Source organism: Pseudomonas fjordensis (genome assembly GCF_976987115.1).
The window spans coordinates 5,620,385-5,677,170 of sequence record NZ_OZ336860.1 but is presented as its reverse complement, the minus strand read 5'-3'; the positions used below and the strand labels follow the sequence as shown (position 1 = coordinate 5,677,170).

Sequence of the window (56,786 nt, the reverse complement as noted above, 5' to 3'; positions counted from 1 at the left end):
CGCGGCTGAACAGGTCCAGCTCATTGAGCAGCGAGCCCAGGCCGAAGTTGAACAGCAACGATACCGGGAAAAATGCCAACCAGATGGCCACGGCCTGTTTCCAGCGTGGCGGGCGGGCACCTACTGCGCCAAACCAGCCATCGATACCGCTGACACGGTGCTCCGACGGGTCGGCAAACAGCTCGCTGCCTCGGCTCAGCCACGCGCTGCGCGAAGCGGAGAACTCCCACGCATGCAGGGTTTTTTCATCGGCAAAGCGGAAGATGATCTGGAACTCATCATCATGAGGCGGCGGGGCCAGCACGCCGGAACCCAGGTAACCGGGGAAGTCAGTCGCCAATTGCTCGCCTTCGCGCAGCCAGGCCATCAACTCTTCGTAGCGACCCTTGGCCACGCGGCGCGCAACCATCAAGGTGACGGGTGAGGTAGACATCGTATATCTCCAAATCAGCAAGTGCGCCGAGCCGGGTAGGCTGTGCACGGGCGAAGCTGCGGGGTGGTGCAGCGACGCAAAAGAACAGGCAAGGATTATTCCGGATTTGCCCAAATACGCCAGAAACTTCGGATGGATCGCCGTAGATCTTGAATCATGCAGTTCAATCGGCGTTAAATGGTGTTCAAATTCATACAAGTTTTTTTGACCGCTGATGCCCGAAATCACTGCGCCTCTTCGCGAAACGACACCCGACAGCCACTCTGACTGCGAGGGGCTGTTTCCGATTCGTGAAGTGGCAAGACTCACAGGCGTAAACCCGGTGACCTTGCGTGCCTGGGAGCGTCGCTACGGTTTGATCCAGCCGGTGCGCACCGAAAGTGGGCACAGGCTGTACTCAAGCACCGATATCGACACCGTGCACCGCATCCTCGACTGGATCGAGCGGGGCGTGGCGGTGAGCAAAGTCGGCAAGCTCCTGGCGCGCGACCCACGGGCCAACGAACCGGCCACGGCGTCACGCAGCGATACCGAACTGGAGTGGCGCCAGTGGCAGGCGCAACTGCGGCTGGCCATCAGTGCTTTTGATGATCGTGAGCTCGACCGGTTGTACGGCCAGATCTTCAGCGTCTATTCGACGACCGTGGTGTTCCAGGACATTTTGGTCCCGCTGTGGCAACAGTTGTTACGTCACCAAGGCCGCTTTGGCCAAGCCAGCGAGTGGCTGTTCTTCGACAATTTCCTGCGCTCGCGCGTCGCACGGTGCCTGCAAGTGGCCAGTGCCTCGCCAGCGCCCAGGGTGTTGCTGTCAGCCATTGCCGGAGAGTGCCGTGAGCTGGAGTTACTGGTGGCGGGCTTGTTGATGTCGAGCGAGAAGCTGGCGGTCAAGGTCCTGGGCGTTGGCCAGCCACTGGATGAGTTGACGCTGATCTGCGAGCGCACCCGGCCGCAAGCCTTGGTGCTGTTTTCCAACCACGCTCCAGGGGCAGAGCTGGCGTCGCGGCTCAATCGCCTGGCCTTCACCCTCGATTGCCCGTTGCTGCTGGCTGGAGAAGCGTCGGACCTGGCAGAGCACAGCCTGGCAGGGTCGTCGATTGGTTGCCTGGGCAATGACGGACGCTTGATGCCGCGCCGCTTGCAGCAACTGCTCAGCGGCCATCCGGGTACCGAGCCTCAGGCGTGAACGTGAGGATGCACCAGGCGGTGTTGGTGCAGGATGAACTGGCGTAGCCGTTCGATCTCATCGGCATCGCTCTGGCTCAGGCGATAAGCGAACAGGCCTCGGGCGGTTTCGCGCTCCAGCGTGCCGCGCAGGGCGATGCGCTCGTAGCCGGAAGGGCTGAACCACAGGGAAAAGGTCTTCGGCGGTTTGACCCGGCCACGCACTTCTACCAACACACCTTTGAATGACACTTCGTGCACCCACAACGCGCTGGGGTAGCCCTTGATGTTTTCCAGCGCCACCGGCGTTTCAAGGGCCAGGCGCCACGGGCGGATCATCGGCCCGTCTTCAAAAATGCTCGGTACGCCCAGGCGCAAATGCACAGCGTGAAACTCATCTTCCACCAGGTGCAACGGGAAGGTGAGTTGCTGGTTGTCGAACTGCGCCTGGATGGTGACCTGGTCGTGAGCCGCTAGCCGCGTGAGCAGGTCGCGAATCTGAGCGCCGCCATTAACCGTCAGGCTCGACCATGCATCCCGCAGGTTGAGCTGCGGGTTGTGCTGCATGTCCTGGATAAAATCCAGTTCGTCCTGCGTCAATAGCGTGTCGCGTTGCATTGATCTAGCTCAAGGCTGAGGCATTAAAAAGCCATTATCGCTCTAAAGACCGCGTTTTTTACAGTTTGTTAAATCCACTCGTCGCCTTGAGTGCCGCGAGCTCGCTCTTGAGCTCGGCTAACTGGGCTTCCAGTTGGGCGACGCGCTGTTGGGCTTTGACTTGAGTGGTGACGTCTTTTTGCACGCCGACGAAATACGTTTGCTTGTCGACCTCGTTGTACACGGTCGAAAGCGACAGTTCGTTCCAGAAAGGTGTGCCGTCCTTGCGGAAGTTGCGCAGGATCTCTCGGCAGGCGCCGCCGCTGTCGAGCGCGTCACGAATGGCCATCAAGGCCGGTTGGTCGCGGTCGCCCGCCTGCAGGAAACGGCAGTCCTGATAGAGAATCTCGTCCAGCGTGTAGCCGGTCATCCGTTCGAAGGCCGGGTTGACGTAGATCAGTGGTTTGTCCCGGCCTTCGCGCTCTGCAACGACGATCCCGTCATTGGAAGCATTGACGACCATTTTCAGCAGTTTGGCGTTAATCATTGAGCGGTCCCTGGCCTGGTTTTGACCTTGCCAGTTTATGGCAAGTCTGGAATGTTGCACGGTGCGCACTGAAATATTGGCACAGGCTGCTAATATCCCACGCTTTCACTCAACTACAGGATCAGATTGATGAAAGTCGCCATCCTTTCCGGCTCGGTCTACGGTACGGCTGAAGAAGTCGCTCGCCACGCGCAAGACATCCTCAAGGACGCAGGTTTCAACGCCTGGCACAATTCTCGTGCCACGCTGGCAGAGGTGCTGGCCTTTGCTCCCGATGCATTCCTTGCCGTGACCTCGACCACCGGCATGGGCGAGCTGCCCGACAATCTGATGCCCCTGTATTCGACCATTCGTGACCAACTGCCCCCCGCCTGGCGCGGCCTGCCAGGTGCAGTCATCGGCCTGGGCGACGCCAGCTATGGCGATACCTTTTGTGGCGGTGGTGAGCAAATGCGCGAATTGTTCGCCGAACTGGGCATCCGCGAAGTGCTGCCGATGCTGCGCCTGGACGCCAGCGAGAGCGTCACCCCGGAAGCTGACGCCGAGCCTTGGCTGGCCGAGTTGGTCACTGCACTGCGAGGCTGAACCCCAGGTAGCGCCGTTATTGACGGCGCTTGTTTGACCCATATCTGTACTATTCTCATGACTGACTCGCTCAGTCATCAAGCTGGCTGCCAAGGCAACTCCTTGCGCCTCGGCGTCTGACTAGACTGGCTCTCACTTTAGACACCCTAAGAAGTGCGCCAAGGAGGTCATTGCCATGAGCCTAGCCCCTGCTCCATCACCACAAAACGTCAAAGCCCAGGTCAGCCCCGCCGAATGGCAAACCCGCGTGGACCTGGCGGCCTGTTATCGGCTGGTGGCCATGCACGGCTGGGATGACCTGATCTTCACGCATATTTCGGCCAAGGTGCCGGGCACTGAAGATTTCCTGATCAACCCCTATGGGTTGATGTTCCATGAGATCACCGCGTCGAGCTTGGTCAAGGTTGACCAGGCCGGCAATAAGCAAATGGACAGCCCCTACGAGATCAACCCGGCGGGCTACACCATCCACAGCGCCATCCACGAAGTGCGCCATGACGTGACCTGCGTGCTGCATACCCACACCGCTGCGGGTGTGGCGGTATGTGCGCAAAAGCAGGGTGTATTGCCCATCAGCCAGCAATCGCTGTTCGTGCTGTCGAGCCTTGGCTATCACGCCTATGAAGGCGTGGCGCTCAATCACGAGGAAAAGGCCCGCCTGCAAGCGGATCTGGGCCAGAATAATTTCCTGATGCTGCACAACCACGGCCTGCTGACCTGCGCCGGTAGCATCGCCGATACCTTCCTGATGATGTTCACCTTCCAGCGCGCCTGCGAGATCCAGGTATTGGCCCAGAGCGGCGGCACCGAGTTGATCGCCATCGGGCCGCAGATTCTCGCCGGTGCCAAGGCGATGGTGGCAGCTGTCACAAAAAGCGCCCAAGGTATGGGCGGTGCGCTGGCCTGGCCGGCACTGCTGCGCAAATTGGACCAACAGGACCCCGGGTATAAAAGCTGATGCCACTCGCCGAGATACCGCTCAGAGCCTGGCGCAAGCGCGGCCAGGACTTCGTCTTTCGTGGCCACACCGTGCGGTATTGGGTGGCCGGGCAGGGCGAGCCGTTGCTGCTGATTCATGGTTTCCCTACGGCCAGTTGGGACTGGCACTACCTGTGGCAGCCCCTGGCCCAGCGCAACCTGGTGATCGCCTGCGACATGCTCGGCTTTGGCGACTCGGCCAAACCCTTGAACCACGAGTATTGCCTGCTGGAACAGGCCGATCTGCAACAGGCGCTGCTTGAGCATCTGCGGGTAGAGCGGCCGGTGCATGTGTTGGCCCATGATTATGGAGACAGCGTCGCCCAGGAATTATTGGCCCGGCATTACGAGGGAGGGTTCCAGATGGCGAGCTGTGTATTTCTCAACGGCGGGCTGTTTCCGGAGACCCATCGGCCGGCGCTGGTGCAAAAGCTATTGCTCAGCCCGTTGGGCTGGATGATCGGCCGGGCCTTTGGGCGCAATGCCTTGGCCAGCAGTTTCAACCAGATCTTCGGCCCCCAGACGCGACCCAGTGAAAGTGTGCTGGATGATTTCTGGAGTTTGATCAGTTGCAACGACGGCCCGCGTATTCTGCACAAACTCATCGCCTACATTCCCCAACGCCGTCGCCTGCGCGAGCGTTGGCTGGCGGCCATGCAGCAAGGCGAAGTGCCATTGCGGGTGATCGACGGCGAAGTAGACCCGATTTCCGGTGCCCATATGGTCGAGCGCTATCGCCAACTGGTGCCCGAGCCCGACACGATAAGGCTGGCCAATATCGGCCACTACCCGCAGATCGAGGCGCCGGTCCAGGTACTCAGGCACTACCAGGCGTTTCGTGAGCGCATCGGCCAGCCTTCACCGCGTGCGGCCTATTCCTGAGCCTGCGCATCATCCCGCTGCCTTATCAGGCACCATTCAGCCTTGGCCGTCTTTATTGTGACCAAAGGCTGCGTGCGTGACACTCTGCCTATTCCCATTGTCGCCAGCGGAGTTCGGTATGAGTGAGTCAGTGCAGTTCCAGGATAAGGTCGTGATCGTCACCGGCGCCGGTGGTGGCTTGGGCCAGGCCCATGCGCTGCTGTTCGCCAAGCACGGGGCCAAAGTGCTGGTCAACGACCTGGGGGGCTCAACCCAAGGCGAGGGCGCCAATGCCTCGGCGGCCGACCGGGTGGTGGCGCAGATTCGCGCGGCGGGCGGCATTGCCGAAGCCAACCATGACTCCGTCACCGACGGCGACAAGATCGTACAGAACGCCCTGGATGTTTTCGGCCGGGTCGACGTGGTAGTCAACAACGCCGGGATCCTGCGCGACAAGACCTTCCACAAAATGGACGACAGCGACTGGGATCTGGTTTACCGGGTGCATGTCGAAGGCGCCTACAAAGTCACCCGCGCCGCCTGGCCGCATTTGCGCGAGCAGGGTTATGGCCGGGTGATCTTTACTGCGTCGACGTCCGGTATCTACGGCAACTTTGGCCAGTCCAACTACGGCATGGCCAAGTTGGGCCTGTATGGCTTGACCCGAACCCTGGCGCTGGAAGGGCGCAAGAACAACATCCTGGTCAATGCGATTGCCCCCACCGGTGGCACGCGCATGACCGAAGGGCTGATCCCGCCGCAGGTGTTCGAGCGCCTCAAGCCAGAACTGGTCAGCCCGTTGGTGGTGTACCTGGGCAGTGAAGCCTGTGAGGAAACCGCAGGCTTGTTTGAAGTGGGTGGCGGCTGGATCGGCAAGACCCGCTGGGAGCGTAGTCTGGGTGTGGGTTTTGATCCCGAGGCAGGTTTTTCGCCGGAGGATGTGGCCGCGCATTGGCAGCAAATCTGCGACTTTGAAGGGGCTGCGCACCCCAAGGACAACATCGAGGCGTTGAAGGAAATGATGGCTAACTTGCAGAAGTTCAGCCTCTGATCATTGCCGGTAAATCAATGAATCCCACGGGGCGTCGATGACGCCCCGTTTTCTTTGGGGCATAAAAAAGGCCGCTGCATAGGCAGCGGCCGAAGTAAGACGTTGGATCAAGGAGCGACAAATCAACGTCAGTGAACACCGGGAACAGACTGATTAGTGGATCAATCCGTTAAAAATCAGCTTTTCTCCCCAATGCGGGAGCGGGCTCTTTGCCCTGAAAGCCAGGCAAGAATAGTCTGTTGTAACAAAGTGAGTAATAGCAAATCGGGACAAGGACTATTACCAGATCGGCAATAATTACAGGGCGCCATCGATCCTTCTGATAACCCTTCATCCATCGCATGCATGCCACCAGGCCAACGCCCGGCCAGAGAACCCCATCATCCTTTCGAGCGACAACACGAATACCTCCTTGGTGCGCTTATCGCTCCTCAAGGGCGGCAGTAGGGTGGGGCCTTCTGTCACTCACCGGGGAAGACGCATGACAAAAACAATAATGCGCGCCATCTTCACGCCACAGGCGCTGGCCACTGCGGTTGCGCTGGGCTGCTGTGCCCAGGCGCAGGCTGTTTCGTTCAACATCGGCGAGATCGAAGGGCAATTCGACTCCTCGCTGTCGGTCGGCGCCAGTTGGGGCATGCGCGATGCCGATAAAGGCCTGGTCGGCACCGTCAATGGCGGGACGGGCCAAGCGTCCACCGGGGATGACGGGCGCCTCAACTTCAAGAAGGGCGAGACGTTTTCCAAGATCTTCAAGGGGCTGCACGACCTTGAATTGAAGTACGGCGACACCGGCGTGTTCGTGCGTGGCAAGTATTGGTATGACTTCGAACTCAAGGACGAAGACCGCGAGTTCAAGCCCATCAGCGACCACAACCGCAAGGAAGGCGCCAAATCCAGCGGTGCGCAGATCCTCGATGCCTTCGTCTACCACAACTACTCCCTGGGCGACCTGCCCGGCACCGTGCGTGCCGGCAAGCAGGTGGTCAGTTGGGGCGAAAGTACCTTCATCGGTAATTCCATCAACAGCATCAACCCGATCGACGTGTCGGCGTTCCGCAGGCCCGGTGCCGAGATCAAGGAAGGCTTGATCCCGGTGAACATGCTGTTTGCCTCCCAGAGCCTGACCAATCAACTGACCGTGGAAGGTTTCTACCAACTGGAATGGGACCAGACGGTGCTCGACAACTGCGGCACCTTCTTCGGCGGGGACGTGGCGGCGGATGGCTGTACCAATAACTACACCGTGGGCAGCCCGGCGATCCGACCGCTGCAACCGGTGGCGGCGGCCTTTGGCCAAGGGTTTGGCGTGACCAATGAAGGCGTGATTGTACGGCGTGCCGGTGACCGCGATGCGCGCGATTCGGGCCAGTTCGGCGCGGCCCTGCGCTGGCTGGGCGATGACACTGAATACGGCCTGTACTTTATGAACTACCACAGCCGCACACCCACCGTCGGCACCCTGACCGCCAATACCAACCTGGCCACCATCGGGCGCATTATCAACACCGCCAACGCCCTGGCGCCCGGCTCCGGTGCTGGTTTGGCGCAAAGCACCATGCTTGGTCGTGGCCAGTACTACCTGGATTACCCGGAAGACATTCGCCTGTTCGGCGCCAGTTTTTCCACCACCTTGCCCACGGGCACGGCGTGGACCGGCGAGATCAGCTATCGGCCCAATGCGCCGGTGCAGCTCAACACCACTGACCTGACCCTGGCCCTGGTCAACCCTATTGCGGGCCAACTCGCCTCACCCATCCGCAGCAATTTCGGCGATGACAACAAAGGCTACCGCCGCAAGGAAATCACCCAGATCCAGAGCACCATGACCCAGTTCTTCGACCAGGTACTGGGCGCCGAGCGCCTGACCCTGGTGGGCGAAGCGGCGGTGGTGCACGTCGCCGGCCTGGAAGACAAAAGCAAACTGCGCTACGGCCGAGACTCGGTATACGGCGCCTATGGTTTTCAAGGTGACACCGACGGTTTTGTCACCTCCACCTCGTGGGGCTACCGGGCGCGGGCGATCCTTGACTACAACAACGCCATTGCCGGTGTGAACCTCAAGCCCAACCTGTCCTGGTCCCATGACGTGGCCGGTTACGGCCCCAACGGGCTGTTCAACAAAGGGGCCAAGGCCATCAGCGTCGGCGTGGATGCGGACTATCGCAGCACCTACACCGCAAGCCTGAGCTACACCGATTTTTTTGGCGGTGACTACAACACCCTGACCGACCGCGACTTCCTCGCCCTCAGCTTCGGCGTGAACTTCTGATCTGGCTTAAAAGAAGGACAAGACCCTATGCGTAAGATGATTGCAGTGTTGGCCCTGAGCGTATTGGCCGCCAACGTAATGGCGGCGGTATCGCCCGAAGAAGCCGCCAAGCTCGGCACTACCCTGACCCCGGTCGGCGCCGAAAAAGCCGGCAACGCCGATGGCTCGATCCCGGCCTGGACCGGCGGTATCCCGAAAAACGCCGGCGCAGTGGACAGCAAGGGCTTCCTGGCTGACCCCTTCGCCAACGAAAAACCGCTGTTCGTGATCACCGCCGCCACGGTGGACAAGTACAAGGACAAACTCTCCGACGGCCAGGTGGCGATGTTCAAGCGTTACCCCGAGACCTACAAGATTCCGGTGTACCCCAGCCACCGCACGGTCAACTTGCCGGCGGACATTTACGAGTCGATCAAGCGCAGCGCCGTGAATGTGAAGGCGATCAACGATGGCAACGGCCTGGAGAACTTCACCGGTAACCGTTACTACGCGTTCCCCATCCCGAAGAATGGCGTGGAGGTGCTGTGGAACCACATCACCCGTTACCACGGCGGCAACCTGCGGCGCATCATCACCCAGGCCACGCCCCAGACCAATGGCAGCTACACGCCGATCCGCTTCGAAGAGGAAGTGGCGGTGCCGCAAGCCATCCCGGATATCGACCCGGCCAAGGCCGCCAACGTGCTCAGCTATTTCAAGCAATCGGTCACCGCCCCGGCGCGGTTGGCGGGCAACGTGCTGCTGGTGCATGAAACCCTCGATCAGGTGAAGGAACCGCGCCTGGCCTGGATCTACAACGCCGGCCAGCGCCGGGTGCGGCGCGCGCCGCAGGTGTCCTACGACGGCCCAGGCACCGCCTCCGACGGCCTGCGCACCACCGACAACTTCGACATGTTCTCCGGCGCGCCCGACCGTTATGACTGGAAACTGGTGGGCAAGAAGGAGATGTACATCCCCTACAACAGCTACAAGCTCGACTCGCCGAGCCTCAAGTACGACGACATCATCAAGGCCGGGCACATCAACCAGGACCTGACCCGTTACGAACTGCACCGCGTGTGGGAAGTGGTCGGCACCGTCAAACCCAGCGAGCGGCACATCTACGCCAAGCGCCACATGTACATCGACGAAGACAGCTGGCAAGTCGCGCTGGTGGACCACTACGACGGCCGCGGCCAACTGTGGCGCGTCGCCGAAGGCCATTCGCAGTTCTACTACGACCACCAGGTGCCGGCCTACACCGTGGAAACCCTGTACGACCTGATTGCCGGGCGCTACATCGCGCTAGGCATGAAAAATGAAGAGAAGAGCAGCTTCGTGTTCGGCTTCGCGGCTAAGGCGGCGGACTACACCCCGGCGGCACTGAGGACGGAGGGTGTTCGCTGACTCCGCATCGAAGTGAGGTTGAAAATGTGGGAACTGGCTTGCCTGCGATAGCCATAGGTATCTACACAACGCTGTCGCAATCAACGGTAACCACGATGCGAAGCGAGCCGCTCTTGATCTTGCTCTTGATCTGCTTGTGATCTTGATCTCAGGCGCCCCGTTAAACCACGCTGGCCGGAATTCGACAGGGATTTGGGGGGTAAACCGGCAGGGATGCCGGTTTAGCCGCCCCGCGCCATGGATGGCGCGTGGCGGCGGCCCCCCAAATCACTGGCGGATTACGGGCACACCGAGCCTAAGCGAGGTGCCGAGTGGTGGGGCAAGAGCGCTTTGCTTACTTTCGCGCTTTTCGAAAGTGAGCCGCCGTCAGGGCGGAACCCTAGGTGGCCGTTACCGCAACAATGGATATGTACACAGTCCAGCTGGGTTGACTGCCAGGCCGCCTTCGCGAGCAAGCCCGCTCCCACAGTTTGATCGTGGTGGGTCAGATAGATAGGCGTCGGCTGTCAGGTCGTCACGGGAGCAAGCCATCCCAGGCAACCCAGCTCCCACACCGAATGGTGTCCACCGCGATTTTTATGGTCTTCAATCACCCCGCTGAATACTTCTTCAACAACCGCCAACCACAGGTCTAGGGTGACGCAACAATAAAAACAGCAGGATGCAGCAATGACCGCCATGACCCGCTGCCTGGACCGTCCTGGATGCATGCCACGGCTGTCCGCCCACCACCTGTTGCGTCCGCGCTTGTCACAGCCTTTGCTCGCGGCGCAGGCGCGTGTGAAGTTGCTGTGCGCGCCGGGTGGCAGTGGCAAGAGTGCACTGCTCGCCGAGTGTGCATTGCAGGCGCCGGCGGGGTGCCTGGTTTATTGGATGCCGCTCCATGGCGCAGCGCTCAGCCCGTTGGAGTTGTGCACACGGCTGGCGCAACACCTGGGCCTGGTGTTTGTCGATGAAGCCACCTTATTGCTCGACCTCAGCTGCTGGCCCAAGCCTGCGTGGCTGTTTCTGGATGATTTCTGCCGCCTGCCGGCCCCCGAGTTGGACGCGTTGCTTGATCGTCTAATCAGCGCCAGCAGTGCGCAACTGACGTGGTGGCTGGGTGCGCGACGGCGCCCGGTGTGCAACTGGCCGCGCCTGTTGTTGGAGGACGAACTGCTGGAATGCAGTGAGTTGTCGTTCAACGCTGCGGAGGTCCAGGCACTGCTCGCCCCAGGGCAGAGCGTTGACAGCGTGATGCAGTTCAGCGGCGGTTGGTGTGCCGGTGTACGCATCGCCGCGCTGGGCGATAACCACCCCGACAAGACCTTGCTGGATTACCTGCAACACGAACTCTTCAGTACCTTGCCGGCGCCATTGGTCGAAGCCTGGCACGTATTGGCCCACCTGCCACGCTTCAACCCAGGCTTGTGTGAACACCTGTTCGGCCATGGTGACGGCGAACAGTACCTGCGCGAGCTACAAGCACTCGGTGCATTTATCCAGCCCTGGGAAGGCACCGGCGACTGGCTGCAGGTGTTTGCACCGCTGACGCGACTGCTGCGCGACGAACCCTGGCCGGCCAAGCGTTCGTGGCACCGCCGGGCCTGCCAATGGTTCAGCGCCGAGCGCGACTGGCAAGCGGCCTTCGAGCAGGCGTTGCTGGCGCAGGAATATGAAGTGGCGGTGAGCCTGTTGCAGCACTTCAGTTTCGAGGATTTGTTTCGCCAGCAGAACGCCGTACTACTGTTGCGCCTGCATGAACAGCAGGGCGATGAACTGATGTTGGGCTCGGCGCAGTTGGTGGGGCTGCTCACGGCCGCGTTGTTGTTTGCCGGGCGCTTCGAACAGGCAGCCTTGTGCATCGACCAACTGGCCCGCTTTGCCCCGCAACCCACGGCCGCCGCGCAGCGCTATCTGCTGGCGCGCTGGCAGGCGCAATGGGGCTGGTTGCTGCATTTGAGCGGCGATGCCGAACGCGCCAGCGAGCATTTTCTTGAAGCCCTGCAAGCGCTACCCGACAGCGCCTGGACATCGCGTCTGATGTGCCTGTCGGGCCTGACCCAACAAGCCTTGCTGCGCGGTGAGTTGGAGGCCGCCCAACGCTTGAGCCGCGAAGCGCTGTGCCTGGCCCGAGCCCACGGCTCGCTGGTATTGGAGGCCCTGCTGGAGTTGGACCACGCCCAATTGCTGGAGCAGCGTGGCGCGCCGTACCGGGCGCAAAGCCTGTTGGAAACGGTGCAAGCGATGTTGGCCGGGCAACGGCTCACCGCCGGGCCGTTGGTGGGGCGTATTGTCTTGCGCCGCGGGCATCTGGCTTTGCGTCAGGGCCAGGACGGCCTGGCCGCCGAATGTTTCGAGGCTGGCTTGAGCATGTGCCTGCAGAGCCAGGACAAGCGCGTGTTGTATGGTTTTCTGGGCCTTGCGTTGTTGGCAGCCAATCGTGGCGACTACGCCCAGGCGTTCATTCAACTGCGCGACGCCGAGCGGCTGATGCAGCAGCGTCAGGTCCCCGACACGGTGTACCGCGCGGTACTGCTATTGGTCAGTGGGCACTTCTGGTTGCAGCAAGGTCGCGCCGAGTTGACGGTGCAAGCCGTGCGCCGGGTGTTACGCCACTTTCGCGGGCCTTGCGCCAAGCAGGCACCGCCGGCCACCTTGGAACTGATCCCGCGCCTGGAATATTTGCTGGTGCTGGCCGAGGTCAAGCTGGGCTGTGCCGAGCAACCTATCGCGCGGCTTAATGCTTTGCTCGACACCTCACGGCAACGCGGCATGTTGTGCCTGGAAACCGAATTGCACCTGGTGCTCGGTGAAGTGACCTGGCAGCTTGGCGACCCGGCGTTGGCGCGCCGGTCGCTGCAAGCTGGCTTGGCGCTGGCGGAGCGTTGCCAGGTGCAGCAGGCGGTTCGCGAGTTGCGTTTGCGCGCGCCGGGGCTTTTAAGTGAGCTGGGCCTGGAGCCCCAGGCGGCGCCTGCCGGGGCGGCGCAGAACCCGTTGAGCCAGCGTGAGCTGGAGGTGCTGCAACTGATCGCGCTCGGCAACTCCAACCTGGAAATCGCTGATCGCCTGTATATCTCCCTGCACACCGTCAAGACGCATGCGCGGCGTATCCACAGCAAACTCGGGGTAGAGCGACGCACCCAGGCGGTGGCCAAGGCGAAGACGTTGGGCTTGATGGTCTAGGCGCAGAATGCCTGGCGGTATTGGCTCGGCGTGGCGCCCATGGCGTGGCGAAAGCGCTGGTTGAAATGGCTGGCGCTGGAAAAACCGCACAGCAAGGCCACCTCACTGATCGCTAAAGCACTGCTGCGCAGCAGGTTTTGCGCTCGTGCCAGGCGCCGTGCCAGCAGGTACTGATGGGGCGGCACGCCGAAGCTCTGGCGGAACATCCGGGCGAAATGGTATTCGGACAGCGCGCACATGGCGGCCAACTGGCCGAGGCTGATGGCGTCTTCCATATGCTGGTCGATGTACTCCACCAACCGCCGTCGTTGGTGCGCGGCCAGCCCGCCTTTCAAGCGCAAGCCTTCGCGGGCGCCGACCTGGCTGAGCAAGGTATGGCTGAGCAGTTCATGGGCCAGGCTGCTGGTCAGCAGTCGCTCGCCGGGCTCGTGCCAGTTGAGGCTGACCAACTGGTGAAAACGCCGGGCCTGGAAGGGGTCTTCGAGGAAGGTGCCCTCACGCAAGTGCAGCTCCCGTGGCTCACGGTCCAGCAGGGTGACGCAGCCGAGGGCAAATTGTTCCGGGCTGAAATACAGGTGGGCCAGGCGAATATCGCCATTGATCACCCAGGCCGACTGATGCTCGGCCGGCAGGATGCACAGTTTGTCGGGGCCGCCCTTGAGGCTCGGCTGATCACGCCGAAAGGTGCCCGTGCCGCCGCCGATGTAGCAGGACAAAGTGTGATGGCTGGGGGCCTGGTAATCCTGGGCGTCATGGTGGTTGCTCCACACGGCCGCAGCCAACCCGTCACCGAGCTCGGCGCAAGCTTGCAAGCGTGCGTGGGGCGAGCGGTTGAGGGCTTGGAAGACGTGCAGCGATTGCAGCTCTGGCATGGTGTGTTCTCCGACGCCTTGCATCCTACGCTCCACCGCTGGCGCTGTGAGCCCATCGCCCGACAAAAGCGCAAGAATGTGCAAGAACGTTATCCGGGGGGAGGACCACACTGTGGCTCAATCGACGGAGCCGGCTATGAATCTTTTCCTGTATTTACTCACGGTGCTCATCTGGGGCACCACCTGGATCGCCCTCAAGTGGCAGTTGGGCGTGGTGGCGATTCCGGTGTCGATTGTCTATCGCTTCGGCTCGGCCGCCCTGGTGCTGTTCGTGCTGTTGTTGCTCAGCCGCAAGTTGCAGGTGATGAACCGACGCGGGCACCTGATCTGCCTGGCGCAGGGGCTGTGCCTGTTCTGCGTCAACTTCATGTGCTTTCTCACCGCCAGCCAATGGATTCCCAGCGGCCTGGTGGCGGTGGTGTTTTCCACGGCGACCTTGTGGAACGCGCTCAATGCCCGGGTGTTTTTCGGCCAGCGGGTGGCGCGCAACGTGCTGATGGGCGGGGCGCTTGGGCTGCTGGGGCTGGGCTTTTTGTTCTGGCCGGAGCTGGTTGGGCATACCGCCAGTCCGCAAACGCTGCTGGGCCTGGGCTTGGCGCTGCTGGGCACCCTGTGCTTCTCGGCGGGCAACCTGCTGTCCAGCCTGCAACAGAAGGCCGGGCTCAAGCCGCTGACCACCAATGCCTGGGGCATGGCCTATGGGGCGGCGATGCTGGCGACCTATTGCGTCGTGCGTGGCATTCCCTTCGAGATGGACTGGAGTGCACGGTATATCGGTGCGCTGTGGTACCTGGTGATCCCGGGCTCGGTGATTGGTTTTACCGCTTACCTCACTCTGGTGGGCCGTATGGGGCCGGAGAAAGCGGCGTATTGCACGGTGCTGTTTCCGGTGGTGGCGCTGAATGTATCGGCAGTTGCCGAGGGTTACCAGTGGACGGCGCCGGCGTTGATGGGGCTGGTGCTGGTGATGCTGGGGAATGTGCTGGTGTTTCGTAAGCCTCGGGCCATCGTGCCGGACCTTAAGGCTAGCCAAGCCTGAATGTGGGAGCTGGCTTGCCTGCGAAGACGGCCTCACAGTCAACGCAGCTGGATTGTGTGTATATCCATTGCTGCGGTAACGGCCGCTTAGGGTTCCGCCCTGACGGCGGGTCACTTTTGGAAGGACCCAAAAGTAACCAAAAGGTCCTCGCCCCACCACTTGGCACCTCGCTTAGGCTCGGTGTGCCCGTAATCCGCCAGTGATTTGGGGGGGCCGCCGCCACGCGCCATCCATGGCGCGGGGCGGCTAAACCGGCATCCCTGCCGGTTTACCCCCCAAATCCCTGTCGAATTCCGGCCAGCGTGGTTTGACGGGGCGCCTGAGATCAAAAGCAGATCAAGATCAAGAGCGACTCGCTTCGCATCGTGGTTACCGTTGGCTGCTACAGCCCCGACATTTGACTGAGGTGCCTGCTTTATTTGAGGCCCAGGCGCTTGGCCATGCGTCCCAGGTTGGCGCGGTCCAGGCCCAGTTCGCGGGCGGCGCTGGCCCAGTTTTGCTGGTGACGCTCCAGGCAGGCGCTGATGAGTTGGCGCTGGTAATGCTCGGTGGCCTGGCGCAGGTCGCCGCTGACCATGGGCGGGGCTTGGGCCGGTGCTTGTTCGGCCACCGCCGCACTCACATCGGGCAAGTCCAGGTCCAGGGCGCTCAGGCTGAGAATCTTCGGGCGCTCGCGGCAGTTGCCCAGGGCTTTCAACGCGCTGCGCCCGATCAAATGCTCCAGCTCGCGCACATTGCCGGGCCAGTTGTAGGTCAGCAGTGCCGCCTGGGCGTCGCCGGTCAGGCGCAGGCTGCCCAGGCCCATGCGCGAACGGTTCTGTTCGAGGAAGAAGCCTGCCAACAGCAGTACATCACGCCCGCGCTCGCGCAGCGCCGGCACTTGCAGCGGGTAGACGCTCAAACGGTGGTAGAAGTCGGCGCGGTAGCGGCCATTGCGTACCTCTTCGGCAAGGTCGCGGTTGGTGGCGGCAATCAGGCGCACATCCACTTGGTGCTCCTTGTCCGAGCCCAGGCGCTGCAACTGGCCGCTTTGCAGCACGCGCAGCAGCTTGGCCTGCACGGTCAACGACAACTCACCCACTTCGTCCAGGAACAAGGTGCCGCCATTGGCCAGTTCGAACTTGCCTCGGCGCTCGTTCAACGCGCCGGTAAAGGCGCCGCGTACATGCCCGAACAGTTCGCTTTCGACCAGGGTCTCGGGCAGGGCGGCGCAGTTGAGGCTGATCAGCGGTTTGTCGGCGCGCGAAGAGGCGGCGTGGATCGCCTGGGCCACCAACTCCTTGCCGACCCCGGTTTCGCCGGTAATCAGCACGGTCAGGTCGCTGCCGCCGACCAAGTTGATTTCCTCGACCAGGCGCTTGTGCGCTTTGCTCTGACCGATCATTTCCTTGTGCTGCTGGCCGCTGGCCTGGCGATAGATCTCGGCGCGCTGGTGCTCGTCTTCGGCCCGCAGTGCCAGGCGCTCGATGCGTTCAGCCACGTTGACGGTGGCCGCGGCAAGGCTGGCGAAGGCTTGCAGGGCGTCCAGCTCGACCCGTTCAAATCGCTCGGTATCGAGGGCGTCCAGGGTCAGCAGGCCCCAGGGCTGGTCGTCGATAAACAGCGGGCAGCCCATGCAGTCGTGGACTTCCAAGTGGCCATGCAAACCGGCGACCAGGCCGTCATAGGGGTCGGGCAATTCGCTGTCACTGTCGAAGCGGGTAGGGCCGGGGCTGCTCAGCAGGATCTCGAAGCGCGGATGTTCGCTGACCTTGAAGCGTCGGCCCAAGGTATCGGCGCTCAAGCCGTCCACCGCCAACGGCACCAACCACTCGCCATCCAGGCGTAACAACGCGGCGGCGTCGCAGGGCAGCAGGGCGCGCATGGCTTGCAGCAGGCGTCGGTAGCGCTCGCCTTCGGGCAAGTCCCGGGACAGGTCAGCGACCAGTGGCAGTAAGGTGGTGAGCAGGGGTTGTGCAGTCATAATGACTCCTTGTAGTCCTTATGACTATAAAGTGTAGGAAGTCATTCTGACTACAGTATATTTAACTTGTTGAAATTAAAGGATTTATAAGTTGGCACGATTACTGACTGCTTTAAGGCAATCAGTAAGAAGACCCAGGAGTCTCCCATGCTTAGTGCCCAAGACCGTGCAATCATCAAATCTACCGTGCCCCTGCTGGAAAGCGGCGGCGAAGCGCTGATCACCCACTTTTATCGCATGATGCTGTCCGAGTACCCCGAGGTGCGCCCGCTGTTCAACCAGGCCCACCAGGCCAGTGGTGACCAGCCTCGCGCCCTGGCCAATGGCGTGCTGATGTACGCGCGGAATATCGACCAGTTGGACCAATTGGGCGGCCTGGTGGCCAAGATCATCAACAAGCACGTGGCCTTGCAGATCTTGCCGGAACACTACCCTATCGTTGGGGCGTGCTTGCTGCGGGCTATTTCTGAAGTGCTGGGCAGCGAGATTGCCACCCCCGAGGTCATGAGTGCCTGGGGCGCGGCCTACGGCCAGTTGGCAGACATTCTGATCGGCGCCGAAGCGGCTATCTACGACGAAAAAGCCCAGGCGCCCGGCGGCTGGCGGGGTGCGCGGCCGTTCCTGCTGGTCAAGCGCGTGGAGGAGAGCGACGAGATCATCTCCTTCTACTTCGCACCGGTGGACAACGGCCCGATCCTGGCCGCAGCCCCCGGCCAGTACATCGGCCTGAAACTGGTGCTCGATGGCGAGGAAGTGCGCCGCAACTATTCCCTGTCGGCCCTCACCGACACTGGCCTGTACCGCATCAGCGTCAAGCGCGAAGCGGGTGGGCGGGTCTCCAATTACCTGCATGACCAGATGCATGTCGGCGCGACCATTGACCTGTTCCCACCGTCGGGCGAGTTCACCCTGGCTGCCAGTGATAAACCGCTGGTGCTGATCAGCGGTGGGGTTGGGATTACGCCCACACTGCCGATGCTCGAAGCCGCCCTGGCAACCGAGCGCCCGGTGCACTTCATCCATTGCGCCCGTAACGGCGGGGTGCATGCGTTCCGTGACTGGGTGGACGCCCTGGCGGCCCAGCATCCGCAGCTCAAGCGTTTCTACTGCTACGCCGAGGATGACGGCATCAGCCCGGCGGCAGACAAGGTGGGGATGCTCAACCAGGAGCAACTGGCGGCCTGGTTGCCTGAGCAGCGCGACATTGATGCCTATTTCCTGGGGCCCAAGGGCTTCATGGCGGCGGTCAAGCGCCATCTCAAAGCGCTGGGTGTGCCGCAGGAGCAGGCGCGCTATGAGTTCTTTGGGCCGGCAGCGGCGCTGGAATAATCCCCCCTAGCAACAACACTGTCCAAAATGTGGGAGCGGGCTTGCTCGCGAAAGAGGCGTGTCAGTCACTACATGTGTCTCTGATGCTCCGCCTTCGCGAGCAAGCCCGCTCCCACATTTGGCCCTCTATTGCTCCCGATTAATCCGCAGTTAACCCCTCTCTGTTTTAACCACTGCCTGTGTGTAAACTTGTTGCCATCAGGCACAACCATAATCAGAGAAAGGGAAAGACGGGGATGATTGACGACATGCGTTTAGGCAGGGAGCGGCGCTTTCTGGTGTTGCTGGGCATCATCTGCCTGGCGCTGATTGGCGGGGCGCTGTACATGCAAGTGGTGCTGGGCGAAGCACCGTGCCCGCTGTGCATTCTGCAACGCTACGCCTTGCTGCTGATTGCGCTCTTCGCGTTCATTGGCGCCGCCATGCGCACCAAGGGCGCGCTGACGTTCTTCGAAGGGTTGGTGGTGCTCAGCGCCCTGGGTGGCGTGGCTGCGGCCGGCCATCATGTGTACACCCAGTTCTTCCCCCAGGTCAGTTGCGGTATCGATGTGTTGCAACCGATCGTCGACGACCTGCCCCTGGCCAAGGTGTTTCCCCTGGGCTTCCAGGTCGATGGCTTCTGCAGCACTCCTTACCCGCCGATCCTCGGCCTGTCCCTGGCCCAATGGGCGCTGGTGGCATTCGTGCTGACGGCGATCCTGGTGCCCCTGTGTATCTATCGCAACCGTCACCCCAAAGCCTGAGTCACTGCGGTTGCCAAACGCTCCGTTCCTTCTGAATGAAGGCCGGAGCGTTTTTGTTTGTAGGGATTTGTGAAAGCACCGTGACGAGGGGCAACGGAAGGTGCGCGCAGCGTGCGACATGTTGTCACACGGACGCTGTCGCAGGACGTTTCTGACCCGCCAAATCGGCCCTTAAATTTGCACCCGGCGCACAAATTGTGCTGTCAGTTCGTGGTTCGTGCGGTGGCCCGATTTGTGTGCGGCCCCAACCCCTGCAGCCTCTATGAATGCCTTGTTTTATGGGGACTTGGACGGCATCCGCATGCCCTTACAAGCCGTAAGGGAAGTGGCACTGTGCCCAATAACACGGCAATTTTTGTGGTTTTTGTTGAGAATCGAACACGATAAGATCGCGAATCTTTGCAACTTTGGTGAAGGATTGTTGCTGGAATCGATAAAAATTATTTCTTTATAAGACATGGTTTATACATCGCTAGCTAACTACAATCGCCCGCACTGAATGTCCGGTGCTGTTCAATATTTGAGCATTGGAGCGGTCGAGGAGCAGATGGAAGGCTCAATGCGACCCCAGGTTCCGGCAGCCTTTCAACTATCCGCACCAAATGGAATTGGTCTGTAACAAGGCCTTTAGCCACGAAATCGAATAAGAACTCACTGCAGGTCCGTGAAACGTACAGTCATGACGTGTCGGGCAGGCTCTTATTCAATCGAAGAGAAATGCCAACCCTTGGCAGGGTGAAGTGTTGGCGATCAAAACCCAACTGCATTGCGCAAGCTGCTTTAGAGGTCGTGAGATGAGTAAAAACAGGTACCCCCGATTACTAGGCTTTTTGCCGCTGCTTGGCATGATGTTAATGCTGGGAGGCTGCAAGTGGACCTTGCTCGACCCAAAAGGACAGGTCGGTCTGGATGAACGAAACCTGATCATCACCGCTACCCTGCTGATGCTGCTGGTTGTGGTGCCTGTGATCGTGATGACCTTCGCCTTCGCCTGGAAATACCGCGCGTCCAACACCAGCGCTACCTACGCGCCGAAGTGGTCGCACTCCACCAAGATCGAGATCGCGGTGTGGCTGGTTCCGATCCTCATCATCATCGCCCTGGGTTACATCACCTATAAGTCGACCCACGCGCTGGACCCGTACCGTCCGCTGGAATCCGACGTCAAGCCTGTGAACATCCAGGTGGTCGCGCTGGATTGGAAGTGGCTGTTCATCTACCCGGACCTGGGTATCGCCACTGTCAACGAGATCCGCTTCCCGGAGCACACCCCGCTTAACTTCCGGATCACCTCCGACGCCGTGATGAACTCGTTCTTCATCCCTGCACTGGGCGGCCAGATCTACGCGATGGCAGGCATGCAGACCCGCCTGCACCTGATCGCCAACCAGAAAGCTGAAATGGAAGGCATCTCCGCCAACTACAGCGGCGCTGGCTTCACCGGCATGAAATTCAAAGCGATCTCGACAAGCCAGGAAGATTTCGACGCCTGGGTAGCTGCAGTCAAGGCCGCACCTAAACAGCTTGATCAAGCTGAATACGACGCTCTGACCAAACCGAGCCAGAACAACCCTGTCGCCTTGTACTCCGCGTATGAGCCGGACCTGTTTCAGAAAATCGTCGACAAGTACGAAGGTATGAAGCCAGGCAAGCCGGTCAAGCACGAGAAGAAAGAAGTGGCCGTGGTTGAAGGTTCTGATACGGGCGCGCATTCAACTGCTGGGGCAGAGGAGTAAACGATGTTTGGTAAATTAAGTTGGGACGCGGTCCCATTCCACGAGCCGATCGTAATGGTGACTATCGCCATGATCGCGCTGGGTGGTTTGGCGCTGGTTGCGGGTATCACCTATTTCAAGAAGTGGTCCTACTTGTGGACCGAGTGGTTGACCTCGGTCGACCACAAGAAAATCGGCGTCATGTACGTCATCGTTGCCATGGTCATGCTGCTGCGTGGTTTTGCCGACGCCATCATGATGCGTACCCAGCTGGCCATGGCCACCGAGGGCTCGCCTGGCTACCTGCCACCTGAACACTATGACCAGATCTTCACCGCCCACGGTGTGATCATGATCATCTTCATGGCGATGCCTTTCTTCACCGGCTTGATGAACCTTGCCTTGCCGCTGCAGATCGGTGCGCGTGACGTTGCCTACCCGTTCCTGAACTCCCTGAGCTTCTGGCTGCTGGTGTCCGGCGTGGTGCTGATCAACGTTTCCCTGGGCGTCGGCGAATTCGCCAAGACCGGTTGGGTTGCGTATCCGCCATTGTCGGGGCTGCAATACAGTCCGGGCGTGGGTGTGGACTACTACATCTGGGCGCTACAGTTATCAGGGCTCGGGACGACATTGACGGGGGTCAACTTCCTGGCCACCGTCCTGAAAATGCGCGCCCCTGGCATGAAACTGATGGACATGCCGATCTTCACCTGGACCTGCACCTGGGCAAACGTGCTGATCGTGGCTTCGTTCCCGATCCTGGCCGCTACCATGGCGCTGCTGTCGCTTGACCGTTACCTGGATTTCCACATTTTCACCAATGAACTTGGTGGCAATCCAATGATGTACGTGAACCTGTTCTGGGCATGGGGTCACCCTGAGGTGTACATCCTGATCCTGCCAGCGTTCGGTATCTTCTCCGAAGTGATCTCGACCTTTACCGGCAAGCGCCTGTTCGGTCACCACTCGATGGTCTACGCCTCGGGCGCGATCTCCGTACTGGGCTTCATGGTGTGGCTGCACCACTTCTTCACCATGGGTTCGGGGGCCAGCGTTAACGCCTTCTTCGGCCTGGCGACGATGCTGATTTCCATCCCGACGGGGGTGAAGCTATTCAACTGGCTGTTCACCATCTACCACGGTCGTCTGCGCATGACCAGCCAGGTCCTGTGGACCCTGGGCTTCATGGTGACTTTCGCCATCGGCGGCATGACCGGCGTACTGTTGGCCATCCCGGGTGCTGACTTCGTGCTGCACAACAGCCTGTTCGTGATCGCCCACTTCCACAACGTGATCATCGGTGGTGCGGTATTCGGCTACATCGCTGGTTTCAGCTTCTACTTCCCGAAAGCGTTCGGCTTCAAGCTGCACGAAGGTTGGGGCAAGGCTGCGTTCTGGTTCTGGATCTCGGGCTTCTTCGTCGCGTTCATGCCGCTCTATGCACTGGGCTTCATGGGCATGACCCGTCGTCTGAACGCCACCACCAACCCTGAGTGGGTACCGTACCTGTACGTTGCCATGTTCGGTGCGGTGATGATCGCTGTGGGTATCGCCTGCCAGCTGATCCAGCTGTACGTCAGCGTGCGTGATCGCAAGCAGAACATGTGCGAATCCGGCGACCCATGGAACGGCCACACCCTGGAATGGTCGACCTCGTCGCCACCACCGTTCTACAACTTCGCTGTGATCCCTACTGCGAACACCATTGATGCGTTCACCGAAGCCAAGGAAGACGGTACTGCGTACCAGAAGCCCAAGCACTACGAACCGATCCACATGCCAAACAACACCGCCACTGGCGTGGTGATGGGTGCGCTGTTGACCGTGTTCGGTTTCGCGATGATCTGGCACATCTGGTGGCTGGCAATCGCGAGCCTGGTGGGCACTATCGGTTACTTCATCATTCACGCTGCCCGTGATGATCAAGGCTACATGGTGCCGGTCGAAACGATCGAACGCATCGAAGCCGAGCAGCACGCTCGCCTGGTAGCCGAGAAGAAGATCCCGGCCAACCGTGTAGAAACCTCGTTGGAACAGGCTTAAACCATGTCGAACTTAGTGACCAATGCTGGACACGCCCATGTCGATGACCATGGGCACGATGACCACCACCACGACTCGGGGCCGATAACCGTCTACGGTTTCTGGCTCTACCTGATGACCGACTGCATCTTGTTTGCGTCGATCTTCGCGGTGTACGCGGTACTGGTAAACAACGTAGCGGGTGGCCCGTCGGGCCACGACATCTTCGAACTGCCTTACGTGCTCGGCGAAACCGCCTTGCTGTTGTTCAGTTCGATCACCTACGGCTTCGCCATGTTGGCCTTCTACAAGGGCAACAAGAAGGGCGTACTGAGCTGGCTGGGCCTGACCTTCCTGTTCGGCCTGGGCTTCATCGGCATGGAGATCAACGAGTTCCACCTGCTGATCTCCGAAGGCTACGGCCCGCACCGTTCCGGTTTCCTGTCGGCGTTCTTCACGCTGGTCGGCACCCACGGTCTGCACGTATCCGCCGGCCTGCTGTGGATGGCGGTGATGATGTATCAGGTCAATAAGCACGGCCTGACCAACACCAACAAGACTCGCCTGAGCTGCCTGAGCCTGTTCTGGCACTTCCTGGACGTGGTCTGGATCTGCGTATTCACCGTCGTTTACTTGATGGGGACTCTGTAATGGCTAATGCACACTCCCATGACAGCCACGATTCAAGCCATGGCAGCGTAAAGTCTTACGCCATCGGCTTCATCCTGTCGGTCATCCTGACCCTGATCCCGTTCGGCCTGGTGATGTACCCAACCTTGCCGAAGTCGATCACCTTGATGATCGTCCTGGCGTTCGCGGTGATTCAGGTGCTGGTTCACCTGGTGTACTTCCTGCACCTGGACCGCTCCAAAGAGCAGCGCGAGAACGTGATCGCGTTTGTGTTCGCAGGCCTGGTGATCGTTCTGCTGGTTGGTCTGTCGCTGTGGATCATGTTCAGCATCCACACCTACATGATGGCGAAGTGAGGTAAGACCCGATGTCGCTTAAGCACTTTATCCAAATCACCAAACCGGGGATCATTTTCGGTAACGTGCTTTCTGTGGCGGGCGGTTTCTTCCTGGCCTCCAAGGGACATGTCGATCTGGCCATCTTCCTGGCGGCAATGATCGGTACGTCCCTGGTGGTTGCTTCCGGTTGCGTATTCAACAACTGCATCGACCGTGACATCGACATCAAGATGGAGCGCACCAAGAATCGCGTGCTGGTCCAGGGCCTTATCTCCCTGAAGCTGGCACTGATCTACGCGACCGTCCTGGGTGTTGCCGGTGTGGCCCTGTTGTACAAGGTGGCCAACCCGCTGGCGGCGCTGTTTGCCGTGATCGGGTTTGTCATCTACGTCGGCCTCTACAGCCTGTACCTCAAGCGCAAGTCGGTTCACGGCACGCTGGTGGGCAGTCTGTCGGGGGCGATGCCGCCGGTGATTGGTTATGTGGCTGTGACCAATAGCTTCGACATGGCCGCGCTGACGCTGCTGGTGATGTTCAGCCTGTGGCAGATGCCGCATTCCTACGCCATTGCGATTTTCCGCTTCAATGACTACCTGGCTGCGTCGATTCCGGTATTGCCGGTCAAACGTGGCATCCAGGTGGCCAAGAAACACATCCTGCTCTACATCCTGGCCTTCCTCGTGGCGACCTTGATGTTGACCTTCAGTGGCTACGCCGGCATGAGCTACCTCGCTGTCGCCGCGGCCATGGGCATGTACTGGTTGTACATGGCCTGGACCGGCTACAAGGCGGTGGACGACACCGTCTGGGCGCGCAAGCTGTTCGTGTTCTCGATCTTCACCATCACCGCGCTCAGCGTGATGATGTCCCTGGATTTCCAAGTGCCGAAAGAGCTGTTGCTGACCTACGCTCACTGAGTGGTCTTGCAGTAAAAAAGCCCCGCCTTCGAAAGTCGCGCGGGGTTTTTTATTGAGCGCTGCGTTATCGTTGACGTTTTTCGCGAGCGAGCTCGCTCCTACACCCTAATTCTTCGAATGCAGGAAGCAATGCAATGAGTAAAAAAGCCGTAATGGTCTTCAGTGGCGGGCAGGATTCGACCACCTGCCTGATCCAGGCCCTGCCGCTGTATGACGAAGTGCACTGCATTACCTTTGATTACGGCCAGCGCCATGTGGCAGAAATCGAAGTGGCCCAGAAGTTGGCCAAGCAGTTGGGTGCCACCGTGCACAAAGTGATGGATGTGTCCCTGCTCAATGAGCTGGCGATCAGCAGCCTTACCCGTGACAACATTCCGGTGCCGACCGTGAACAGCTCGGGTGAAAGCCTGCCGAGTACCTTTGTGCCGGGGCGCAACATCCTGTTCCTGACCCTGGCTGCGATCTACGCGTACCAAGTCAAGGCCGAAACCGTCATCACCGGCGTGTGCGAAACCGACTTCTCAGGCTACCCCGATTGCCGGGATGAATTTGTCAAAGCACTGAACCAGGCCCTCAAGCTGGGCATGGAATACGACGTGCGCCTGGACACCCCGTTGATGTGGCTGAACAAGGCCGAGACCTGGGCCCTGGCCGACTACCACGGGCAACTGGAACTGGTGCGCGAGCAGACGCTGACCTGCTACAACGGCGTGATTGGCACCGGCTGCGGCAACTGCGATGCATGCAACCTGCGCGCCCGTGGCTTGAATGACTACCTGCAGAACAAGACCCATGTCATGCAGAGCCTCAAGCACAAGTTGCAACTCAAATAACCCTTGTAGGAGCGAGCTTGCTCGCGAAGAACCTGAGAGCGCCGCGTTCCATCCGATGCGCTGCGTGATCGTTGACGTTCTTCGCGAGCAAGCTCGCTCCTACAAGTTATTGATAGCGTTTGAATAATGAGCGTGCGCCATAGGCGGGCAGGATGTTGAAGAACGCAAAGCCGACTTTGATCGCGATCTGCACATAAATCATGCTGAGGATATCGCTGGTCTGCATCGCCCCGTAGAAGGCAATAAAGCAGAACAGGAAGCTGTCGATAATCACCGCGAAGAACGTACTGAGGAATATCCGCAAGTACAGGTACCTGGAGTTGGTCAGCTCCTTGATCTTGCACAGCAGGTAGGAATTTATGTTCTCCGACACCAGGAACGACACCGAAGAGGCCACCAGCACCGATGACACTTGCAGGATCACGTCGGTATAAGGCCCATCCAGCTTCCAGCCCGGCAGCCCCGGCAAGAACGTGGAGCCATACAGCAGGATGATGATCATCGCGTTGCTGGCAAACGCAAATAGAATGGCCCGCCTGGCCAGGCGCAAGCCGAAATTCTCGTTGAGCAAGTCCACGATCAAAAAGGTCAGCGGGTACAGGAACGTGCCCGGCGTGACGATGATGCCCAAGGACTCCAGGTAAATCGGCTTGGTCGCGGCAATGCTGGTGAAGATATAGAAGGTGAACAGCAGCAAGTTCAGGATGATGTAGATCATCCAGGAGTTTTCATTGCGGTCGTTTATCTCGTAAGCGGTCAGCGCTCCGCCTTGGGAATAGAACTTCTTGTACAGGTTCTTGATTTCCATCTTGTTGAAGTTGTCCATCATTTCACTGCTGAGCACTTCACTCAGCTTGATCTTGAGGACCTTGCCGGTGGCGATCACCATGATCACCGCCAGGCGCTTGTCATTTTCAAAGCCCAGCAACTTGTATTTGCTGTTTTCAATGGTGCCCTCAGACGTTGTCATTGAAGCGCTCCTCAAGGATGTCGCCGATGACACACAACCGCTCTGAGTTCCCGCAGGGTTCGAGGGTAATGAACAGCTTCTTGGTGGCGCGGTCGTACACCAGCTTTTCTTTATCGTCGCTGGATGAGCCTTTCTGTACGATCAGCAAGTCCCCAGGCTCATTAAGGCCGGGAATTCCGTGCTCCAGGCGCACGCCGATCAGGTTGCAGGCGCTGCCGAAGTAGTAGGTCAGTGGATGAAGCGTGGCCAGTTCACCGATGCGCTTGCCCAGGTTCTGCATGAGCAGGCTTTCCTTGAGTACAGGCACTGCCGCCGGGTTCTTGTTACCCAGCGGGGAAACGTTGCTCTCGATGACTTCCTTGGCCTCAAAACTGATGGTCTCGATTTCTTCGTAGGACACGCCAAAGAAGTCCGAGATCTTGCGAATCGTCGACTGCTGTACGTTAACGACCTTGCCTTCCAGGATATTGTAGATAGTCGTCCTCGTCAGGCCGGCGGCACTGCTTAGCGAAAGCTGGGTTTCGCCACGACTTTTGATCAAGTACTTGATGTTGCTCTTCAAGTGCTCGGTTTTTTCCCGTCTGTGTATCAAGTGCTCACCACTTCCATTTAGTCATCAGTCCATGCCGGCAGAACCCGATGTTGCGGGTTTGGCGGCAGTGAAAGTGTTGCATGCGCCCGCTATAACAATAAAGTACTGAGTGCAGGGATACGCCTAGGTGGTAAATCAGGCAACGGCTTTCTCGTCATACTCTTCTGAACGGCCCGCGCGAATCCCTCGCGCCTCTACAAGGAGTAGTCACCATGGTGCGTGTCAGTCGTCGATCCCTTCTCGCCCTGGGCGCGGCCCTGCCTGTGATGGGGCAGCTCAATTGGGCCGTCGCCAGCCCGGCGCCGACGAAATCTGACAAGGTGCTGCTCAATTACAACGAAAGCCCCTACGGCCCTTCAGACGCGGCTCGCCAGGCGATGCAGCGCGCGATTGCAGCCTCCGGGCGGTACCCTTACCCGGACATGTATGCATTGGCCGCGCTGTTCGCCCAACAACAGGGCATAGCCGAAGACAGCGTCGGAGTGTTTGCCGGCTCGATGGCCGCCCTGCGTTACGCGGTGCTGGCGTTCACCAGCCAGACCCGCGGCCTGGTGATGGCCACGCCGTCCTACGAAGTACCGCGCCAGGCGGCGGAATCGATCAAGGCGCCGGTGCAAGAAGTGAGCCTGAACGCCCAGCATGCCCACGATGTGCCTGCCATGCTCGCGGCGGACCCTCAGGCCGGCATGCTGTACCTGTGCAACCCCAACAACCCGACCGGTACGCTCACCTCGACCGAGGCCATCCGCCAAGCCCTGGCGCACAAACCCAAGGGCAGCGTGCTGGTAGTGGACGAGGCTTATATCGACTTCTGTGATGCCCCCAGTTGCGTGAGTTGGGTCAACGACCACGACGACCTGCTGGTGCTGCGCACGTTCTCCAAGATCTACGGCATGGCCGGTGCGCGCCTGGGCCTGGCAATCGGCCACCCGGCGCTGCTGGAGCGGTTGGCGGTGTTTGGCGGCGACAACGTCCCGGCCGGCGCCAGCTTGCTGGCCGCCCGTGCCAGCCTGGAAGATTCGCAACTGGTGGGCCAACGCAAAGCGCGCAATGCCAGGTTGCGCGATGAGACGATCGCCTGGCTCAAGGGCCGGGGCTTTACCTGCACCGCTTCCCACAGCAATTGCTTCATGATCGACGTGAAGCGCCCGGCAGAGCAGGTGATTGAGCAGTTAGCGGCGCAGAATGTGTTGGTTGGGCGGGTATGGAAGGACTGGCCGCATTGGGTGCGGGTGACAGTGGGTAATGAGCAAGAGATGCAGCGCTTTCGCGAGGCGTTCGCGGCGCAGGTCTAGGCCCAGTGTTTGTCATCCGCTGCCTGGACAGGTAAGCCAGGCATGCTTCATGCTCGATCGGGTCGAATGCTCAAGGAAGATACCCGTGGGACCTAATGGCCAACCCGATAAGAAATCGCCCATGCTGCCCGAGGAGATGCGCCGCTTGCTCGATGCCGAGCTGAGCCGCCGTGGCCTGGGGCACTTTGAGGTCTATCAGTGTGGCCCGCCGATGGACCAAGCGCAGATTGTGTCCAATTACCCTGAGGCCATGGAGCCTTCCGACACGGCCGACGATTTCTACCGGCGTGGCGAGCTGGTTTCATTGACCCGCACCCGGATCAAACCGTTTTTCTGGAGTGATGAACACCTGCTGGCCGTGGCCGATGAGGCGGTGCCGGTGCCGGGCCCCTACAAACCCGTTGGCGAGGGCGCCAGTTTTATCGTGCATGGCAATCGCGGGTTCTACTCGGTGCTCAATCTGTGCAGTTTCGGCGAAGACCAGCAGTTTCGCGAGACCGTGCTGGCCCATCAAAGTGAACTGCAGATGCTGTTGGTCTCGATGTACGACGAGGCCCTGGAAGATCACGCCGCGCCGGTCGCTCAACAGACGGTGCTGACCCCACGGGAAACTGAAGTATTGTCCTGGGTCAGCCTGGGCAAGACCTACAACGAAGTAGCGCTCTTGACCTCGATGACCTCCCATACGGTTAAGTTTCATATGAAGAATATCTTCGGCAAATTGCAGGTCACCAACGGCAAGTCAGCAATCGGCAAGGCCCTGCAATTGGGCTATATCCGCCACCCGGCCTGAGGTCGCAATCAGCACCTACCTGTCCAAATGGGTAGCTTGTTCGCCGCACAGTGCTGCATTAGGTTGCCCAGCTATGGAGTTTGGCGTCGGACACACCGGCGCCGCCATTGCCAAAGGACATTCGGATGAGCCGCTCTGTAGCTTTGCTCCACACCTGTGCCAGCGTGTTGCGCTGATGGGCACTTTTCACGCCTTGCGCGGCCTTAATGCGCGGTTGCAAGCACTGTTCATGATCACGCTGGTGTTCCGCATGGGCACTCTGGCGTTTCCTTTCTACGCGGCGTACCTGATTCATCAACACGCGATATCGGCGGGCACGGCTGGCCTGTTGGTCGGGGTATATGGCGCGGGCGCCCTGTGTACCGACCTGGTCATCGGCGCCGTGATCAAGCGGTTTTCGGCCAACCGGGTCATCCTCGGTTCGTTGGTGTTCAACGCGGTGTTGCTGCTGGTCATTCCCTCGGTGGAAAACCTGCTCGCGCTGTTCCTGTTGTCGTTTCTCTGGGGCGCTTGTTACGAAGCCTTCACACCGGCCGCGTTCTCCGAGACGGTGGCTCACAGCAACCTTGAGTCACGCAAAGTGGCGTTTTCGTGCAACCGGCTGGCGATCAACATCGGCATGGCCATCGGGCCGTTGCTGGGCAGCTTGATCTTTCTGCGCAATGCCGATGCGGTGTTCTACATCAATGCCGTGTTGTCCTTGCTGGCCTTCGCCGCCTGCCTGCGGTTCGGACGGCCCCGGCCAGCCACCCAAGACGCGCCCGTCGCCGGCAAGGGCGAGGGCTTGCCCGAGGTGGCGGCCCATGAGCGTTCGCGACTGCTGGTGATCCTGTTGGCGGCGCTGCCGGTGCACGTGGCATACGCACTGCCGCCGACTTTTCTGTCGGCGTACATCATCAACTACACCCAATTGCCGGCCTATTACGTGGGCATCATTTTCTTTATCAATGCTTTGCTGGTGATTGTGTTTGAAGTGCCGATCAACCTGCGCATGGCGCACTTGTCGAGCAGCCGCTCGCTGATCATCGGCTTCTTGCTGGCAGGCAGCGGTTTCTTCTTGATGGGCTTTGGTCAGGTCGGCGCGCTGTTAATGCTGGCTACGGTGTTGTGGAGCCTGGGCGAGATGATTGTGTTCCCCGCGATCACCCACTATGTCAGCAGCATTTCCAGCCGCGACAGCGTGGGCCGCAACCTTGGCTATTACTCGGCAGGCGTCAACATCGGCGTGATGATCGCGCCCTCGTTGGCGTTCATGTTATTGGCCCGGCCAACCTTGCCATCACCGTGGCTGCTGACAGGCTGCGTGTTGGTGCTGTTCGCAATCGCCGTGGGGATGATGAAAAGCTCGGGGGTGTTGTGGAACAAATCGGCGTAGACGGCAACCGGCGCTGCGCCTTGCACGCGCGCCGGGTTGCGTCAGCTATTTACTGGGCGGCGATGGCGTAGCCATCAAACGCGCTTTGCTGTTGCAGCGCGGTCACGATGCTCTTGCGCGTGACCGGCTGCTCGGCGCCGCTGTTGTCGATGAAGGTTTCGCTCGCAAGCTCCGCTTCGCTGCCTTCGCCCACAAAGGTGAAGCCCAGGAATTCCAACGCCTCGCGGTCCACATTGAGCTTGGAACGCGGGGTGCGCAGCGGCAGGGTGACGCTGATGCCATCCTTGCTGATCACAAACACTTCGGTGTCTTTCTTGGCACGTGCTGCCTTGCCCTTGCCAGCGCTCGGGTTGCTGATGGCCTGGTGCGACTGGTTAAGCACCTTGAGGGCCAGGCCGTAGACCAGTTCCTGAAACTCTGGGTCGTCCTTGAAGCTGGACAGGATGCGGCTGATCGAGAACTGGCTGCTCAGGTGTTCCAGGGCGGCGTTGTCTGCGGCTTCGGCGTCTTTCAATTGCTTGAGCTGGCCCATCAGCTCATAGGCTTTGTCATCGTCGAAGGCATCATGGGCCTGGCGGATGGCAACCCGCAGCTCGCGGATCTGGTCGCTTTCCTTGGAGGTGTGAAACGCGTCCAGCACCATCTCGCTGATGATCTTGGCGGCTGGCACATGCTGTGAAAGATTGATGGCGTTTTCGTATTCGGCTTTGGCGTGCAGGGCGACTACGGATTCTTCGGCGGATTTTTCGGTGTAGGAATCAGACATTAAAATTTCACTGCGTAATATGCGGAGAGACAAAAAAACGTCGGGCATTTTCAGCGGGTGGGGGGATCAGGTCAAGGCAGCCCGCTATTCGTCCAACTGTGTGAGACACGCCTGGAGAATATCCAGGCCTTCCTCCAACACCCCAGGCTCAATGGTCAGCGGGGCCAGCAAGCGCACGATGTGCCGCGACTTGCCGCTGGGCATCAGCAGCAAGCCAGCCTCTCGCGCCAGATCCAGCAGTCGCGCCAGTTGCTGGATGGCGGGTGTGCCGTCGGCATGCGCCAGTTCAATGCCCCGCATGGCGCCGACACCGGTGAGGCGGCCCAGGTAGGGCGACAGTTGCTGTGCGCGCCAGGCTTCATAGCGGCCCACAATCGCGGCCTCCTGCGCAACGCCCCATGCGTGCAGGTTTTTGTCGCTCATCAACTCAAGGGTCGCCAGCGCCGCCGCACAGGCGATGGGGTTACCCGAGTACGTACCTCCCAGCCCACCTTTAGGCAGGTTATCCATCAGCGCCTTGCGCCCGACCACCGCCCCCAATGGCATGCCGCCGGCGATGCTTTTGCCGAGCAGCAGCAGGTCCGGCTCGATGCCCAGGCGCGAGAAGGCGAAACGCTGGCCGGTGCGCCCGAAACCCGATTGGATTTCATCGATGATCAGCAGGATGTTGTGCTGGTCGCAGAAGCGCCGCAGAGCCTGGGCGAACTCAGTATCCAAGGCGAGAAAACCGCCTTCGCCCTGCACCGGCTCGATGATGAAGCAGGCTACATCGTTTACGTCGATTTCCACGCTGAACAGACGGTCCATGGCCTTCAGCGCTTCGGTGCAGGTCATGCCGTTATCGGTACTGGGGTAGGGCAGGTGATACACAGGGCCGGGCAGTACGCCCACCTTCTGTTTGTAGGGCGCGACCTTGCCATTGAGGTTGAGGGTTGCCAGGGTGCGCCCGTGGAAGGCGCCGTCAAAGGCGATCACCGCTGTGCGCCCGGTGGCACCACGGGCGATCTTCAACGCGTTCTCCGCCGCCTCGGCGCCGCTGTTGGTGAGCATGCCGCTGACCGGGTATTCCACCGGGATAAAAGCGCTGAGGCGTTGCATCAACTCGATGTAGGGCGTATGCGGTGCAGCGTTGAACGCGTAATGAGTAAGCCGGGTGGCTTGCTCGCATATGGCCGCCACCACGGCCGGGTGGCAATGGCCCAGATTGAGTACGCCGATACCGCCGACAAAGTCGATATACCGCTTGCCCGCCGTGTCCCAGACTTCGGCGTTTTTACCGTGGCTCAGGCTGATGGGGTGAACGATGGAAATCGACTGGCTGATGCTAGCGTGGCTCATGACTCTGGGACTCGGCAGTGGTGGGCGCAGCGCTATCTAAGCCGCGCGCCCGGCCTTGCCGCAAACGAAATAAAGTTGCCGGGTCATTCCACCTTGGAAGGAGCTGCGGCTATTCCGACACCCCATCCTTGCCCGCCGCCTTGGACCGGTACAAGGCTTGATCGGCCCGCGCCATCAGCGCAGCCGGCGATTCACCCATGCGCCGCTCCACCACGCCCAGGCTCAGGGTAACGTTCACGGCGCCCACGGGGGCCGCCTCCTTGATTTTACGGCGAATCCTTTCGGCCAGCTCTTTGGCCGTGTCCAGGCTGCTTTTGGGCAGCACCACCATAAATTCATCGCCGCCCCAGCGCGCCAGCAAGTCGCTTGCGCGTACGCAGGTTTCCAAGGTTTCCACCACCCGTATCAGTGCCTGGTCGCCGACGCCGTGGCCGTATTGGTCATTGATCGGCTTGAAGTCATCGACATCCATGGCCACCAGCGCCAGTGGCAGGCGGAAGCGCTCGGCACGGTCGCATTCTTCCAGCAGTACTTTTTCCAGGCGGTACCGATTGGCGATGCGCGTCAGGGCGTCACGCTCGGCCAGGGAGCGGTTTTCATCCAGTTGCAATTGCAGTTGCTGGTTGACGCGTGACAACTCAAGGGTGCGCTCCGCGACCAGCGCTTCCAGGGACCGGTTGCGCTTTTGCAGCTGTTCGATGGAGCATTTGCGCGTATGAATATCGCGGTGTGCGCCCACCATGCGCGCCACGGAACCGTCGGGGTTGCGTGCAATGACGTAGCCACGGTCCTCGATCCACAGGTACGTACCGTCTTCTTTGCGACAACGGTATTCGGCCCGGTAATGAGGGGCGCGTTGGCTGATGTAATCATCGAACACTGCCATCACGCAGGGGTAATCCTCGGGATGGATCACGTTCTCCCAGGTGAACACGCTGTTTTCCAGGGAGTGGTGGGAGTAGCCAAGCATTTCGTACCAGCCGGGGTTGCGGTAGACGAAGCCGGTGTTGGCGTTCCAGTCCCAGATGCCATCACTGACCAGTTCCATGATGGCGTGCAACAGGTCGACGTTAAGGTCGGACACCTCATTGCGTAGCGGTTCTTTGCCGGATGTATCGTCCATCTGCGCGCTTCCTGCGGGGGCTGGCGCCCAAGGCCAGTCATGGTTGACGCCGATACTCCGTGGCTGGGGCTACTGTACATCGGCGCTTGCGCGCTTTGAATAGGGCAGGTGTGCTGCTTTTGACGAGTGGCGAAACGCTATTTTTCTGGCGCCATCATCTTTGTCCGAGGCCTTCCATCCGCGTTGTGCTGGTAAATGGCCTGCGGTTGGCCCTGCTCATTGAAAAACACCTGGCCAATGCCTGCCGAGTTCCACAGCCGTTCACCCGCTTCGGCGTGCTCGGGAATATAGGGCACCACCTGCATGGTGCGCCGGCGGGTAAACCAGTTGAGCGGCGAACGCGGGGAGTAGAGCCAGCGGTTGAGGCGGTCGAACCATTCCAGCAGGCGCGGCGGGAACTCGTTCTTGATGCCGCTGCTGGTGATTTGCCAGATATTGGGGCCGCCGTTGCGATGGCGGATCAGCACTTGATAGACAAACGAGTAATGCACATCGCCGGAGAGGATCACGTAGTTACCCGGCGTGCGTGAATGGCGGAAGATATTCAAAATCACTTGAGCGGCGCCACGGTGGGCCATCCAGTTCTCGGCGTCCACCAGCAGGGGAAAGCCGCACCAGCTGAAGACCTTTTGCACCGTCTCGATCAGCTTGACGCCAAAGACCGGCGCGGGCGAGACAATGATGGCTGACGGGTGGTCCAGCAGCGCTTGTTGCAGTTCGCTCAAGGCTTCCCAGTCCAGCAGGCCAGAGGGTTGCTTGAGGGTGAACTCGCTGCGCCAGCGTCGGGTGCGGGTGTCGAGTACCACCAGCGCCGGGGTGGTGGGCAGTACGTAGTGCCACTGCTGGAATTTCAGCAGGGCCTCCAGCAACGCGTCTTGCGCCGCCGCGTCGAGATGATTGGCCTGTACCTGGCCGGTCAGTGCCTGGGTTTGCCCCAGCAGTTCGCCAAATACCTGGGGCTGGTTGCCCCAGCCTTGACATAGCAGATACGCCAGCAAGGCATTGCCGATGATGCGTTTGGAAAAGGGATGGCCGTAGGCGGTTTCTTCCCACTGCGCGCTGAGGTTCCAGTCGTCGGTGATGTCGTGATCGTCGAACATCATCAGCGTCGACAGGTGCGCGAACACCCGCGCCACTCCAGGCAGGCCGTCGCGGAACTGGTCGATGTGAACCTGTTCGCGGGCGTAGCGTTGTTGCTCTTGCGCGCTCAGCGGCGGCGGTTCTGGCGCGATCAGCGCCCAGGATGCTGGCGACCAGGCCAGCAGGTACATCGCGATCACTTCGGCGAAGGTCACCAGGTGATTGTCGGCGGTGCTGCTGGTGAAGATCGGCTTCTTCACGCCGCCGAAAAAGCGTTCGCGCAAGGTCTCGTTACTGTCCAGCGCAGGGAGCAGGTCGGCCCGGTGGTAGTAGCTGGCGCGATGCCCATAAAGGCTGGCGCTGTCGCTCACCACCGCGCCCTCCAAGTACTCATCGAACAGGCCCAGGCGCGCAATCAGCCCATGAATGGCGCGTAGCATGGGCCCTGCGACATCGTCGGCGTAGATCTGGTCGCCATTCATCATCAATAAGGCTGGGCGGTCGAGCGGTGTACGAGCATCTGCCAACAGGCGGTCGACACACAACAAGCCTTCGTCGGCGCGGTGGTGGGGTTTGCGGCACGAGCCATGCACCAAGTGGTGGATGCGGCTATGCAGCACGAAGCTGGGCGTAGTGGCGTCGCCATACAGCAAGTGCGGTGCCCATTGTGCAATGCCGAGGCCGTCAATCAACAGGTCGTAACCGATGATTTCATCCTGTGGCAGGGCGTGGCTCAGGGCGATGTCGATCAGGTGGATAAAGGCGTGGCGCCCGACGGGCACAACTTGGCAGTGCGTTGCATCGAGTGGGTTATCCAGCGCCTCGCCCGAGGGTAATTGCAGCCTCAAGGACAGTGGCAGGACACGACTGCCCACCAACCAGATAACCAGGCGCTGCGGCTCCAGGCGCCGTAGGAGCGGGCCGGCAATGACCGCGGGCAAAGTGTCGGGTTGAAGCATGAAGAATGCTGCTCATTCCAAGTGGAACTGGGGAGGATAACGCAGAGGATGTCAGTGTTTTGTTAACGGAGTGCAGCGCTGTGCGCTGCACTTGTTGCCGGTGTCCGGTCACGGTTTAAAGCAGTTTGCCTCCGCCAAGAGAGGTCGTACTCGAATATTTAGGTTTTGGTCGCGTGTTCTGCCCCTGTGAGAGGGTGTCAGTCTGCGAAGAGGTTGATTCGGGATTGGCAGGGGGCTGAGTATCTTTTACGGATTGCTCGATGTTATAGGTGAGATTGCTAAACGAATTGCCGATGATCATGGTAAACCTCTTACTCAATTAAAGGATTGTTGTCGCATCAATAATCCCTTTGACTGCGCACTGATTGAGTGGGGCTGGCCGGTTTTTTCGTTCCCGGCCATAAGTAACCATATGTTGAACTTGTAGGATTTGTACGCGTTTCAAGCAGGCTTTGGCACCGTAAACCTGAATTCACTGCCGCGGCCCAACTCGCTTTCGGCCTCGATGCGCCCACCATGGGCCTGGACAATCCCCTGGGTGATATACAGTCCCAGTCCGCTGCCGGTGGGGTTGTTTTCAGTCTGGGTCCAATAGCGATCGAACACATGGGGCAGGTCGTGCGGTGCAATGCCTTCACCGGAGTCGCGCACCGAAAATACAATCTCCTCGCCGTTGCTCATGGCGCTGATGCCGATGTTGCCCTGACGTGGGGTGAACTTGATCGCGTTGCCGATCAGGTTTGACAGCACCTGGAACAAGCGCTCCGGGTCGGCTTTGATCTGCAGGCCAGGCTCGACATTGAACGACAGGTCGATGCCCTTTTCCGAGGCCAGAGGCGCCAGCAGCGAATACGCCTCTTCAAAAATCTGGCTGACGTCCAGCGCCACCGGCTTGACCACATAGCGCCCGGCCTCGATTTTCGAGGTGTCGAGCAAATCCTCCAGCAACACGTTCATGCGCCCGGCAGCCTGTTGCATGGTGTCGATGGCGGAAGAGATGCGTCGTGAGGTGTGGGGGCCATCGGAGCTGAAGGCTTTTTGCATCATGCCGCAGAGCATGGAGATGACGGTCATGGGGTTGCGCAGGTCGTGGGAAACCACCGCGACCAGTTCGTCCCGCGCACGCACCGCTTGTTGCTCGCGCAGCACCTGCCGGGACAGGTCGTTCTCCAGGGCCGAGCGGCGCAAATCATTGGCGGCAAACAGGTCGCCATGGCTCCATTTGGTAGAGATGCCGGCCATTTCCACTTTCCAGATTTCAAACGAGGTGCGTGGGCGAAGGCGCATGCCCGCGTCGCAGGTTTCCAGATTCAGCGGCTTCTGCGGGTCGCCACTCCAGTGGATGTTCTCTTTGACTTCCGGGCGAAACCACAACACGCCGTTATCCACAGGCTTGGGCAAGCTCATGGCGAGCACGCCGCTGGCCACGCTCTGATACTCGGCGGCAGGCGGATAAACCGAGGCCAGGTTATGGCTGGAAAATACCGGTGCGCCGTTGCCCTGCAACCACTTGTGCAGCGCGCGTATCTGCGCCGGTTCCGGGCAGTTGCCGTAGCGGTGCAATTGTTTATCTTCGATGATCGCCACGCCACCAGAGAGGGTCAGGTTCATCAGCATTCGGCCTTGCTGGGCCAGGCCGTCGAATACGTTATTGGCAGAGGCCTTCATCGCCAGGTCCAGCAGCGCCAGCGCTTCGACTTTTTCTTCGCGCTGGCGGGTCAGCTCCAGGGTCTCCATGGCACTGATCTGCAATGACAGCACCTGGCCGATGGTCTGGCAGGCCATGCGCAAATCGTTAGGCACCAGCAGTGGCTCGCGGTTGCCGCAGCTGATCAGGCCCCAGAGTTTGTCGCCCTTCATCAGCGAAATACTCATGGACGACAACACGCCCATGTTCTGCATGTACTGGCAGTGAATCGGCGACACGCTGCGCAGGGTGGCGAAGCTCAGGTCCAGGGGCTGCCCGGTGTCCGGGCGTAATTTGGGCAGCAGCGGTACCGGTTCGTAGGACGCATTCGGGATGATCCGTAGCCAGTTGGTGCGATACAGCTCGCGGGCCTGCTCGGGGATGTCGGACGCGGGGAAGAACAGCCCGTTGAACAATTCCATGGAAGGTGCCGAAGCTTCGGCGATCACTTGGCCATGGCCTTCTTCTTCGAAGCGATAGATGAGCACCCGGTCATAGCCGGTCATGGCTTGGATTTCGTTGACGGTGATGGCGTAGAGCGCCTGCAAGGTTTTTGCCGATTGCAGGCGGTGCAGCATCTTGCCCAGGTCGCTGGTGCGGCCATTGTGCGCACGGGGTTTGAAATCCTTGAGCCGTGGTTCGAATTCCAGCACCAGTACGCCCTGGTGGCGATGCAACAGGCCTTCGAACTGCTCACCCTTGAAGGTGATGAGCAGGGGCGGCGAGTCCAGGAATGCGCTGTCCTCGGCCATGGTTTGCACGGCCTGGGCGTACTCCTCGCCAATCAACCTGTGCAGTGGTTGATTCAACAGCGCCTCGGGGGCGTGGCCGAACAACGTACCGACGTTGGCACTTACCTGAATGATGTTCAGGCCAGGTTCCGACAAGGTCAGCAGCACGCCGTGGGGCTGGATGGCCCCCGGAAAACGAATGGGTTCGTCGGCGCAGTTGGCAAGCAGCTCTTCAAAATCTTCGGGTTTCATAGCAATACCTCCTGGCTGTCGAGCCATTGCTCAAAGCCGCTGAATGTCGAACGGGCCGCCATCACCGCGCGCGCGGCGGCATGTGTGTCCAGTGGCTGGCGGCCCAGATAATCGAGGAAATCTTTCCAGCGCCGTCCGGTCTCGGCGCCGTATACATTGAGAAAAGCACCGCCGTTGTCGGCGTTCACACCCAGGCGCAAGGCCATTTCCCGGCGCAGCACTTGGCCGCCCAGGGTGGCGCCTTCCAGCACATACAGGGCGCCGAGGCACGCAGCTGGTGTGTCTAATGCGGGGAGTTGAGTGCAGCGAGGCAGGGCATGAATGGCATTGTCGGTCAGGCCGAGTGCATGCAGGTCATGCACCAGTGTTGGCGTTTTCACACGCAACGCAGACTCATATCCATCGGGAATCAAGCCGCTTTCGTACAGCGCCGCTTCCATTGGCTGATAAAAGCCGTAGTACGCCTGCAGCAAGCGCCGATACCACTGGGCATCCAGGCGCTCGGAAAAAAACGGCAGACGCTGTTCCAACGCCACATGCAGCAGGCCCGTGCCCGTGCGCAACGTTTCCAACAAGGAGGGCGCACTAACGTCATGGGCCTGTGAATGCATTCAATGAGCTCGAACTGTGGGCCTGTCGGCCATGAATGACGCGTGAAAATGGGCGACGATTCTACACAACTCATTGTCGTCAGCTGAACGCAGAAGCGAAAAGGCTGACCAGCGGATCAGAAAAGTCGCTCCTTGCACCTTACATGACCGCAGACCGGGCCCTCAAGTTCGGTTGAAATGATATCGAGCTGCTATCAATGCAGGGGCAGGCCCTAGTGCATCAATGCCGTCTGCACGCACTCGAGCAAGTGGTCGGTACTCCACGGTTTGGGCAGAAACCGCACCGAACTGCCCAACTCGGCGGCGATTTTCGTGTTGCCTGAGGTCAGCACCACCTGCACTTCAGGCCAGCGATGGGCGACCACACGGCTCAAGTCATAACCATTGAGCAAACCGGGCATTTGAATATCACTGACAATCAAATCCACGGGGTCATCGCCGCGCTCCAGGTAAATCATCCCTTCGTCTGCCGATGCAAACGATGTCACCACCGCACCAAAGTCTTCCAGCACATCCACCATCAACGCCCGAATGATCTCGTCGTCTTCCAATACCAAAATCGATGGCTGAGCCATGATCCTTACTCCACCATCAGGGGGTTCAGTAAGGTGGAGTGGAAGGTGGCCGGATAGGTTCGATTGGATGTTTTTTAATCGATGGGTGGTCGTTTGGCCGCTTGTGAGCCATGGGCACCACAATCCGTTAAGGTGAACGCCACCCTGCCGCCCAAGGAATGCCATGTTTAACCGTAACCCGCTCGTGCCGGAACTGATCGTCACCCGCCTCAGCGCCAGCCTGGCGTTCTGGGTCGAACAGTTAGGTTTCGCCATTGCCTATCAGCGCGCAGAAGAAGGCTTTGCCTACCTCGACCTGCACGGCGCGCACATCATGCTCGAACAATACGACCCCGATGCCGGCCAGTGGCTCACCGCACCGTTGCAGTCACCGTTCGGGCGCGGCATCAACCTGCAAATCGATGTGCCCGCCGTGACGCCCATTCTGCAACGCCTGGCGCAACTCGGCTGGCCATTGTTCCGCGATGTAGAAGACGCCTGGTACCGAGCCGGTGACGTGGAGGCCGGGCAACGCCAGTTTATCGTGCAAGACCCGGACGGTTATCTGGTACGCCTGGTAGAGCGGCTGGGGGAAAGGCCGGTCGAACAGGCATAATCGACGGCAACAGCCGATAGGGAGACCTGAATGAAGTATGTGTTATTGACCCTCGCCCTCACCGTTATCGCTGCCCCCGCGCTCGCTGCGGGCGACGCCGAGGCGGGCGGCAAACTCTTCACCAAGACTTGCGGCGGCTGCCACAGCATCGGTGAAGGCGCGCGGGGCGGTTTTGGCCCGGAACTGAACGGCATCATTGGCCGGCCTGCCGGTACCACCACGGACTACCAGTACTCGGATGCGATGAAAAATTCGGGCGTGGTGTGGACGCGGGAAAAACTGGCGGCCTACATTGAAGACCCGAAGGCGGTGGTCAGTGGCACGCGGATGATCTTCTGGGGGATCAGTGACCAGGAGAAAATTGAAAATATCCTGGCGTACTTAGCGACATTCCAGCCCAAGTGAGGCGCCCAGGCTGACACGCATCACCGCGCTCTGTCCTCTGTAGGAGCGAGCTTGCTCGCGAAAAGCTCACAGGCGTCGCATTCATTCAGGAAGCACGCGTCATCGTTGACGTTTTTCGCGAGCAAGCTCGATCCTACAAAAAAGCACAGTGTGAGCCTTAGCTTGCATCCAAAGCCTACACACAAGTAGGACCGTTCTGATTTGCGCCTGACCTCACCATTATCGGCAAAGCGTTTGCTACGTTCGTGTGAAAAATACGCTGGTTTTAGAAGGTCATATGAAGCTGGTTAAGGGCGTGGTGTTTGTCGTCGGGGTGGTTGTAGTGGCGCTCGGAGTGTTTAACGGTTTGGTGGTGGCGGTGTCTGCGTATTTTGGGCCGTTTTACCAAGGGGATGCGGATCAGAGCAGGAATTTTGGGTTTTGGTTGGTTGGGAATGGGGTTGTGGTTTTGGGAGCGGCGTTGAGCGGTGCGGTTTGGTATGGCAGGCGTTTGAGTCGGGGGCGGGAATGATCGTGTACTTCGACGGGGTTGAGGGGCGACTTAAAATTAGGCGAGCTGTGCGACGCTGAACCTGTGGCGAGGGAGCTTGCTCCCGTGACGGCCTGACAGCGGGCGTTGGTCTAGCTGACGCGCTGCGATCCAAATGTGGGAGCTGGCTTGCCTGCGAAGACGGCCTGACAGCTGACACAGTTATACCGAGTACATATCCATTCCTGAGGTAACGGCCACCTAGGGTTCCGCCCCAACGGTGGCTCACTTTTGAACAGCGATGTGGATCAACTCAGCAGATGCTTGGAAATCAGCCGGGAGATTTCCACGATCGAGGTCTTGCCGGTGAATTCGAATTTCACCTTCCCCAACGAAGAAAAGTAAATCTCCAACTCCGAATCCAGATCAAACGTCCCTGAAGTTTCCACCGAGTACGCCACGATGTTCTCGTACGGCAATGAAGTGAAGTCCTTCTTGCTGCCGGTAATCCCCTGCACATTCACCGCGATGATGCGCTTGGTGGTGAACACGACGCCGTCGCGCATGGCTTTGTACGCGTCGACCACTTCTTCGCCGTCCAGCAGCAGGGCCGATACGCGTTCGGCGTATTCGTTGTTTTGCTTGAGTTTGAAGAAGCCTTTGTTGTTGAAGTCGATCATGTGCCTGTCCTGGGTAAGTGGTGGTGCCGGTGTATGACGTTTTACTTGCGGATCTGTATCTAACGCCTGGGCCTGCAAGCCCCTAGCATGACGCTCAACACGACCGCGTCGGCGAAGGATTTCACGCTGGCAGCCTAAAAAACCAGGAGCCAATCCATGCCTGATATGTCCAGCTTGCTCGCCTACGGCCTGATTTCACTCGGCATGGTACTGACTCCCGGGCCGAACATGATCTACCTGATTTCCCGCTCCATCTGCCAGGGGCGCACGGCCGGGTTGATTTCTCTCGGTGGGGTGGCGCTGGGGTTTGTGGTGTATATGGTGTGCGCGGCGCTGGGTATCACGGCGTTGGTGATGGCGGTGCCGTTTGCCTACGACGCGCTGCGGCTCGGCGGGGCGCTGTATCTGGTGTACCTGGCCTGGCAGGCGGTCAAGCCGGGTGGGCGCTCGCCATTCCAGGTGCGCAACTTGCCCAAGGACAGCCCGCGAAAGTTGGTCACCATGGGCTTGGTCACCAACCTGCTCAATCCCAAAGTGGCGGTGATGTATTTGTCGCTGCTGCCCCAGTTCATCGACCCGAATGGGCATGGCAGTGTGCTGATGCAATCCCTGGCGCTGGGCTCCCTGCAGATTGTTATCAGTGTGAGCGTCAACGCGGTGATTGCCTGCATGGCGGGTTCCATCGCGGTGTTCTTCGTCACCCGGCCGGGTTGGCAGGTGTTGCAGCGCTGGCTGATGGGGTCGGTGTTGATGGGCTTGGCGGTGCGGATGGCGGTGGAAGGGCGGCGCTAAATCTGCTTTCAGCGTGCCATGACGTTGACGATCACATGCAGGATGAATGCAGGTCCGTAGCAGGGGCGCCCGTGTTCATCTTCGATACGCCAGATCGAGGTGACCGTACAGGTCTCCCGCGGCGCTCCAAACTCCACCGTGATATGCACCGGCTGCCCAGGCAGGGTTTCGGCGATCGGTACTTCGCTGTCAAGGCTGCGCAGGTGGCTGTCCATCACCACTTCCAGGGGCGCGCCTGTAGCCGTTCGACGGGCGATGACGTATTCACCGTCTACTCGTACCAATCGTCGACCGCGCCAGGCGCGGGTGCCCACATTCTGGATCTCCCAGGTTTTCTGAAATGTTTCGCCTGGCAACACGACGGTTTGGTCGGGGGTGGTGACATCGGCGTTGAATACCACAACGTCGCCAAGATCATGCAGGCCGATGGCTCGGTTGGTGGTTGCCATTGAATGGGCATCGACGGGCGAGCCGGACAAATCGGCGAAGTAGCGGAACAGCATTAAGGGGGACACCTGCAGCGCCTTGGCCAATTTGATCAAGGTGCGTACCGACGGATCTTTTGAGATGCCACCCGCCAATCCGTACAAATAGGTTCGCGAAATACCGGCTTCCTTAGCCAGGGTAGTCATGGACTTTCCCAGTTCCCGACTGCGTCGTATGACCAGTGCCTGGAGGGTGCCGCGGGTTTTGATGCTCATGTCCGTATGTGATCCCAATCCTTGAAAAAAGTCGTCAACTTGTTCGCCAAAAAGGACAACTTGCTCGCCGTCGCGTGTATTGAACCGTGCACACTCGCAACCTGCTAGCGACGTTGTGAAGGACATGGATCGGTCCCTTTCTGTTTGACTATATCCAGTGTCGCGGTTTCTCGCATGCTTGCGAACCTGGTGTGTTGCATTCCTTTACAACTATCTTTGGATATAGCTATGTCTCAATTTAAAGCATGCTGCGAATCCATAGCCAGATCAGGCTTTGGCATCCTGCAAATTCCTGATGCGATGTTGCAGGACTACAAAAAGATCATTGATGGGTATTCGGCCATTCCCCAGGCCATCAAGGATGAATTTTCCTTTGCCCAGGACACGGATGGGTTTTTCCCTTTTGGCGCCGAGTACTCCCTTGCCGAGGAACACCCGGACCTGTGCGAGCGGTTTTGTTACTGGCCCGCGCACGCTTCAAAAAGAACCGCTTTCGAATTCACCCGAAGTACTTTCGTTGCCTCAGTCGGCAGTTATGAGCGACAGATGAGCGAGTTAGCCCAGGGAGTGATGGATGGCATTTGCGCGGAGTTTGGCGTTCAAACCTTGGCCCCCTTTCGCTCGGCATCGTACATCCAGTTGTGCGTCTATGGTCCACAGGCCAAAGACAGTTCTCGTAAATATGCCCAGGATCCTCATGAAGACGGGCATATGCTTTCGTTTATCAAGCCTACCCGCGAAGGGCTGGTTTTGATGAAAGGACGATCGTTGGAGCCGGTACGCCTTCTGGAGAATGAGGTCGCGGTGCTGGCGGGCTCCTTGCTGACAGAACTCTCTGATCATGCCGTGCCTGCCGCCTACCATGCTGTACTTGCACCCAGCAAACCGGTTGCCAGAAGCTCATTGATCTACTTTGCAAACCCCAATCCGGATCAGTTGCTATCGACCTTTTACCGCCAGAAACCCATTGACCTGGGCAGTACTGTGAATGCTCGTCATACCGGTTTCGGTAATCAACCGATTCAACTGCGCTAAATAGTCCTGGAGGGCTCGAACAGTCCATGTTTCCTCACTTCAATGCCCTTTACCTCGAAGGTTTGCTCTTGGGTATCGGACTGTTCGCCGCCCCTGGCCCGAAAGACACCTTGGTGATCCGCCAAGGTGTCGGTCGCGGGCCGATCTGGGGCGTCGTCGCTATTTGCGTCTTGGCCGATATTTTCCTGATCGCTTTCGGGGTCACGGGTTTAGGTTCGTTGTTGGGAAGTCGGCCTGAGGTGATGGCACTATTGCTGTTGTCCGGCGCTGCCTATCTGCTTTGGTTTGGTGGCCAACGTCTGTTGGCCTGCATCCGGGATCAGTCCATGCCGGACGCTCAAGGCGGCAACTCGCAAAGAGGGCTGTTGCGCTCGGCGGTCATACTCGGCTTTGCCAACCCTTACGCCTGGCTCGATACCGTGGTGCTGATTGGTTCCATCGGTGCCACGAAACCTGCGGGCCAACAGGCGCTGTTCGCGACAGGCGCCATGACGGCATCACTCGTGTGGTTCGTGGTGTTGGCGCTGTGCTGTCAGCGATTGACGGTATTGTTTCGCAAGCCTGCGGTCTGGCGCTGGCTGGATGCAGGGGTGGCGGTGTTGATGGTTTACCTGGCCGTTATGCTGATCAATGATTCATTGCACATCTTTCAGATAGCCCTTTAGTACGGTCAGCGTGCAGGTCAACTCATCAAGACGAGCGATGTTTTGCACATCGTTGGATAGCCTTTGCAATTCACGCCCGAGCACGCTGTCCGCTCCACCCAATGCAATCAACGCCTGGGTGATGCACTCATCGAGCTTCAACTGGATCTCGGCCAGGTTTCCCTGGCGCACTAACAACCCGAACACTTCGCGATCATAGCCCTCCATCACGGGATCATCGCGCAGCAATGGGCTGCCGTGGTCAGTCTCATGCACCAGCTTCAACGCGAACAACGCAACCGCTTCAAGCGTCAACTCCATGGTCCCGCTACCTCCACTGCCACGCCTGGCACTTTTTTGCAGGCGAAAAAAAAGACCTTGAATTTCAAGGTCTTTCTTTAAGATGGTGCCCCGAGGGAGACTCGAGCGTTCCATATAAAACGTGCCTTGTAACGGGATTATACAATTAGGGATACAGATAGGGATACAAGGTCTGAGCTGCTGCCTCACCTTTCAGCTTTGCGGAGGCATCTTCTTGCTCAGCGCCTGAACAGAGTTTTCAACATGATCAACAAACGTTTTCACATCGTCCATTGTTTCTTCAACCAATTGAGTAGGGAAGTGTTGTTCATTGCCCTCCTTGTCCCGACCGTTTCGGTGTACCACATCGTGACGAAGCACTATCGTTTTGTGCAGCCGACGCTTGAGTTCTTTATGTGGAAAAATCTCAATTTTAAGCGCGAAACTGAAAATCACTTCAATTTTGGCCAAGTTGTGGTACAGCAGCCCACGCAGGTAGGTTTGAACCCGCTCCTCTACTATTTTTGGGTTTCCCAGAATCTCATTTAGAGAAATTTTTTCTGCGGAAAGCTCTTTGTCTTCGGCCACCATGCGCTGCATTCCCATAGGGTCTTTCAACACCGCGCTCTGGAGGGTGTCACCCAGGTAGGCCTCCATGGCGCTGATCGTTTCGGCAAAAACCATTCGATTAATTACTGAAGCGGATCGCTTCAACACCCCTGTGCCGCCAATGCCGTACTCAGCCAGGACGTCGCCCAAGTGATGTTGGTTGGACTCGAATACATCAAATGGGTTTGGAGGTGTGTAATCGTTTAACCAATCCTCGTCATCAGGACCATCAGCCGAAAATGGTGCTTCGTCAGCATCTACTTCGACGTCAGGGTATTCATCGAGCTCTATAAAACAACCTGCTGGCGAGTTTTGCACGTGAACGCTGAATGGGGCGCCACATTCATTGCATTCAATATCAGTGTCATCCTCCGATAGCGAGTCGGACAGCGGCTCCACGCACCAGTCAACTTCAGGGACATCGACGGTCACACAAGCAGATTTCTTACACGCTGGGCATTGGAATCTTGCGATAGTGGTGAGTTGAGCCATTAATCAAACTCCCTATTCGTAGTGTCGTGTTCTTGGCATTTGAGCTGCCAGAATCTCGTGGTGCGGTTTTGCGTTCACGCTTCTTTGAGGTCAATGGTTCTCCCCGGAAAAAAAAGAGCTCTGTCGTTTGGTCCGCTGGTATGGGGCTAGCTCATCAACTCGCTGGGGACCCTGGGAGATTATCCTATACACGGGGTCAGAAACCCGCGGGACCGCGTTAGCGGCAGCCGTGCCAGCTTACTGAAATTTCAATGTTGAAATCGAAAGGATCTTGAAGAAAAGAGGGCATCGTTACCGCATTGGTAATGGTGTTCGCAGAGGGGCCAAACGGTAGGGCAAATGCACAGCTGAACTGGAGTTCACCGGGTTCACCTGTTCACTAAGCTGGGTTACTTTCCGCTAACACGATCCTGCGGGTTTCCTACCCCCTTCCCCCCGTTATCTAAGCAGATCCAAAAGTGTGACTGATCCGCCTCGCTGAAGGGGCGATACTAATGGGGTTTGGGGGCACTTATAAACCGTGTTACGGGTGTTACACGCGTTACGCTTAATTATAAGTATATGATTTTAAACGATTTAGGTGGCGTCACACGGTTCTTCTTCTTTTCCCGATAGACGTGTTACACGGCAAATAGATGTTACATAAATGACTGCTCACCGGTGCCCCGTTTATTGATGATCAAAACGAATGTCATCGGACCAGACCTCTTCGCAGGGCTTCCGCCGGCGTCGCGCAGACATTCATAAAAGAGCGGAGGCAGGTCAAGCCTAGATAAAAATCGAAAATTAATTGCTAATCCAAAATGAACAAGGTAAGAGATAGCAATTTGCCAGCGCGTTGCGCTAAAAATTGCCCACGTTAGGGATAACCATTCTCAGCTAGCATTGCTGTGCATGCCGTTACTCTAGCAATGAGCTCAGGGAGGAGAAGGCCATGCCAGTTAACGTCCGTGTGTTAAAAGCGTTTCACGGCGATTGCATATTCATAACCATTGACTCAGGAACTGTCACGGAGAGGATCCTGATCGATGGGGGCCCAGAAGCTAACTTCGGTGTCTCTCCACAGGGAGAGCTCAGAGCCCTACTCAACGAGTTAGAAGTTGAAGGCAAACAAATTGATCTCGTCATACTTACACATGTTGACGAAGATCATATTGGCGGCTTAATAAAGGCCTTTGAGGTAAAAGACGGACTTACAAAGCTTGCGCGTAAAGTGATCTTTAATTCTGGACGACTAATTCATGAGTACTTCAAGGTTGAAGTAGATCCAAGTAAAGAAATTACAGGGAACTTTACTCAGTCCGTAAATACATCCATTAAACAAGGGAACACCCTAGATCGGTTGCTAAAAGACCTTGGGGTATGGCAAGAGAGAGTGATAAAACAGGGCGATAAATATGCGCTGCAAGGCTGCGAGTTGATATGTCTGACACCTAATGAAGATGAGTTAAAAAAGCTTTTGGTGAAGTGGGAGAAAGATCAATCTAGCCCATTCACCTCGGCATCAAATACCGACTGGAAAAAGAGCTACAAAGAACTTCTTGATCAAGACTCGTTTAAAGAAGACAAGTCAAAGTCAAACGGAAGCTCGATCTCATTTATTTTAAAAGTAGGCGAGAAAAATTTTCTGTTCTTAGGTGATTCGCACCCTACTAGCATCACCCAAGGCCTAGCAAGGCTGGGATACAATGCCGATACCCCTATCAACGCAGAGATGGTTAAGCTCTCTCACCACGGGAGCAAAGGTAACACCAGCCTTGAACTACTGTCTGCAATAACTTGTTCAAGTTACATAGTGAGCACTGATGCAACTCGCCATGGCCTCCCAAACAAAGTAACGTTTGCACGCATTCACAGTAAAAACTCTAATGCAGTCATATTTTTTAATTACAAGTCGGTAATTTCAAGCGTCTACACTAGAGACGAAATTTCAAAACTAGGGAAAAATGTCATGGCTCTATCTGGGGAGCTAACCTTTGCCTAACCAAATTAACAAAATACGCTCCCATGTCGTCATGGTTAATGATGGAAGTGGTGTGCTCGTCCAGCCGGCTCTGGGCAACCAAAGCTATATACTCACCGCGAAACACGTGCTGGAGATTGAAGAGAATTCGCGGTTATATCACGATATCGATGAAATCATCGTCACAAAAATAAATGGAGACGTAATTAATTTAGCAAAGCGAATTGTGAGCGATGATAACGACATAGCCATTTTGATTGTTGACAGTAAGCTGCTAGACTCCGACCTGCAAATTTCCATATCAAAACCAGAGAGAAATAAGAAGGTTTTTTATTACGGATATCCTGCTATCCGTAGAGGCTTAGAGCCTCGTGAACAATTAAGAGAGTATCCAGGGCAAATAAATGAAGTTGAAGACGACCGATTTTCAGTAGCCCTTGACGGGAGGCCTGGCTGGGGTGAAGTAGCGGGATCTTCCGGCGGGGGAGTATTTGTTGAAATTGGAGGAGACATATTTCTTCAGGGAATAGAGTCACGAGTAGAAGGCGTCGTCGACCGTGAGTTTCATGGGAAGGTTATTTGCACGCCTATAGCCATTGTCGAAAAGTTTATTACCGAGTCTGGACTTGAAAAAATACATCCTCCATCCATGGCTAGTTTTATAGGGCTGGTAGATAAAACATTTCAATGCTTTGCCCAAGCCGAGGACCCGAATAACCTCACGTTCCTCATAAATCAACTTCAAGAGCGTGGCTCTAAGCTCAGTTCTGCAGAGGAAATGAACCCTTTCACGCTCTTTGAGAAGTTCAAGAAAAAGCTATTAATTAGAGACTGCCCCGAGCAAAATCTCTACAACGAAAAGCTTTGGATCGCATACCTTGAATTCTTAATAATCAGCAGCCTAATCGATGATATTGATGTTGCCGATTTCTCTTACATTGATGAAAACTCCGCTCGACGTAGATTCCTATTTTCAACCGATCAAGATAATTGGATTTGGAAGTTGATGGATATCTTTCGATCAGATTTCCGTGGTCTGAAACTCGGTGGCAAGATTGTCGTCAGTACTGGGGAGAGCGCCCCGAAACATGAAGCCCGCAAGTCGTCTTTAAAAAAGGTTGTGGTTGACATAGGGCGCGGCCAAAAAAGTGAAATGATGGTCGACTCAGGCATTACCAACCCAGCGATTGACTTCACAGTTTACAATTTAACCGGCCTACATAAGCTTTGCGTAGTAGATGACGATGAAAGTTTTGCCAATTACTACGCTGGAAGCGATGAATATGGTGAAGTTGAGTTAATGGCCCTAATAAAAGACCTTTACAATGCATATATCTAAAGCTACACAAGGCATTGAGTTTTTATCTCAGCAGTTTCCTCGGGCAGGATTCTCCCTATATCGATCACAACCAGAAAATTACATAAGCTGTTTTGTCTGCTGGCTGAAAGATGAAAGTGACTTGCTTTTTTTATGGAAGAAAGTGACAAGCGTTATAGCGTACGAATACCAGACTGAATTGGAAAATAAATTTGACGCGTGGAATATCTACCTTGCATTTGTAACCCCGTCTTCAATTGCAAAGACGACAAAGTATGAAATTGAAAATGACAAATTTTGCATGCGAAAACTTGTAGTTTCAGATGCTACTCATACGTTTGACCCGGAGATTCATCTAAATAACGAAATTTTAGGTGCCGACCTAAAACTCGGTCCCGTATTCTCATATATGCCTCAAGAGGATGCAGAGGAATTAAGCGGGCTACACAAACAGCTGAACCAACTGCTATCAGATAAAAAATCCAATTCAACCCTGTCATCTGAAGACGTTCTTTACTTAGCTAAATGGATTTCTAACAATGAAATTTAAATCCGTGGATGTTGTAGGTTTTCGCGCGTACGCACTTGAAGGAGATGGAGTGTTTGATTTTTCAAATTCAGACGGCAATGTTTCCAATTTTATATCAATATATGCCCCGAATGGGTTTGGCAAAAGCTCTTTTTATGATGCTATGGAATGGGCAATAACAAATAATATAGGCCGGTATATTAGGGAGAGCCAGCGTACAAGTAATGATTCAGCATCCCTATACCTGAATACTAGTGGGTCTTCACAAAGAATATTAAAAAATCGGTATATCGCGGAAGACGCGCCCTCCTACGTAAGAGTAAGGGCGACTGGAAATAAGGAGTTTAATCGTACTGTCCGACGGCCCGCTTCCGGTCAGCGCGACTATACATATGACACAGCGAAAACAGACATAACGACCAAGCATTTAGCGGATATCTTCTTATCTCAAGATGCAATTGATGCATTCTTAAAAGAAGAGCGACCTGAACAACGCTATGATCGGTTCATGGGGGCTTTTGGAGGGAATGATGAAAAATACCGTAGCAGTCTATTCTCTTCAATAAAATCTTGTAATCGAGAGCTAAAACAACTGAGAGATGCAATATCGGCTCTGGAAGAAAACCTGCGTGAGCCCACACTAGAGTTTAGCGTAGACGAAGTAAATAACACCATAGACGAAATAAATCTATACGGCGGTAGCTTTCCTAAGATTGGAAGTTCGTTCACAGAGTTAGAGCAAACGGAGTTACTTTCCATGCTCTCTAAGCGCGTAATCGAATTAAAATCCGAGCAAGCTTCACTACTGCAACAAGGTCTGGCAATTGACTCCTGTTTGGGAAGCCTGCCTCTCCTTGGCCAGTACCGTGAGCACCGCACGAAACTTAATGCTGATTTAGAAAGAATACGTGCCAACAGAGATGATATTAGCGCGTTGTCTAAGGCGCTAGACACTAAAAGTAATTTAGAGCAACGACTCCGAACTTTTGTTGATGAGGCTCAGCTCATCTCTCTTATCTTGTCTAATCAGCAGCAACTTAACAGAGTAATTAAAGACATCGCCACCAATAAGCAGAAGCTTTCTGCCGTCGATGTTTTACTCAGTAACAAAAAAATATCAAGCAGTGCGGATGTTCAATTATTAGAATCTCTCCGCCGCGAACGGCTTGACAATGATACTCAGTTGGCGACCTTGTTTGATGATTTGACTAAGATCGAATCTCAGTTTGTCGACATTGATACGCACGAGAAATTAATTCTCGGTCTAAATGCAAAGGTAACCGAGTCCGAAAGGAGACTATCAACTGCACTAACTCTTAAAAACTCATTGTTGGAGGAACTAGCGAAGTACGCTAGCCTTGCCGTCGGAAAATCAATTGTTTCCGATGTGACTCAAGCATTACTTAAGCCAGATCCTCAATTTATTGTGAATTTTCACCAGCACATAGAGTTAAAGGACGAGATCCAAGAACAAATCAATATATTAGATGCGAACTCCAAGGATTTAAGCGGACAATCTGCCGATTTGTTCTCACTCATGAGCATGGCAAAAACACTGTTGTCTAAAACTCTTTCCCATGCGTGTCCTGTGTGCAACGCGCAATATGAGTCCCACAACGCCCTTCTAGAAAAAATCCAATCAAATGGTAGCATTGAGACCGCGCTCCAATCTCTTTTAGCAAGCAAAGCAGAACTTCAGAAAAAAATTACTCAGATTGATGAATTTCTGAACCGCGGGCAAAGCTACCTGGAAACTCTTAAATCATCTGCAATCGCTGATATCAGCACCAGGCTTTCAAACACTGAATCTGAGATTGAACGCATAAATCGTGAAATGATAAATGCGAAACAAGAACACACAGTGAAAACCGATAGCTTACATAGCCTCAGAGCTGCGGTTAGAAACCTAGGTAAAGGCGATTACATTGAATATTTGAACCAAGCTATTTCTAGCATTAGAGCGACCATCGTTACAATCGAAAGCCGCCTTGAGGAGGTGCTCGCCTCAATCAAAGCTTCCAATGAAGCAACCGAAGTTATAGCCTCCAACAGAGCTGGAATCCTCGCTAAGTTGGATGTCGCAGAAAAAGATGATATCTACACATTATATAAAAATCTCAAGAATCAATACATACTACCGGACGGTGATATTGTTGAAGTGTTTTCGCTAAAGCATAACGAACTGAACGAAATCCAAAACAACCTAAAAAAAGAACTATCTGTCTCCGCGGAAAACATAACAAAAGCTCAGGGGGACTTAATAAAAACTGACGCATACTCATCTGAAAATCTACTCCTGGAAAGATTGGTCTCGCTTAACGAGGAGCTAAATGGGCTTCAAGACGCTTTAATGCAAATTGAAGCAAGCTTAAGCCCTATTGTTAATGATTTCAGCGCGCCAATTGAGCTTCTGTATAATGAATTGCAGGCTGGCAAGTCTGAAGTTGATGAGAGAAAAGCTAAAGCTTCTTCTTCTTTAATGCTTGCCAATGTTGTTAAGGCCCAAATCGAAGACGTTTTGCCATTCTTTAAGTTTAGGGAGCTGCGCGCCAAAATTGACTCGCATCGAGATACAAAAAACCAGATCGAGGCCTTGTATATTTCGCTTAGCAGGGAGCTAAGGCAGACTGAGATTAAGCTCAAGGAACGCATCGATAACTTCTTTTATACTGATTTAATTACTTCTATCTATCGAAAGATTGACCCGCATCCATTTTTCAAAACCGTAAGATTTGAGTGCATTTTCCCTATTGAAGATAGGCCAAGACTGGAAGTGTATCTCTATGAGGAGGAAATGAGCCAGCCAATTTCTCCGGCTCTGTACTTCAGTTCGGCACAATTGAACATACTTAGCCTGAGTATCTTTCTGGCGAAAGCGCTGCATATTGAACACGATGGTCAGCCAGTAAGATCAATACTGATTGACGATCCGATCCACTCCATGGACTCAATCAACGTACTTTCAGTAATCGACTTATTGCGGAATATATCAATTAAATTTGATCGTCAAATAATTTTGTCTACACACGATGAGAACTTTTATGAGCTTTTAAAGCTCAAGGTTCCAGAAGAAAAGTTTGGTTCTAAATTTATAAAATTCAAATCGTTCGGTGTTGTGCATGCCGATGGGGACACCGATTAAATTAAAGTGCGGACTCACTGAGAAGCAATTTATATTAGGTGAAGCCGTATGGCTCAAGCCGCTCAGGTAAGCTGGGCGGTATATTTATCAGAGATACACCCTTTTAGTTTTTTTGATTTCCCTGCTAACGCAGGATATAACCAGCCGCTGAATTGCACATGAGATTTGCAATGATCGCTGAAGTAATGTATGACAATCCACTAAGGCTATATTCATGTTTGAAGCTATGTTCGCGGCAAATGTAAAAGAATTGCGATCGATGTTCTTGGCAACTAAAGATGTCGAGCATAATGGGGAGAAAGGTAGTCTTCGCGAGGCGTTTGTCATAAGCCTGCTTCAGCAATATCTTCCAGTTCAATTTGGTATAGGGTCCGGGGTCGTTGTTGACAAGCAAGGAAGGCAGAGCCCTCAAATCGATATTGTTATATATGACAAAAGAACAATGCCGCCGATTTTGGATAAGTCAGGGCGCGGTATCTATCCGATTGATGCAGTTTTGAGGGTCGTCGAAGTAAAAAGTGTTCTCGATACATCTGCATTGTCGCAACTCACTAAGATAATTAACTCTTTTGATCCAGATAACCCAGATGGTCTCAAGATGGCTAGCAAAGGAAAGCTACCAAAAGGCCGTAGTTTTTATCCTGTATGCGCCATGTTTGCTTTTGACTCAAAAATAGCAAACCTTGGCGATCATTGTTTTAACAACAAAAGCCTACATAATTCTTTAATATATACTGATAATGGTCATCTATGGGGCGTCAGAATGACTTCTCCTAATGCTAAACGACCGCCACCCCAGGGAAAGTACATGAAATTTTCAGACGAGAACTATGGGTTGAGAATTTTCATTGGATTACTATTCGATCAAATTGAAACCACAGCGAAATCTAGAAGTGACTACAGTCCTTTAGATTGGATGAATGGTGCGTCCTAAATAAATCGATCATGAATCGTATGCTTTCGACCTTGTTTGATTTTGCATTTGACTTTTTCGTACCGGCCAGGACGACAATTATCCCGTTCCAATGCAGTTTTCGGGCCTTTATGTAATCAGGCATCTGAGCACTTTTTTGTAGTGGTTTATTCATGGTTAGACCGATGGTTGGCCCGAAGCAGCTGACCCTCGCCGGTTGCTTCGGGGAGGGCTCAGCTTAGGCCGGCAACAGGTCAAGCAGGCTGTGTTGGTGTGAGCGGTCTGCAAGTTCTCGAGAGGTCCGGCTTCCGAAGCTTTCACCTTGCTCAGGAATGTGCAGCTTCAGCAGCGAAACCGGATCCAGGCTAATCAGTTTTCGTGCAGCCCACAGCTTGCCGCCGGTCTCCAGCAGTGCTTTCGCAGCCTCGTTCCACTGCTCTTCCAGCACAGTGTTCGCCAGGTGAGCTGCTTTGTTCTCGATCTTGGCGCGTTCTGTTTGTGCCTCCGTGATATGCAGATCAATCGTCACCAGCTCTTGTTCCAGCGCGGTGATCACTACCGTAAAGGCACTGGTGGGCGCGCCAAAACAGACCTCAGCGATGCGCAGTTACTAGCTCGCTATTTGAGAAATGAACAGGCCGATTTGCGTGCCTGGAATCCGCCGCCGAAGATTTATACCAAACTTCAAAGCTTGCTTCGCCGACGTGCCGCACTGGTGAAGATGCGTGTTGCTCTGAACCAGAGCTGGGCAGGTGAGCCGTTGCTCAAAGCCTCGTCCAAGAGCATTTCAGCTTGTCTTGATAGACATGAAGCCCTCATTGAAAAACGGATATTAGCTGCTGTCACTGAGGCGGGTGTCTTGCATCAAGTCAGACGCTGCCAAGCCGTCGAGGGTATTGGTTTTCTTACGGCAGTTGCCCTGACCATGGCCTTTCAACGAGGAGAGTTTGAAAGTGCTGACGCTTACATTGCTTTTCTGGGAATGGACTTGAGGGTGTCCGACTCTGGGCAAATGAACGGGCGCCGTTCGTTGAGCAAGAAAGGTGACTCAGAGATCCGCAGGTTGCTGCATAACGCGGCGTCAGCAGGTATTAGGTCAAAAGCCTGGAAGCCTTTATACGAGGGCTATCTGGCAAGGGGCCTGAAAACAACTCAAGCCCTGGTCATCATTGCCCGCAAGTTAGCGCGTATCGCCTTTTCGCTCATGAAAAACCAGAGCGAATATCAATCAAAAGCGGGGTTGGGGGCTTCCCCCAAACCATAGAATCTCCCACATTGGATCGTGTTTCACGTTGGTAATGGGCGGTGAGCAATGAATTAGCCCGCCGCCCACTTTTTTGCAGGCGAAAAAAAAGACCTTGAATTTCAAGGTCTTTCTTTAAGATGGTGCCCCGAGGGAGACTCGAACTCCCACTCCTTTCGAAAACGGATTTTGAATCCGCCGCGTCTACCAATTCCGCCATCAGGGCTCAATGGCGGCGAAGTATAGAGATGAGATTACCGTTGGTCAATCACGTTTCATGGTCTATTTTCACTATTTCCGCTAGACTTCCCGGCCCTGCTAGACGAACCCCATCATGCGCGTTGCTGACTTTACTTTTGAGCTCCCTGATTCGCTGATCGCTCGCCACCCTTTGGCCGAGCGTCGCGCCAGTCGACTGCTGACCCTGGACGGGCCCAGCGGTGCCCTCGCACACCGTCAATTCACTGATTTGCTTGAGCATTTGCGCCCAGGCGATCTGATGGTTTTTAACAATACCCGGGTGATTCCGGCGCGGCTGTTTGGCCAAAAAGCGTCCGGCGGCAAGCTGGAGATCCTGGTGGAGCGGGTGCTGGACAGCCATCGTGTGCTGGCCCATGTGCGCTCCAGCAAGTCGCCCAAACCGGGGTCGAGCATCTTGATCGAGGGCGGTGGCGAAGCCGAGATGGTCGCGCGCCACGATGCCTTGTTCGAGCTCAAGTTTGCTGAAGAGGTGTTGCCGCTGTTGGAGCGTGTCGGCCATATGCCGTTGCCTCCTTATATAGACCGCCCCGACGAAGACGCGGACCGCGAGCGCTATCAGACCGTGTACTCACAGCGCCTCGGCGCCGTCGCCGCACCGACTGCCGGGCTGCATTTCGACCAGCCACTGCTGGATGCGATTGCCGCCAAGGGCGTCGACACCGCCTATGTGACCCTGCACGTGGGGGCCGGTACGTTTCAGCCGGTGCGTGTGGATAACATCGAAGACCACCATATGCACAGCGAATGGCTGGAAGTCAGCCAGGACGTCGTGGACGCGGTTAATGCGTGCAAGGCGCGTGGCGGTCGAGTGGTTGCGGTGGGCACTACCAGCGTGCGTTCGCTGGAGAGCGCAGCACGTGATGGCGTGCTCAAACCGTTCAGTGGCGACACCGATATCTTCATTTTCCCAGGGCGGCCATTCCATGTGGTCGATTGCCTGGTCACCAACTTCCATTTGCCCGAATCCACGCTGTTGATGCTGGTGTCGGCATTTGCCGGTTACCCGGAAACCATGGCTGCCTACCAGGCCGCCATCGCTAACGAGTACCGTTTTTTCAGCTACGGTGATGCGATGTTTATCACCCGTAACCCGGCGCCGCGCGGCCCTGAG

The 56,786-nt window shown here is 56.9% G+C and carries 51 protein-coding genes, 1 tRNA gene and 1 pseudogene (2 of these 53 running past the window's edge); 33 read left to right on the top strand and 20 right to left on the bottom strand.

The features are described from left to right. Positions 1–433 carry the 5' portion of a putative antibiotic biosynthesis monooxygenase gene (locus tag ACWHXD_RS25960; RefSeq protein WP_098950396.1) on the bottom strand. Its footprint begins 125 nt before the window's first position, so the window shows 433 of its 558 coding nt (coding positions 1–433); the start codon lies at positions 431–433; its stop codon lies off the left edge, out of view. Positions 434–647: 214 nt separating this feature from the next. Here ACWHXD_RS25960 and ACWHXD_RS25955 point away from each other — a divergent pair, with 214 nt between their 5' ends. After that, positions 648–1,616: a MerR family transcriptional regulator gene (locus ACWHXD_RS25955; RefSeq protein ID WP_138763250.1), complete on the top strand. Its 969-nt coding sequence runs from the start codon at positions 648–650 to the stop codon at positions 1,614–1,616. Here the strand turns inward: ACWHXD_RS25955 and ACWHXD_RS25950 are convergent. Both ACWHXD_RS25950 and ACWHXD_RS25945 read right to left on the bottom strand, forming a co-directional pair. Continuing rightward, positions 1,607–2,212, bottom strand: coding sequence for a hypothetical protein (locus ACWHXD_RS25950; protein ID WP_032895350.1), 606 nt, complete (start codon positions 2,210–2,212; stop codon positions 1,607–1,609). The genes ACWHXD_RS25955 and ACWHXD_RS25950 overlap by 10 nt on opposite strands. Before the next feature lie 58 nt (positions 2,213–2,270). Next, entirely contained in the window at positions 2,271–2,738 is a 468-nt protein-coding gene (locus ACWHXD_RS25945; RefSeq protein WP_138763249.1) for a PAS domain-containing protein, read from the bottom strand. 129 nt (positions 2,739–2,867) lie between these two features. On the opposite strand from ACWHXD_RS25945, the gene ACWHXD_RS25940 reads away from it, so the two are divergent. The 7 genes from ACWHXD_RS25940 to ACWHXD_RS25910 all read left to right on the top strand — a co-directional run bounded on the left by ACWHXD_RS25940 (position 2,868) and on the right by ACWHXD_RS25910 (position 13,036). Further along, on the top strand, positions 2,868–3,323 hold the full coding sequence (locus tag ACWHXD_RS25940; protein ID WP_032895352.1) for a flavodoxin: 456 nt from the start codon (positions 2,868–2,870) through the stop codon (positions 3,321–3,323). Between the two features lie 175 nt (positions 3,324–3,498). Beyond that, entirely contained in the window at positions 3,499–4,281 is a 783-nt protein-coding gene (locus tag ACWHXD_RS25935) for a class II aldolase/adducin family protein (RefSeq protein ID WP_098950400.1), read from the top strand. Continuing rightward, positions 4,281–5,183: an alpha/beta fold hydrolase gene (locus ACWHXD_RS25930; protein WP_138763248.1), complete on the top strand. Its 903-nt coding sequence runs from the start codon at positions 4,281–4,283 to the stop codon at positions 5,181–5,183. Before ACWHXD_RS25935 ends, ACWHXD_RS25930 begins: the two co-directional genes overlap by 1 nt. Before the next feature lie 118 nt (positions 5,184–5,301). Beyond that, a complete protein-coding gene (locus ACWHXD_RS25925; protein WP_044268345.1) occupies positions 5,302–6,213 on the top strand; it encodes an SDR family oxidoreductase in 912 nt (303 codons plus the stop codon). 481 nt (positions 6,214–6,694) lie between these two features. Next, positions 6,695–8,485, top strand: coding sequence for a DUF1302 domain-containing protein (locus ACWHXD_RS25920; RefSeq protein ID WP_138763247.1), 1,791 nt, complete (start codon positions 6,695–6,697; stop codon positions 8,483–8,485). 27 nt (positions 8,486–8,512) lie between these two features. Further along, the gene (locus tag ACWHXD_RS25915) at positions 8,513–9,871 is read left to right on the top strand and encodes a DUF1329 domain-containing protein (RefSeq protein WP_138763246.1); all 1,359 of its coding nucleotides are present in this window, start codon (positions 8,513–8,515) and stop codon (positions 9,869–9,871) included. Between the two features lie 669 nt (positions 9,872–10,540). Then, a complete protein-coding gene (locus ACWHXD_RS25910; protein ID WP_138763245.1) occupies positions 10,541–13,036 on the top strand; it encodes a LuxR C-terminal-related transcriptional regulator in 2,496 nt (831 codons plus the stop codon). Here ACWHXD_RS25910 and ACWHXD_RS25905 read toward each other — a convergent pair. Next, the gene (locus ACWHXD_RS25905; protein WP_138763283.1) at positions 13,033–13,908 is read right to left on the bottom strand and encodes a helix-turn-helix domain-containing protein; all 876 of its coding nucleotides are present in this window, start codon (positions 13,906–13,908) and stop codon (positions 13,033–13,035) included. The genes ACWHXD_RS25910 and ACWHXD_RS25905 overlap by 4 nt on opposite strands. A 136-nt stretch (positions 13,909–14,044) precedes the next feature. Between ACWHXD_RS25905 and ACWHXD_RS25900 the strand changes: the two genes are divergently transcribed. Next, the gene (locus tag ACWHXD_RS25900) at positions 14,045–14,947 is read left to right on the top strand and encodes a DMT family transporter (protein WP_138763244.1); all 903 of its coding nucleotides are present in this window, start codon (positions 14,045–14,047) and stop codon (positions 14,945–14,947) included. A 415-nt stretch (positions 14,948–15,362) separates the two neighbouring features. On the opposite strand, the gene norR is transcribed toward ACWHXD_RS25900, so the two are convergent. Next, positions 15,363–16,910, bottom strand: coding sequence for a nitric oxide reductase transcriptional regulator NorR (norR, locus tag ACWHXD_RS25895; RefSeq protein ID WP_138763243.1), 1,548 nt, complete (start codon positions 16,908–16,910; stop codon positions 15,363–15,365). A gap of 147 nt (positions 16,911–17,057) precedes the next feature. Between norR and hmpA the strand changes: the two genes are divergently transcribed. The 8 genes from hmpA to queC all read left to right on the top strand — a co-directional run bounded on the left by hmpA (position 17,058) and on the right by queC (position 25,437). Further along, positions 17,058–18,239, top strand: a complete 1,182-nt coding sequence (gene hmpA, locus ACWHXD_RS25890; protein ID WP_138763242.1) for an NO-inducible flavohemoprotein — start codon at positions 17,058–17,060, stop codon at positions 18,237–18,239. 236 nt (positions 18,240–18,475) lie between these two features. Next, positions 18,476–18,982: a disulfide bond formation protein B gene (locus tag ACWHXD_RS25885; RefSeq protein WP_003194055.1), complete on the top strand. Its 507-nt coding sequence runs from the start codon at positions 18,476–18,478 to the stop codon at positions 18,980–18,982. A 794-nt stretch (positions 18,983–19,776) separates the two neighbouring features. Beyond that, the gene (gene cyoA, locus ACWHXD_RS25880; RefSeq protein WP_003194054.1) at positions 19,777–20,718 is read left to right on the top strand and encodes a ubiquinol oxidase subunit II; all 942 of its coding nucleotides are present in this window, start codon (positions 19,777–19,779) and stop codon (positions 20,716–20,718) included. 3 nt (positions 20,719–20,721) lie between these two features. Next, a complete protein-coding gene (gene cyoB, locus ACWHXD_RS25875; RefSeq protein ID WP_003194053.1) occupies positions 20,722–22,740 on the top strand; it encodes a cytochrome o ubiquinol oxidase subunit I in 2,019 nt (672 codons plus the stop codon). A gap of 3 nt (positions 22,741–22,743) precedes the next feature. Then, positions 22,744–23,370 carry a cytochrome o ubiquinol oxidase subunit III gene (locus tag ACWHXD_RS25870; RefSeq protein WP_003194052.1) on the top strand — a complete coding sequence of 209 codons (627 nt, stop codon included), beginning with the start codon at positions 22,744–22,746 and terminating at the stop codon, positions 23,368–23,370. After that, entirely contained in the window at positions 23,370–23,705 is a 336-nt protein-coding gene (gene cyoD, locus ACWHXD_RS25865) for a cytochrome o ubiquinol oxidase subunit IV (protein WP_003194051.1), read from the top strand. The genes ACWHXD_RS25870 and cyoD overlap by 1 nt, the downstream gene beginning before the upstream one ends. A gap of 11 nt (positions 23,706–23,716) precedes the next feature. Next, positions 23,717–24,604, top strand: a complete 888-nt coding sequence (gene cyoE / locus ACWHXD_RS25860; protein WP_003194050.1) for a heme o synthase — start codon at positions 23,717–23,719, stop codon at positions 24,602–24,604. Positions 24,605–24,738: 134 nt separating this feature from the next. Next, a complete protein-coding gene (queC, locus tag ACWHXD_RS25855) occupies positions 24,739–25,437 on the top strand; it encodes a 7-cyano-7-deazaguanine synthase QueC (protein ID WP_138763241.1) in 699 nt (232 codons plus the stop codon). A 106-nt stretch (positions 25,438–25,543) separates the two neighbouring features. Here the strand turns inward: queC and ACWHXD_RS25850 are convergent, their stop codons facing one another. Both ACWHXD_RS25850 and ACWHXD_RS25845 read right to left on the bottom strand, forming a co-directional pair. After that, positions 25,544–26,407 carry a queuosine precursor transporter gene (locus ACWHXD_RS25850; protein ID WP_032895364.1) on the bottom strand — a complete coding sequence of 288 codons (864 nt, stop codon included), beginning with the start codon at positions 26,405–26,407 and terminating at the stop codon, positions 25,544–25,546. Beyond that, positions 26,394–26,999, bottom strand: coding sequence for a helix-turn-helix transcriptional regulator (locus ACWHXD_RS25845; RefSeq protein WP_003194047.1), 606 nt, complete (start codon positions 26,997–26,999; stop codon positions 26,394–26,396). Before ACWHXD_RS25845 ends, ACWHXD_RS25850 begins: the two co-directional genes overlap by 14 nt. Before the next feature lie 212 nt (positions 27,000–27,211). Between ACWHXD_RS25845 and ptaA the strand changes: the two genes are divergently transcribed. From ptaA to ACWHXD_RS25830, 3 genes are all read left to right on the top strand, one after another. Further along, positions 27,212–28,294, top strand: coding sequence for a pyoverdine biosynthesis transaminase PtaA (gene ptaA / locus ACWHXD_RS25840; protein ID WP_138763240.1), 1,083 nt, complete (start codon positions 27,212–27,214; stop codon positions 28,292–28,294). A gap of 121 nt (positions 28,295–28,415) precedes the next feature. Next, positions 28,416–29,087, top strand: coding sequence for a helix-turn-helix transcriptional regulator (locus ACWHXD_RS25835; RefSeq protein ID WP_238344589.1), 672 nt, complete (start codon positions 28,416–28,418; stop codon positions 29,085–29,087). Positions 29,088–29,262: 175 nt separating this feature from the next. Beyond that, positions 29,263–30,462 (top strand): MFS transporter, encoded by a 1,200-nt coding sequence (locus tag ACWHXD_RS25830; RefSeq protein ID WP_171905463.1) that lies wholly within the window; start codon positions 29,263–29,265, stop codon positions 30,460–30,462. A 49-nt stretch (positions 30,463–30,511) separates the two neighbouring features. Here ACWHXD_RS25830 and ACWHXD_RS25825 read toward each other — a convergent pair whose 3' ends face one another. From ACWHXD_RS25825 to ACWHXD_RS25795, 7 genes are all read right to left on the bottom strand, one after another. Further along, positions 30,512–31,228, bottom strand: coding sequence for a hypothetical protein (locus ACWHXD_RS25825; protein WP_020302011.1), 717 nt, complete (start codon positions 31,226–31,228; stop codon positions 30,512–30,514). Positions 31,229–31,312: 84 nt separating this feature from the next. Next, positions 31,313–32,566: a 2-aminoadipate transaminase gene (locus tag ACWHXD_RS25820; RefSeq protein WP_138763238.1), complete on the bottom strand. Its 1,254-nt coding sequence runs from the start codon at positions 32,564–32,566 to the stop codon at positions 31,313–31,315. 109 nt (positions 32,567–32,675) lie between these two features. Beyond that, entirely contained in the window at positions 32,676–33,689 is a 1,014-nt protein-coding gene (locus ACWHXD_RS25815; RefSeq protein ID WP_138763237.1) for a sensor domain-containing diguanylate cyclase, read from the bottom strand. Positions 33,690–33,826: 137 nt separating this feature from the next. Further along, positions 33,827–35,728, bottom strand: a complete 1,902-nt coding sequence (locus tag ACWHXD_RS25810) for an alkaline phosphatase D family protein (RefSeq protein ID WP_138763236.1) — start codon at positions 35,726–35,728, stop codon at positions 33,827–33,829. 441 nt (positions 35,729–36,169) lie between these two features. Further along, positions 36,170–38,398 carry an ATP-binding protein gene (locus tag ACWHXD_RS25805; RefSeq protein WP_138763235.1) on the bottom strand — a complete coding sequence of 743 codons (2,229 nt, stop codon included), beginning with the start codon at positions 38,396–38,398 and terminating at the stop codon, positions 36,170–36,172. Continuing rightward, entirely contained in the window at positions 38,395–39,009 is a 615-nt protein-coding gene (locus ACWHXD_RS25800) for a biliverdin-producing heme oxygenase (protein WP_138763234.1), read from the bottom strand. The genes ACWHXD_RS25805 and ACWHXD_RS25800 overlap by 4 nt, the downstream gene beginning before the upstream one ends. 212 nt (positions 39,010–39,221) lie before the next feature. Beyond that, a complete protein-coding gene (locus ACWHXD_RS25795) occupies positions 39,222–39,584 on the bottom strand; it encodes a response regulator (protein ID WP_044268271.1) in 363 nt (120 codons plus the stop codon). Positions 39,585–39,747: 163 nt separating this feature from the next. Between ACWHXD_RS25795 and ACWHXD_RS25790 the strand changes: the two genes are divergently transcribed. From ACWHXD_RS25790 to ACWHXD_RS25780, 3 genes are all read left to right on the top strand, one after another. Then, positions 39,748–40,179, top strand: a complete 432-nt coding sequence (locus tag ACWHXD_RS25790; RefSeq protein WP_138763233.1) for a bleomycin resistance protein — start codon at positions 39,748–39,750, stop codon at positions 40,177–40,179. 30 nt (positions 40,180–40,209) lie between these two features. Then, entirely contained in the window at positions 40,210–40,584 is a 375-nt protein-coding gene (locus tag ACWHXD_RS25785) for a c-type cytochrome (protein ID WP_138763232.1), read from the top strand. Between the two features lie 277 nt (positions 40,585–40,861). Next, on the top strand, positions 40,862–41,095 hold the full coding sequence (locus ACWHXD_RS25780; RefSeq protein ID WP_047711734.1) for a hypothetical protein: 234 nt from the start codon (positions 40,862–40,864) through the stop codon (positions 41,093–41,095). A gap of 266 nt (positions 41,096–41,361) precedes the next feature. On the opposite strand, the gene ACWHXD_RS25775 is transcribed toward ACWHXD_RS25780, so the two are convergent. Beyond that, positions 41,362–41,733, bottom strand: coding sequence for a PH domain-containing protein (locus ACWHXD_RS25775; protein WP_138763231.1), 372 nt, complete (start codon positions 41,731–41,733; stop codon positions 41,362–41,364). 156 nt (positions 41,734–41,889) lie between these two features. Here ACWHXD_RS25775 and ACWHXD_RS25770 point away from each other — a divergent pair, with 156 nt between their 5' ends. Next, positions 41,890–42,525, top strand: coding sequence for a LysE family translocator (locus ACWHXD_RS25770; protein ID WP_138763230.1), 636 nt, complete (start codon positions 41,890–41,892; stop codon positions 42,523–42,525). 8 nt (positions 42,526–42,533) lie between these two features. Here ACWHXD_RS25770 and ACWHXD_RS25765 read toward each other — a convergent pair whose 3' ends face one another. Continuing rightward, positions 42,534–43,226, bottom strand: a complete 693-nt coding sequence (locus tag ACWHXD_RS25765; protein ID WP_138763229.1) for an NBR1-Ig-like domain-containing protein — start codon at positions 43,224–43,226, stop codon at positions 42,534–42,536. A gap of 228 nt (positions 43,227–43,454) precedes the next feature. On the opposite strand from ACWHXD_RS25765, the gene ACWHXD_RS25760 reads away from it, so the two are divergent. Both ACWHXD_RS25760 and ACWHXD_RS25755 read left to right on the top strand, forming a co-directional pair. Beyond that, positions 43,455–44,261, top strand: a complete 807-nt coding sequence (locus ACWHXD_RS25760) for a 2OG-Fe(II) oxygenase family protein (RefSeq protein WP_138763228.1) — start codon at positions 43,455–43,457, stop codon at positions 44,259–44,261. Between the two features lie 26 nt (positions 44,262–44,287). After that, on the top strand, positions 44,288–44,926 hold the full coding sequence (locus tag ACWHXD_RS25755) for a LysE/ArgO family amino acid transporter (RefSeq protein WP_044268254.1): 639 nt from the start codon (positions 44,288–44,290) through the stop codon (positions 44,924–44,926). On the opposite strand, the gene ACWHXD_RS25750 is transcribed toward ACWHXD_RS25755, so the two are convergent. Together ACWHXD_RS25750 and ACWHXD_RS25745 are read right to left on the bottom strand one after the other, a co-directional pair. Continuing rightward, entirely contained in the window at positions 44,897–45,226 is a 330-nt protein-coding gene (locus tag ACWHXD_RS25750; protein ID WP_138763282.1) for a hypothetical protein, read from the bottom strand. The two genes, ACWHXD_RS25755 and ACWHXD_RS25750, sit on opposite strands and share 30 nt — an antisense overlap. A gap of 192 nt (positions 45,227–45,418) precedes the next feature. Beyond that, positions 45,419–46,306, bottom strand: a complete 888-nt coding sequence (locus ACWHXD_RS25745; protein WP_138763227.1) for a hypothetical protein — start codon at positions 46,304–46,306, stop codon at positions 45,419–45,421. A 934-nt stretch (positions 46,307–47,240) separates the two neighbouring features. On the opposite strand from ACWHXD_RS25745, the gene ACWHXD_RS25740 reads away from it, so the two are divergent. The 5 genes from ACWHXD_RS25740 (at position 47,241) to ACWHXD_RS25720 (ending at position 54,192) form a co-directional block, all read left to right on the top strand. Continuing rightward, positions 47,241–48,290: a ComEC/Rec2 family competence protein gene (locus ACWHXD_RS25740; protein ID WP_138763226.1), complete on the top strand. Its 1,050-nt coding sequence runs from the start codon at positions 47,241–47,243 to the stop codon at positions 48,288–48,290. Continuing rightward, positions 48,283–49,608, top strand: coding sequence for an ABC-three component system protein (locus ACWHXD_RS25735; RefSeq protein WP_138763225.1), 1,326 nt, complete (start codon positions 48,283–48,285; stop codon positions 49,606–49,608). The genes ACWHXD_RS25740 and ACWHXD_RS25735 overlap by 8 nt, the downstream gene beginning before the upstream one ends. Further along, entirely contained in the window at positions 49,595–50,137 is a 543-nt protein-coding gene (locus ACWHXD_RS25730; protein WP_138763224.1) for an ABC-three component system middle component 1, read from the top strand. Before ACWHXD_RS25735 ends, ACWHXD_RS25730 begins: the two co-directional genes overlap by 14 nt. Beyond that, on the top strand, positions 50,127–53,258 hold the full coding sequence (locus tag ACWHXD_RS25725; RefSeq protein ID WP_138763223.1) for an AAA family ATPase: 3,132 nt from the start codon (positions 50,127–50,129) through the stop codon (positions 53,256–53,258). The genes ACWHXD_RS25730 and ACWHXD_RS25725 overlap by 11 nt, the downstream gene beginning before the upstream one ends. 214 nt (positions 53,259–53,472) lie before the next feature. Then, on the top strand, positions 53,473–54,192 hold the full coding sequence (locus ACWHXD_RS25720; protein WP_138763222.1) for a DUF6602 domain-containing protein: 720 nt from the start codon (positions 53,473–53,475) through the stop codon (positions 54,190–54,192). 217 nt (positions 54,193–54,409) lie between these two features. Here ACWHXD_RS25720 and ACWHXD_RS25715 read toward each other — a convergent pair whose 3' ends face one another. Further along, positions 54,410–54,700 carry a hypothetical protein gene (locus ACWHXD_RS25715; protein ID WP_238344588.1) on the bottom strand — a complete coding sequence of 97 codons (291 nt, stop codon included), beginning with the start codon at positions 54,698–54,700 and terminating at the stop codon, positions 54,410–54,412. Positions 54,701–54,724: 24 nt separating this feature from the next. On the opposite strand from ACWHXD_RS25715, the pseudogene ACWHXD_RS25710 reads away from it, so the two are divergent. Beyond that, positions 54,725–55,435, top strand: a pseudogene (locus ACWHXD_RS25710) (transposase); the annotation flags it as partial. A gap of 120 nt (positions 55,436–55,555) precedes the next feature. Here the strand turns inward: ACWHXD_RS25710 and ACWHXD_RS25705 are convergent. Further along, a tRNA-Leu gene (locus ACWHXD_RS25705) sits at positions 55,556–55,640 on the bottom strand. Positions 55,641–55,748: 108 nt separating this feature from the next. Between ACWHXD_RS25705 and queA the strand changes: the two genes are divergently transcribed. Beyond that, on the top strand, positions 55,749–56,786 hold the 5' portion of the coding sequence (gene queA / locus ACWHXD_RS25700) for a tRNA preQ1(34) S-adenosylmethionine ribosyltransferase-isomerase QueA (protein ID WP_138762231.1). Its footprint extends 12 nt past the window's final position; the window shows 1,038 of its 1,050 coding nt (coding positions 1–1,038); the start codon lies at positions 55,749–55,751; its stop codon lies off the right edge, out of view.

Excerpts from the sequence above, each read along its gene's own strand:
- ACWHXD_RS25780 (WP_047711734.1), top strand. The coding sequence starts at position 40,862 with ATGAAGCTGGTTAAGGGCGTGGTGTTTGTCGTCGGGGTGGTTGTAGTG.
- ptaA (WP_138763240.1), top strand. The coding sequence starts at position 27,212 with ATGGTGCGTGTCAGTCGTCGATCCCTTCTCGCCCTGGGCGCGGCCCTG.
- cyoE (WP_003194050.1), top strand. The coding sequence starts at position 23,717 with ATGTCGCTTAAGCACTTTATCCAAATCACCAAACCGGGGATCATTTTC.
- ACWHXD_RS25755 (WP_044268254.1), top strand. The coding sequence starts at position 44,288 with ATGTTTCCTCACTTCAATGCCCTTTACCTCGAAGGTTTGCTCTTGGGT.
- ACWHXD_RS25885 (WP_003194055.1), top strand. The coding sequence starts at position 18,476 with ATGATTGACGACATGCGTTTAGGCAGGGAGCGGCGCTTTCTGGTGTTG.
- ACWHXD_RS25740 (WP_138763226.1), top strand. The coding sequence starts at position 47,241 with ATGCCAGTTAACGTCCGTGTGTTAAAAGCGTTTCACGGCGATTGCATA.
- ACWHXD_RS25935 (WP_098950400.1), top strand. The coding sequence starts at position 3,499 with ATGAGCCTAGCCCCTGCTCCATCACCACAAAACGTCAAAGCCCAGGTC.
- ACWHXD_RS25830 (WP_171905463.1), top strand. The coding sequence starts at position 29,263 with ATGGGCACTTTTCACGCCTTGCGCGGCCTTAATGCGCGGTTGCAAGCA.
- ACWHXD_RS25745 (WP_138763227.1), bottom strand. The coding sequence starts at position 46,306 with ATGGCTCAACTCACCACTATCGCAAGATTCCAATGCCCAGCGTGTAAG.
- ACWHXD_RS25775 (WP_138763231.1), bottom strand. The coding sequence starts at position 41,733 with ATGATCGACTTCAACAACAAAGGCTTCTTCAAACTCAAGCAAAACAAC.
- ACWHXD_RS25800 (WP_138763234.1), bottom strand. The coding sequence starts at position 39,009 with ATGCATTCACAGGCCCATGACGTTAGTGCGCCCTCCTTGTTGGAAACG.
- ACWHXD_RS25835 (WP_238344589.1), top strand. The coding sequence starts at position 28,416 with ATGCTGCCCGAGGAGATGCGCCGCTTGCTCGATGCCGAGCTGAGCCGC.
- ACWHXD_RS25815 (WP_138763237.1), bottom strand. The coding sequence starts at position 33,689 with ATGGACGATACATCCGGCAAAGAACCGCTACGCAATGAGGTGTCCGAC.
- cyoA (WP_003194054.1), top strand. The coding sequence starts at position 19,777 with ATGAGTAAAAACAGGTACCCCCGATTACTAGGCTTTTTGCCGCTGCTT.
- ACWHXD_RS25955 (WP_138763250.1), top strand. The coding sequence starts at position 648 with ATGCCCGAAATCACTGCGCCTCTTCGCGAAACGACACCCGACAGCCAC.
- ACWHXD_RS25870 (WP_003194052.1), top strand. The coding sequence starts at position 22,744 with ATGTCGAACTTAGTGACCAATGCTGGACACGCCCATGTCGATGACCAT.
- ACWHXD_RS25930 (WP_138763248.1), top strand. The coding sequence starts at position 4,281 with ATGCCACTCGCCGAGATACCGCTCAGAGCCTGGCGCAAGCGCGGCCAG.
- ACWHXD_RS25905 (WP_138763283.1), bottom strand. The coding sequence starts at position 13,908 with ATGCCAGAGCTGCAATCGCTGCACGTCTTCCAAGCCCTCAACCGCTCG.
- ACWHXD_RS25945 (WP_138763249.1), bottom strand. The coding sequence starts at position 2,738 with ATGATTAACGCCAAACTGCTGAAAATGGTCGTCAATGCTTCCAATGAC.
- cyoD (WP_003194051.1), top strand. The coding sequence starts at position 23,370 with ATGGCTAATGCACACTCCCATGACAGCCACGATTCAAGCCATGGCAGC.
- ACWHXD_RS25925 (WP_044268345.1), top strand. The coding sequence starts at position 5,302 with ATGAGTGAGTCAGTGCAGTTCCAGGATAAGGTCGTGATCGTCACCGGC.
- ACWHXD_RS25820 (WP_138763238.1), bottom strand. The coding sequence starts at position 32,566 with ATGAGCCACGCTAGCATCAGCCAGTCGATTTCCATCGTTCACCCCATC.
- ACWHXD_RS25920 (WP_138763247.1), top strand. The coding sequence starts at position 6,695 with ATGACAAAAACAATAATGCGCGCCATCTTCACGCCACAGGCGCTGGCC.
- ACWHXD_RS25810 (WP_138763236.1), bottom strand. The coding sequence starts at position 35,728 with ATGCTTCAACCCGACACTTTGCCCGCGGTCATTGCCGGCCCGCTCCTA.
- ACWHXD_RS25730 (WP_138763224.1), top strand. The coding sequence starts at position 49,595 with ATGCATATATCTAAAGCTACACAAGGCATTGAGTTTTTATCTCAGCAG.
- ACWHXD_RS25790 (WP_138763233.1), top strand. The coding sequence starts at position 39,748 with ATGTTTAACCGTAACCCGCTCGTGCCGGAACTGATCGTCACCCGCCTC.
- ACWHXD_RS25910 (WP_138763245.1), top strand. The coding sequence starts at position 10,541 with ATGACCGCCATGACCCGCTGCCTGGACCGTCCTGGATGCATGCCACGG.
- ACWHXD_RS25720 (WP_138763222.1), top strand. The coding sequence starts at position 53,473 with ATGTTTGAAGCTATGTTCGCGGCAAATGTAAAAGAATTGCGATCGATG.
- ACWHXD_RS25750 (WP_138763282.1), bottom strand. The coding sequence starts at position 45,226 with ATGGAGTTGACGCTTGAAGCGGTTGCGTTGTTCGCGTTGAAGCTGGTG.
- hmpA (WP_138763242.1), top strand. The coding sequence starts at position 17,058 with ATGCTTAGTGCCCAAGACCGTGCAATCATCAAATCTACCGTGCCCCTG.
- ACWHXD_RS25725 (WP_138763223.1), top strand. The coding sequence starts at position 50,127 with ATGAAATTTAAATCCGTGGATGTTGTAGGTTTTCGCGCGTACGCACTT.
- queC (WP_138763241.1), top strand. The coding sequence starts at position 24,739 with ATGAGTAAAAAAGCCGTAATGGTCTTCAGTGGCGGGCAGGATTCGACC.
- ACWHXD_RS25940 (WP_032895352.1), top strand. The coding sequence starts at position 2,868 with ATGAAAGTCGCCATCCTTTCCGGCTCGGTCTACGGTACGGCTGAAGAA.
- ACWHXD_RS25770 (WP_138763230.1), top strand. The coding sequence starts at position 41,890 with ATGCCTGATATGTCCAGCTTGCTCGCCTACGGCCTGATTTCACTCGGC.
- ACWHXD_RS25805 (WP_138763235.1), bottom strand. The coding sequence starts at position 38,398 with ATGAAACCCGAAGATTTTGAAGAGCTGCTTGCCAACTGCGCCGACGAA.
- ACWHXD_RS25825 (WP_020302011.1), bottom strand. The coding sequence starts at position 31,228 with ATGTCTGATTCCTACACCGAAAAATCCGCCGAAGAATCCGTAGTCGCC.
- ACWHXD_RS25760 (WP_138763228.1), top strand. The coding sequence starts at position 43,455 with ATGTCTCAATTTAAAGCATGCTGCGAATCCATAGCCAGATCAGGCTTT.
- ACWHXD_RS25915 (WP_138763246.1), top strand. The coding sequence starts at position 8,513 with ATGCGTAAGATGATTGCAGTGTTGGCCCTGAGCGTATTGGCCGCCAAC.
- ACWHXD_RS25850 (WP_032895364.1), bottom strand. The coding sequence starts at position 26,407 with ATGACAACGTCTGAGGGCACCATTGAAAACAGCAAATACAAGTTGCTG.
- ACWHXD_RS25765 (WP_138763229.1), bottom strand. The coding sequence starts at position 43,226 with ATGAGCATCAAAACCCGCGGCACCCTCCAGGCACTGGTCATACGACGC.
- ACWHXD_RS25900 (WP_138763244.1), top strand. The coding sequence starts at position 14,045 with ATGAATCTTTTCCTGTATTTACTCACGGTGCTCATCTGGGGCACCACC.
- norR (WP_138763243.1), bottom strand. The coding sequence starts at position 16,910 with ATGACTGCACAACCCCTGCTCACCACCTTACTGCCACTGGTCGCTGAC.
- cyoB (WP_003194053.1), top strand. The coding sequence starts at position 20,722 with ATGTTTGGTAAATTAAGTTGGGACGCGGTCCCATTCCACGAGCCGATC.
- ACWHXD_RS25950 (WP_032895350.1), bottom strand. The coding sequence starts at position 2,212 with ATGCAACGCGACACGCTATTGACGCAGGACGAACTGGATTTTATCCAG.
- ACWHXD_RS25785 (WP_138763232.1), top strand. The coding sequence starts at position 40,210 with ATGAAGTATGTGTTATTGACCCTCGCCCTCACCGTTATCGCTGCCCCC.
- ACWHXD_RS25795 (WP_044268271.1), bottom strand. The coding sequence starts at position 39,584 with ATGGCTCAGCCATCGATTTTGGTATTGGAAGACGACGAGATCATTCGG.